Origin of the sequence: Streptomyces sp. Da 82-17 (assembly GCF_046098215.1) — a bacterium.
In the GTDB taxonomy this organism is placed as follows: domain Bacteria; phylum Actinomycetota; class Actinomycetes; order Streptomycetales; family Streptomycetaceae; genus Streptomyces.
The window spans coordinates 1-55,990 of record NZ_JBJURH010000005.1 but is presented as its reverse complement, the minus strand read 5'-3'; the positions used below and the strand labels follow the sequence as shown (position 1 = coordinate 55,990).

General features: G+C 71.3%; 52 protein-coding genes and 3 pseudogenes (1 of these 55 cut by a window edge). 29 read left to right on the top strand and 26 right to left on the bottom strand.

Features of this window, described 5'->3' with window-relative positions; translation table 11 throughout:
* From ACIDOF_RS10050 to ACIDOF_RS10035, 4 genes are all read left to right on the top strand, one after another.
* Positions 1-124: the 3' end of an esterase-like activity of phytase family protein gene (locus ACIDOF_RS10050; protein WP_409005418.1), read on the top strand. It extends 1,085 nt beyond the left edge of the window; the window shows 124 of its 1,209 coding nt (coding positions 1,086-1,209); the start codon falls outside the window, past its left edge; the stop codon is at positions 122-124.
* Between the two features lie 320 nt (positions 125-444).
* Complete coding sequence (locus ACIDOF_RS10045) at positions 445-1,092, top strand: hypothetical protein (protein ID WP_409005417.1); 648 nt, start codon at positions 445-447, stop codon at positions 1,090-1,092.
* 376 nt (positions 1,093-1,468) lie between these two features.
* Positions 1,469-2,353 (top strand): thermonuclease family protein, encoded by an 885-nt coding sequence (locus tag ACIDOF_RS10040; RefSeq protein WP_409005416.1) that lies wholly within the window; start codon positions 1,469-1,471, stop codon positions 2,351-2,353.
* A gap of 152 nt (positions 2,354-2,505) precedes the next feature.
* On the top strand, positions 2,506-3,606 hold the full coding sequence (locus ACIDOF_RS10035; protein WP_409005415.1) for a hypothetical protein: 1,101 nt from the start codon (positions 2,506-2,508) through the stop codon (positions 3,604-3,606).
* Between the two features lie 182 nt (positions 3,607-3,788).
* Here the strand turns inward: ACIDOF_RS10035 and ACIDOF_RS10030 are convergent, their stop codons facing one another.
* Genes ACIDOF_RS10030 through ACIDOF_RS10020 form a run of 3 tightly spaced genes read right to left on the bottom strand, consistent with a single transcriptional unit; the run spans position 3,789 to position 5,750 of the window.
* Positions 3,789-4,826, bottom strand: a complete 1,038-nt coding sequence (locus tag ACIDOF_RS10030) for an iron-containing redox enzyme family protein (protein WP_409005414.1) — start codon at positions 4,824-4,826, stop codon at positions 3,789-3,791.
* The gene (locus ACIDOF_RS10025; RefSeq protein WP_409005413.1) at positions 4,823-5,071 is read right to left on the bottom strand and encodes a CDGSH iron-sulfur domain-containing protein; all 249 of its coding nucleotides are present in this window, start codon (positions 5,069-5,071) and stop codon (positions 4,823-4,825) included. Before ACIDOF_RS10025 ends, ACIDOF_RS10030 begins: the two co-directional genes overlap by 4 nt.
* The gene (locus ACIDOF_RS10020) at positions 5,055-5,750 is read right to left on the bottom strand and encodes a HemK2/MTQ2 family protein methyltransferase (RefSeq protein ID WP_409005412.1); all 696 of its coding nucleotides are present in this window, start codon (positions 5,748-5,750) and stop codon (positions 5,055-5,057) included. The genes ACIDOF_RS10025 and ACIDOF_RS10020 overlap by 17 nt, the downstream gene beginning before the upstream one ends.
* A gap of 282 nt (positions 5,751-6,032) precedes the next feature.
* Here ACIDOF_RS10020 and ACIDOF_RS10015 point away from each other — a divergent pair, with 282 nt between their 5' ends.
* Complete coding sequence (locus tag ACIDOF_RS10015) at positions 6,033-6,533, top strand: hemerythrin domain-containing protein (protein WP_409005411.1); 501 nt, start codon at positions 6,033-6,035, stop codon at positions 6,531-6,533.
* A 357-nt stretch (positions 6,534-6,890) separates the two neighbouring features.
* Positions 6,891-8,369: an FG-GAP repeat protein gene (locus tag ACIDOF_RS10010; protein WP_409005410.1), complete on the top strand. Its 1,479-nt coding sequence runs from the start codon at positions 6,891-6,893 to the stop codon at positions 8,367-8,369.
* Positions 8,370-8,652: 283 nt separating this feature from the next.
* Here the strand turns inward: ACIDOF_RS10010 and ACIDOF_RS10005 are convergent, their stop codons facing one another.
* From ACIDOF_RS10005 to ACIDOF_RS09980, 6 genes are all read right to left on the bottom strand, one after another.
* Positions 8,653-9,306 (bottom strand): GNAT family N-acetyltransferase, encoded by a 654-nt coding sequence (locus ACIDOF_RS10005; RefSeq protein WP_409005409.1) that lies wholly within the window; start codon positions 9,304-9,306, stop codon positions 8,653-8,655.
* Complete coding sequence (locus ACIDOF_RS10000; protein WP_409005408.1) at positions 9,303-10,499, bottom strand: ThiF family adenylyltransferase; 1,197 nt, start codon at positions 10,497-10,499, stop codon at positions 9,303-9,305. The genes ACIDOF_RS10005 and ACIDOF_RS10000 overlap by 4 nt, the downstream gene beginning before the upstream one ends.
* Positions 10,500-10,721: 222 nt before the next feature.
* Complete coding sequence (locus ACIDOF_RS09995; RefSeq protein WP_409005407.1) at positions 10,722-12,740, bottom strand: ATP-binding protein; 2,019 nt, start codon at positions 12,738-12,740, stop codon at positions 10,722-10,724.
* Between the two features lie 200 nt (positions 12,741-12,940).
* Entirely contained in the window at positions 12,941-13,159 is a 219-nt protein-coding gene (locus ACIDOF_RS09990) for a phosphotransferase (protein ID WP_409005406.1), read from the bottom strand.
* A 445-nt stretch (positions 13,160-13,604) separates the two neighbouring features.
* Positions 13,605-14,672 carry a polyprenyl synthetase family protein gene (locus ACIDOF_RS09985; RefSeq protein ID WP_409005405.1) on the bottom strand — a complete coding sequence of 356 codons (1,068 nt, stop codon included), beginning with the start codon at positions 14,670-14,672 and terminating at the stop codon, positions 13,605-13,607.
* Positions 14,669-15,784: a tetratricopeptide repeat protein gene (locus tag ACIDOF_RS09980; protein WP_409005404.1), complete on the bottom strand. Its 1,116-nt coding sequence runs from the start codon at positions 15,782-15,784 to the stop codon at positions 14,669-14,671. The genes ACIDOF_RS09985 and ACIDOF_RS09980 overlap by 4 nt, the downstream gene beginning before the upstream one ends.
* 282 nt (positions 15,785-16,066) lie before the next feature.
* Here ACIDOF_RS09980 and ACIDOF_RS09975 point away from each other — a divergent pair, with 282 nt between their 5' ends.
* Positions 16,067-16,888 carry a sulfite exporter TauE/SafE family protein gene (locus tag ACIDOF_RS09975; protein WP_409005403.1) on the top strand — a complete coding sequence of 274 codons (822 nt, stop codon included), beginning with the start codon at positions 16,067-16,069 and terminating at the stop codon, positions 16,886-16,888.
* Between the two features lie 63 nt (positions 16,889-16,951).
* Here ACIDOF_RS09975 and ACIDOF_RS09970 read toward each other — a convergent pair whose 3' ends face one another.
* Together ACIDOF_RS09970 and ACIDOF_RS09965 are read right to left on the bottom strand one after the other, a co-directional pair.
* Entirely contained in the window at positions 16,952-18,100 is a 1,149-nt protein-coding gene (locus ACIDOF_RS09970) for a fatty acid desaturase family protein (RefSeq protein WP_409005402.1), read from the bottom strand.
* A gap of 9 nt (positions 18,101-18,109) precedes the next feature.
* A complete protein-coding gene (locus ACIDOF_RS09965) occupies positions 18,110-19,165 on the bottom strand; it encodes a ferredoxin reductase (protein ID WP_409005401.1) in 1,056 nt (351 codons plus the stop codon).
* A 98-nt stretch (positions 19,166-19,263) separates the two neighbouring features.
* On the opposite strand from ACIDOF_RS09965, the gene ACIDOF_RS09960 reads away from it, so the two are divergent.
* On the top strand, positions 19,264-20,403 hold the full coding sequence (locus tag ACIDOF_RS09960; RefSeq protein ID WP_409005400.1) for a PucR family transcriptional regulator: 1,140 nt from the start codon (positions 19,264-19,266) through the stop codon (positions 20,401-20,403).
* An 18-nt stretch (positions 20,404-20,421) separates the two neighbouring features.
* Here the strand turns inward: ACIDOF_RS09960 and ACIDOF_RS09955 are convergent, their stop codons facing one another.
* Entirely contained in the window at positions 20,422-20,985 is a 564-nt protein-coding gene (locus ACIDOF_RS09955) for a M23 family metallopeptidase (protein WP_409005399.1), read from the bottom strand.
* Between the two features lie 202 nt (positions 20,986-21,187).
* Positions 21,188-22,774 carry a TIGR03086 family metal-binding protein gene (locus ACIDOF_RS09950; protein WP_409005398.1) on the bottom strand — a complete coding sequence of 529 codons (1,587 nt, stop codon included), beginning with the start codon at positions 22,772-22,774 and terminating at the stop codon, positions 21,188-21,190.
* Between the two features lie 104 nt (positions 22,775-22,878).
* On the opposite strand from ACIDOF_RS09950, the gene ACIDOF_RS09945 reads away from it, so the two are divergent.
* The 5 genes from ACIDOF_RS09945 to ACIDOF_RS09925 all read left to right on the top strand — a co-directional run bounded on the left by ACIDOF_RS09945 (position 22,879) and on the right by ACIDOF_RS09925 (position 26,593).
* Entirely contained in the window at positions 22,879-23,154 is a 276-nt protein-coding gene (locus ACIDOF_RS09945) for a hypothetical protein (RefSeq protein WP_409005397.1), read from the top strand.
* A 323-nt stretch (positions 23,155-23,477) separates the two neighbouring features.
* Positions 23,478-23,912 carry a hypothetical protein gene (locus ACIDOF_RS09940; protein WP_409005396.1) on the top strand — a complete coding sequence of 145 codons (435 nt, stop codon included), beginning with the start codon at positions 23,478-23,480 and terminating at the stop codon, positions 23,910-23,912.
* 262 nt (positions 23,913-24,174) lie between these two features.
* Positions 24,175-24,804, top strand: coding sequence for a hypothetical protein (locus ACIDOF_RS09935; protein WP_409005395.1), 630 nt, complete (start codon positions 24,175-24,177; stop codon positions 24,802-24,804).
* Positions 24,804-26,129: a hypothetical protein gene (locus tag ACIDOF_RS09930; RefSeq protein WP_409005394.1), complete on the top strand. Its 1,326-nt coding sequence runs from the start codon at positions 24,804-24,806 to the stop codon at positions 26,127-26,129. The genes ACIDOF_RS09935 and ACIDOF_RS09930 overlap by 1 nt, the downstream gene beginning before the upstream one ends.
* The gene (locus ACIDOF_RS09925; protein ID WP_409005393.1) at positions 26,117-26,593 is read left to right on the top strand and encodes a hypothetical protein; all 477 of its coding nucleotides are present in this window, start codon (positions 26,117-26,119) and stop codon (positions 26,591-26,593) included. Before ACIDOF_RS09930 ends, ACIDOF_RS09925 begins: the two co-directional genes overlap by 13 nt.
* A gap of 15 nt (positions 26,594-26,608) precedes the next feature.
* On the opposite strand, the gene ACIDOF_RS09920 is transcribed toward ACIDOF_RS09925, so the two are convergent.
* The 3 genes from ACIDOF_RS09920 to ACIDOF_RS09910 form a co-directional block, all read right to left on the bottom strand.
* Positions 26,609-26,935, bottom strand: a complete 327-nt coding sequence (locus ACIDOF_RS09920) for a transposase (RefSeq protein WP_409005392.1) — start codon at positions 26,933-26,935, stop codon at positions 26,609-26,611.
* Between the two features lie 71 nt (positions 26,936-27,006).
* Positions 27,007-28,530, bottom strand: a complete 1,524-nt coding sequence (locus ACIDOF_RS09915; protein WP_409005391.1) for a catalase — start codon at positions 28,528-28,530, stop codon at positions 27,007-27,009.
* A 250-nt stretch (positions 28,531-28,780) separates the two neighbouring features.
* Entirely contained in the window at positions 28,781-29,695 is a 915-nt protein-coding gene (locus tag ACIDOF_RS09910; protein ID WP_409005390.1) for a LysR family transcriptional regulator, read from the bottom strand.
* Between the two features lie 184 nt (positions 29,696-29,879).
* Between ACIDOF_RS09910 and ACIDOF_RS09905 the strand changes: the two genes are divergently transcribed.
* Positions 29,880-31,238 (top strand): sulfatase-like hydrolase/transferase, encoded by a 1,359-nt coding sequence (locus ACIDOF_RS09905; RefSeq protein ID WP_409005389.1) that lies wholly within the window; start codon positions 29,880-29,882, stop codon positions 31,236-31,238.
* A 23-nt stretch (positions 31,239-31,261) separates the two neighbouring features.
* Here ACIDOF_RS09905 and ACIDOF_RS09900 read toward each other — a convergent pair whose 3' ends face one another.
* On the bottom strand, positions 31,262-31,795 hold the full coding sequence (locus ACIDOF_RS09900) for a hypothetical protein (RefSeq protein WP_409005388.1): 534 nt from the start codon (positions 31,793-31,795) through the stop codon (positions 31,262-31,264).
* A 348-nt stretch (positions 31,796-32,143) separates the two neighbouring features.
* A complete protein-coding gene (locus ACIDOF_RS09895; RefSeq protein WP_409005387.1) occupies positions 32,144-32,767 on the bottom strand; it encodes a TetR/AcrR family transcriptional regulator in 624 nt (207 codons plus the stop codon).
* A gap of 138 nt (positions 32,768-32,905) precedes the next feature.
* Here ACIDOF_RS09895 and ACIDOF_RS09890 point away from each other — a divergent pair, with 138 nt between their 5' ends.
* The 3 genes from ACIDOF_RS09890 to ACIDOF_RS09880 all read left to right on the top strand — a co-directional run bounded on the left by ACIDOF_RS09890 (position 32,906) and on the right by ACIDOF_RS09880 (position 36,393).
* Positions 32,906-33,760, top strand: a complete 855-nt coding sequence (locus tag ACIDOF_RS09890) for a class II aldolase/adducin family protein (RefSeq protein ID WP_409005386.1) — start codon at positions 32,906-32,908, stop codon at positions 33,758-33,760.
* Between the two features lie 102 nt (positions 33,761-33,862).
* Positions 33,863-35,107 carry an MFS transporter gene (locus ACIDOF_RS09885; RefSeq protein ID WP_409005385.1) on the top strand — a complete coding sequence of 415 codons (1,245 nt, stop codon included), beginning with the start codon at positions 33,863-33,865 and terminating at the stop codon, positions 35,105-35,107.
* Entirely contained in the window at positions 35,104-36,393 is a 1,290-nt protein-coding gene (locus tag ACIDOF_RS09880; RefSeq protein WP_409005384.1) for an amidohydrolase, read from the top strand. Before ACIDOF_RS09885 ends, ACIDOF_RS09880 begins: the two co-directional genes overlap by 4 nt.
* A gap of 156 nt (positions 36,394-36,549) precedes the next feature.
* On the opposite strand, the gene ACIDOF_RS09875 is transcribed toward ACIDOF_RS09880, so the two are convergent.
* The 3 genes from ACIDOF_RS09875 to ACIDOF_RS09865 form a co-directional block, all read right to left on the bottom strand.
* Positions 36,550-37,212: an AAA family ATPase gene (locus ACIDOF_RS09875; RefSeq protein WP_409005383.1), complete on the bottom strand. Its 663-nt coding sequence runs from the start codon at positions 37,210-37,212 to the stop codon at positions 36,550-36,552.
* A gap of 29 nt (positions 37,213-37,241) precedes the next feature.
* Positions 37,242-37,997 (bottom strand): alpha/beta hydrolase family protein, encoded by a 756-nt coding sequence (locus tag ACIDOF_RS09870; protein ID WP_409005382.1) that lies wholly within the window; start codon positions 37,995-37,997, stop codon positions 37,242-37,244.
* 193 nt (positions 37,998-38,190) lie between these two features.
* A complete protein-coding gene (locus tag ACIDOF_RS09865; RefSeq protein WP_409005381.1) occupies positions 38,191-38,625 on the bottom strand; it encodes an Rrf2 family transcriptional regulator in 435 nt (144 codons plus the stop codon).
* A gap of 123 nt (positions 38,626-38,748) precedes the next feature.
* Here ACIDOF_RS09865 and ACIDOF_RS09860 point away from each other — a divergent pair, with 123 nt between their 5' ends.
* Both ACIDOF_RS09860 and ACIDOF_RS09855 read left to right on the top strand, forming a co-directional pair.
* The gene (locus ACIDOF_RS09860) at positions 38,749-39,504 is read left to right on the top strand and encodes an SDR family NAD(P)-dependent oxidoreductase (protein ID WP_409005380.1); all 756 of its coding nucleotides are present in this window, start codon (positions 38,749-38,751) and stop codon (positions 39,502-39,504) included.
* A gap of 114 nt (positions 39,505-39,618) precedes the next feature.
* Positions 39,619-39,951 (top strand): annotated as a pseudogene (locus tag ACIDOF_RS09855) (alpha/beta hydrolase fold domain-containing protein); the annotation flags it as partial.
* 40 nt (positions 39,952-39,991) lie between these two features.
* On the opposite strand, the gene ACIDOF_RS09850 reads toward ACIDOF_RS09855, so the two are convergent.
* On the bottom strand, positions 39,992-40,579 hold the full coding sequence (locus tag ACIDOF_RS09850) for a helix-turn-helix domain-containing protein (RefSeq protein WP_409005379.1): 588 nt from the start codon (positions 40,577-40,579) through the stop codon (positions 39,992-39,994).
* A gap of 164 nt (positions 40,580-40,743) precedes the next feature.
* Here ACIDOF_RS09850 and ACIDOF_RS09845 point away from each other — a divergent pair, with 164 nt between their 5' ends.
* The 7 genes from ACIDOF_RS09845 (at position 40,744) to ACIDOF_RS09815 (ending at position 48,738) form a co-directional block, all read left to right on the top strand.
* Positions 40,744-41,580: an EamA family transporter gene (locus ACIDOF_RS09845; protein ID WP_409005378.1), complete on the top strand. Its 837-nt coding sequence runs from the start codon at positions 40,744-40,746 to the stop codon at positions 41,578-41,580.
* Between the two features lie 69 nt (positions 41,581-41,649).
* Positions 41,650-42,297, top strand: coding sequence for an FMN-binding negative transcriptional regulator (locus ACIDOF_RS09840; RefSeq protein ID WP_409005377.1), 648 nt, complete (start codon positions 41,650-41,652; stop codon positions 42,295-42,297).
* Positions 42,298-42,334: 37 nt separating this feature from the next.
* Complete coding sequence (locus tag ACIDOF_RS09835; protein WP_409005743.1) at positions 42,335-43,822, top strand: alpha/beta hydrolase; 1,488 nt, start codon at positions 42,335-42,337, stop codon at positions 43,820-43,822.
* Positions 43,823-44,081: 259 nt separating this feature from the next.
* Positions 44,082-45,290 (top strand): AAA family ATPase, encoded by a 1,209-nt coding sequence (locus tag ACIDOF_RS09830; RefSeq protein ID WP_409005376.1) that lies wholly within the window; start codon positions 44,082-44,084, stop codon positions 45,288-45,290.
* Entirely contained in the window at positions 45,290-46,864 is a 1,575-nt protein-coding gene (locus tag ACIDOF_RS09825) for a VWA domain-containing protein (RefSeq protein ID WP_409005375.1), read from the top strand. The genes ACIDOF_RS09830 and ACIDOF_RS09825 overlap by 1 nt, the downstream gene beginning before the upstream one ends.
* 229 nt (positions 46,865-47,093) lie before the next feature.
* Positions 47,094-47,483 carry an effector-associated constant component EACC1 gene (locus ACIDOF_RS09820; protein WP_409005374.1) on the top strand — a complete coding sequence of 130 codons (390 nt, stop codon included), beginning with the start codon at positions 47,094-47,096 and terminating at the stop codon, positions 47,481-47,483.
* Positions 47,484-47,490: 7 nt separating this feature from the next.
* Entirely contained in the window at positions 47,491-48,738 is a 1,248-nt protein-coding gene (locus ACIDOF_RS09815) for a caspase domain-containing protein (protein ID WP_409005373.1), read from the top strand.
* A 45-nt stretch (positions 48,739-48,783) separates the two neighbouring features.
* On the opposite strand, the gene ACIDOF_RS09810 is transcribed toward ACIDOF_RS09815, so the two are convergent.
* The gene (locus tag ACIDOF_RS09810; RefSeq protein ID WP_409005372.1) at positions 48,784-49,596 is read right to left on the bottom strand and encodes an alpha/beta fold hydrolase; all 813 of its coding nucleotides are present in this window, start codon (positions 49,594-49,596) and stop codon (positions 48,784-48,786) included.
* A gap of 195 nt (positions 49,597-49,791) precedes the next feature.
* Between ACIDOF_RS09810 and ACIDOF_RS09805 the strand changes: the two are divergent.
* Positions 49,792-50,059 (top strand): annotated as a pseudogene (locus tag ACIDOF_RS09805) (HNH endonuclease); the annotation flags it as partial.
* Between the two features lie 448 nt (positions 50,060-50,507).
* Here ACIDOF_RS09805 and ACIDOF_RS09800 read toward each other — a convergent pair.
* Positions 50,508-51,437, bottom strand: a complete 930-nt coding sequence (locus ACIDOF_RS09800) for a calcium-binding protein (protein WP_409005371.1) — start codon at positions 51,435-51,437, stop codon at positions 50,508-50,510.
* Positions 51,438-51,984: 547 nt separating this feature from the next.
* Positions 51,985-52,959 (bottom strand): redoxin family protein, encoded by a 975-nt coding sequence (locus tag ACIDOF_RS09795; protein WP_409005370.1) that lies wholly within the window; start codon positions 52,957-52,959, stop codon positions 51,985-51,987.
* A 185-nt stretch (positions 52,960-53,144) separates the two neighbouring features.
* Between ACIDOF_RS09795 and ACIDOF_RS09790 the strand changes: the two genes are divergently transcribed.
* The gene (locus ACIDOF_RS09790) at positions 53,145-53,717 is read left to right on the top strand and encodes a MarR family winged helix-turn-helix transcriptional regulator (RefSeq protein ID WP_409005369.1); all 573 of its coding nucleotides are present in this window, start codon (positions 53,145-53,147) and stop codon (positions 53,715-53,717) included.
* Positions 53,714-54,958 carry a multidrug effflux MFS transporter gene (locus tag ACIDOF_RS09785; RefSeq protein WP_409005368.1) on the top strand — a complete coding sequence of 415 codons (1,245 nt, stop codon included), beginning with the start codon at positions 53,714-53,716 and terminating at the stop codon, positions 54,956-54,958. The genes ACIDOF_RS09790 and ACIDOF_RS09785 overlap by 4 nt, the downstream gene beginning before the upstream one ends.
* On the opposite strand, the pseudogene ACIDOF_RS09780 reads toward ACIDOF_RS09785, so the two are convergent.
* A pseudogene (locus ACIDOF_RS09780) lies at positions 54,948-55,283 on the bottom strand (cellulase family glycosylhydrolase); the annotation flags it as partial. The gene ACIDOF_RS09785 and the pseudogene ACIDOF_RS09780 sit on opposite strands and share 11 nt — an antisense overlap.
* Positions 55,284-55,990: the final 707 nt, after the last annotated feature.

Below are 55,990 nucleotides of genomic sequence, written 5' to 3'. Positions count from 1 at the left end.
CAACACCGAGGGCATGACGTGGGGCCCCGTCCTGCCGAACGGCGAGCGGACCCTGATCCTCGTCAGCGACGACAACTTCTCCTCCGACGAGGCCACCCAGATCGTCGCCCTCGCCCTCACCTAGGGCCCGCCCGCCGATCGTGCGTACGCGCCGGTCACCGCCTCTCGTCGAGGACGGCGACGGCGACCGGCGCGTGCACTCCTGCCCCAGGTGTCTCTCAAGTGAGGATTTCTCATGAAGATCACCTCCGGGGCGGGCGGGGACCAGGAGGTACGACGACGCTGCTCACCCCGCCTGCGGACCTGCTGAGCGCGGCGCGCGCGTCGAAGAGTCGAGACGTCACTGCGACCTCACGCGCACCAAACACGCACACATGCCTGACAAACTGCGCGAGACATCGCCGGACCGGCGAACAATTTCATGACATAGCGAGGGTTTGACACATGCGCAAGGCGCGTATCGCACTGACGGCCGCTCTGGTCACCACGCTCGGCCTCGGGCTCACGGCCTGCGGCGGCGACACCGAGGACGGGGCGACGGGCAAGGAGAAGGCGACGACGGCGCCCGACCCCGGCAAGGAGAGCCCCAGCACCGAAGCCACCGACGGCGGCGAGAACGAGGGCGGCGACGCCCAGCCCGCAGCCGACGCCACCGCCCCGGGCACCGAGCTCAAGGTCGGCGAGAAGGCGGTCCTGCCCTTCGAGTACTCCGGCAAGAAGGGCACCCTCGCCATCACCGTCACGTCGATCGACAAGGGCGCCGAGGCCGACATGGCCAGGTTCGGCGACAAGGCGAAGGGCGTCACGCCGTACTTCATCAAGATGAAGGTCGAGAACGTCGGCGACACCGACCTCTCCCGCGCCTACGTCCAGCTCCGCGGCCTCCTCGCCGGCAACCAGAGCACCGGCCTCTCCCTGATCGGCGACATCCCCGGCAAGTGCGACAAGGAGTCCGCACCCGCCGAGTTCGCCAAGGGCGCGTCCTTCGAGACCTGCTCGCTCGCGGCGTCGAAGAGCGGCGACGTCACCGCCGCCGAGTTCGACGAGGGCGACGCGTACAGCGACAAGCCGGTCATCTGGACCGCCGGCTGACCCACCCTCGCGCCGCAGGCCTCCGGCCTGCGAAGGGCGAACGTCCGGCGCCCCGGCGGGAGTTGGCCGGGGCGCTGGGCGCGGGGCGCGCACCAGGGGCTTCGGGTTGCCCAGGTGTCCTACGCGCGCAGGGCCACTCGGCCCTTGTCGTGCCGTACGGCGCCGGCATGCACTGAGAGCGACACACCTACGCTTCCGGTGGCGCGACATGAGCCCCTCACCCGATCCCGAAGCTTGGCGCCGCCACACTCGGCGGGCCGCATCTTCACGTACCCCTCGGCGGCCGCCCGGCGCGGACGGTTCGCGTCCTCCGCGTCGGGGCCGGTTCCGGCGTGCGGGGTACGGCCGCGGGCCGCGCCGGCGGACCGTTCTGCTCGTGCTCGTCGCCTGCTTCGTCGCCCTGGTCGGCCTGGGCATCGGCCTCTCCGGCGGCGGTACCGGGGACTCGTCCTCGCCCGCGTCCTCCTCGTCGGATCCTGCCGTTCCGTCGACTCCGACCCCGACGTCCACGCCGCCCGCCCCGCCCTCCGGCCCTGCCGGCCCTGCCGACCCTGCCGGCCCTTCCGATCCTGCCCCGCAGCGCAGCCGGCGCGACGCCCCTGCTCCGCGCCCGGAGGCCACCGTCGTACGCGTCGTCGACGGGGACACGCTCGACGTCCGCGGCGACGGCGACGTACTGCCTGCCGGTGAGGTGGTACGGGTGCGCCTGCTGGCGATCGACGCGCCGGAGAAGGGCGCCTGCTTCGCCGAGGAGGCCACCGCGCGGCTGACGGAGCTGCTGCCTCCGGGGTCGGCCCTGCGCTACGAGCGTGACGTCGACCTGAAGGACCCCTACGACCGTTACCTGCTCTACCTCTTCGACGCGCAGGGCGTGTTCGTGAACGCGTCCCTGGTGGAGACCGGTCACGCCGAGGCAAGGCTGTACCCGCCGAACGATGCCCGGTGGCCCGAGATCAGCCGCGACGGGGCGGAGGCCGAGAGCACCGCGACCGGTCTCTGGGCCGCCTGCCCCGAGCCCGAGCCCAACTCGCCGGCGGAGCCCAGCCCTCCTGACGAGCCAGCGCCCGAGCCGCAGCCGGTCCAGCCGGACAACCCGGACGTGGGCGACCCGGACGCGGGCGACCCGGACGGCCTCCCGCCCGGCCCGCCCGCCGGTGCGCCGGACGTGGACTGCCGCGACGTACCCGGCCCCGTCCGGGTCGGCCCCGACGACCCGCACCGGCTCGACGCCGACGGGGACGGCATCGGTTGCGACAGCTGAGCCCGCCCCGGCCCCTGCCCCCGGTCGAGCTCAACTGGCCCTTTGCAGAAGGGAAGTGACCGACCAGCCAGTCTCCCCGCAGCCGCCCTGTGTCATCATGCGGTCGCGCCCCAGGGGAGTGGGCCGAGGTCAGGGACTGTCAGGGGGTTGGGATGGGTGCGGGTACGGAGCCGGACGGCTCGTCCAGGTCCGACGAGGAGTGGGAGCGGTTTCTGCGCGAGTCGGTGGCGGGCGCCGCCGACGCGCCCAAGGAGCCGTCGGCACGCGCCCGTGAAGTCGCCCGGCGACTGCGCGCGGAGCCCGACCGACCCCCCGAGGGCTGGCGCAGCTACACACCCGCGCGGCCCAAGCGGCGCACACGCAAGGGCTGGTACGCGGCCGGGCTGCTGGTCGCGCCGGTGCTGCTGGTGGTGGCGCTCGCGCCGGGTTGGACGGTGGACCTGTTCGCCGGTGCCGACTCCTCTCCGTCGGCTCCCGAGACCGCCCGCCCGACCCAGGCGCCCCGGGCGGAGGCAGCCCAACGCCCCACTCTCCAGGAGCCGTTCCGCGGCTCGCCCGCGGCGCGTTGGGCGGACGGCGCGGCGGGCATCACCGTGCCGAAGGCCGAGGCCCTCGGCTGGATGAGCGAGGCCGAGGTCGGGCAGGCCCTCGCCCGCAGCCGCGACTTCCTCGTCGCGTCCAACCTGGACCGCGGGGTGCTGCGCGGGGACCGTCCCGAGCGGGCGCTCGCGCGGATCAACCCGCACCAGAAGGACGTCCAGAACCTGCTGGACACGGCTTTCCGCGACCCGGGCGAGAAGAACGACCCCCTTCTCCTCTTCAGCCGCTTCCAGCCCTCCCGCACTCGCCTGGTCGGCGACGTCGTGAAGACCAGGGGCCGGCTCACGTACCGAGAGGGCGAGCGCGGCGCGCTCCAGGTGACCGCGGACGTCACCTTCGTCTACCCGGCCACCCCCGCGCACGCGGGCGGCGACGACGAGATCGTGCGTACGATCGTCCGCCGCGAGCTGGTCCTGAGCTGGGACGACCCCGACAAGGTGATCACCGAGCCGGGCACGTTCTCGATCGTCTCGTACAAGTACGACATGACCAACGGCGGTTGCGGCGGACCCACGGGCTACTTCGACCCGCCCTTCGGCACGGACCGCCGCGCTGACGAACCCGGCCCGGAGATCGACCCGTACGACCGCAGCACACCGGTCGCGGAGGGCGAGCCCGCCGGGGACGAGTGCAGGCGAGCGACGCGGTCCTAGCGCGGCCGCCTCGACCGCGGCGCCCCGGCACGGACGAGCGCGGTGTGCGGTCGACGGCGGCGGGGCGGGCGGCGGTGCTCGGTGCTCACGAAGGGTGCGGACTCCGGGTCGTGCTGTGGGCCGGGTCGGCCAGAGACGGCCGATGCCCACACCCCCGCCCCGACGGCCGAGTTCGTCGACTCCTAGAAGACGCCCGGGGCCTGGTCGAGGGGGCTGCGGAGTGCGCTGCGGTGCCCGCGCCATGCCTCCAACAGCGCGGCGGACAGCCGGTCTTCGAGCAGCACGGTGGCCCCGATGCCGAACGCCACCTGTGCGTCCAGCTCCGGTTCGCTCGCCAGCAGACCGTCGACCACCTCGTGCCGTACGACCTGTTCGTGGACGGCGTCGGCCTCGACGTGCTCGTCGTAGAAGCGCGCGGCGGCCGGGCCCGCCCCGGTGCGGCGGAGGGCGGCCGCGAGGCGGCGGGCGGCGGGCGGGGAGGTGACCTCGACCGTGGCGAAGTTGCCGACCAGGGCGCCGCGGAGGGCCCGGTGCAGCCCGAACAGGGAGATCACGTTGCCCGTGGCGAGGGCCTGGGCGGGGGCCGCGTCGACGTAGCGCCCGTACGCCGTGTCGAGGCCGAGGTCCGTCATCAGGTCGGCGAACAGCCGGGCGTGGATCTCCTCCGCCCGGCCGGCCCCGAACTCGTCGTACTCGACGGCGGTCATGCCCGCCTTGGCGCGCCCCCGCAGCCGCGGCAGGACCCATGCGTGCGGGTCGGCCTCCTTGAGGTGGTAGAGCGAGCGGAGCGCGGCGTACTCCCTGAGCTGCCACAGCTCGCCGTCGCGTTCCAGGTGGTGGCTGACGCTGCGCGCGTCGAAGCCGGTCGGCTCGACCAGAAGCGGGGCGAGGGCGTGCTCGGTGTCCGCGCCGGCCGGGACGTCGGCGCGCAGCGCGTCGAGGAAGCACGACTCCAACTCCGCGCGCAGCCCGAGGAGTTCGGGGTCCCACTCGCGGTCGTCGGGGACGCCGGCGAAGCCCTGGTAGTGCAGTTCGTACAGCACGTGGAGGGCGAGCTGCAGATCCTCGCCGTACGGGTCGGAGTCCCTCAAGTCCGCCTTCTTCACGGAGAGTTGGCCGGGCCCCTCCTCGGGCAACGACGCGATGACCGCGGCGGAGAGCGGGCCGGCCGGCTCGGGCAGGGGCGGGCCGGAGGCGTGAGGGCTGGGTCGGCCGGTCATGTGGTCTCCGGCTTCTGCGCAGGCTCGGCGGAGGACGTTTCGGCAGCCGGCTTCACCCGCTGCCGGTGGCTGGTGTCGCACCAGGGGTACGTGCGGCTGCGCCGGCACCGGCAGAGCGCCACGCAGAAGCGGCGGGACACGGACACGGCCCCCGATTCGTCGACCACCTCGACCGGGCCCTCCACCAGCAGCGGGCCGTCGGGGTCGAGGCGGACGCGTCGGGGACGGTCAGCGGAGCCGGGCACGGAACACCACCAACTCCTCTTGTTCGTCGGGCGGTTGATGCACGTCGGGGTTCACGAGGCCCTGTTCGCCGAGCCAGCCGCGACGCGAGCGCAGCACGGGCCCGAAGGGGACGCGGGCACGCCGTACCACCGTCGTGTCGAGGCCGGACGCGGCGAGCCGCGCCAGGGTGGCGTCGGGGCCCGTCAGCGCCGAGTGCACCATGAGCAGCACCCCGCCGGGGCGCAGCACGCGCGGCGCCGCGTCGCAGATCCGGTCCACGACCGCGCGCCCGTCGGGCCCCGCCTCCCAGGCCCGCGCCGCACCGCGCTGCGGCGGCCCGGCGGGCGAGGGCACGTACGGGGGGTTGCTGACGACCAGGTCGTACGTACGGCCCGGCACCGCGTCCGTGAGGTCGCCGCGGCACACGGTGAGCCGCAGCCCCGCGAGGGCGGCGTTGACGCGCGTGACGAGGACGGCGCGCCGGGAGATGTCGACGGCCGTCACCCGCGCACCCCGACGCGCCGCGCACAGGGCCAGGCAGCCGTTGCCGGTCCCGAGGTCGAGCACGTCCGTGGCGGCAGTGACGTCCTCCGCCGCCAGGGCACGCGCCAGGAGCCCGCTGTCGTACTGCGGGACGTACACCCCGGGTGCGGTGATCAGGCGGGACAGGCGCGGCCTGAGCACCGTGTCGACGGCCATGACATGCCTCCTGGACGGCGGATACACGCGGGCCCGGCGGCCTGACCTGGGCGGTCGGCCGTGCGGGCTGCCTCCACAGCACCTCCACACTTCCCAGTGCTCGGTCCGGCGCCGCTTAAACGGTCAGGGGTCCGCCGGGCGTCCCGCGTACGGCTCCGGCGTTTTCGGCGGGCGCCGCGGCCCTCACTCTCGGTGACCGAAGCCGTGCAGTGCCGGCTGGGTGGCGGACGACGGATTCACGGCGTGAGCTGGTGGTACCCACAGCGGGACAGGGAGGACCACATGACGGAAACCGCATCGTCCGACGACGTCGTGGAGCTCATCCTCGACGACCACCGGCGCATGGAGGAGCTCTTCCGCAGGATGCGCAGCGTGGAGGCCGAACGCGCAGCCGCGCTGAAGGAGTTCGCCGATCTCCTGGTGGCGCATGCGCTCGCCGAGGAACACCGGGTCTATCCGGCGCTCAAACGGTTCCGCGACGTGGACGACGACGAGGTCGACCACGGCGTCGAAGAACACGCAGACGGCAACAAGGCGCTCCTCGCCCTGCTCGAAGTGGACGACGTGGGCGGCGACGACTGGGACGAGAAGCTGGAGAAACTGGTCGAGACGGTCACCCACCACACCGACGAGGAGGAGCGTACGGTCCTCAACGACGCCCGCGAGAACGTGCCCATGGAGCGCCGCGCAGAGCTCGGCGCCGCCTTCATCGAGGACCGCGCCGCACACCTGCGGGCCGGCTGCGGCGACATCGACAACGTCCGCCGCATCGTCCGGTCCTGAACGCGCCGCCGGGCGTTGTCGTACGAGGTTCCTGCCGGAGTTCCTCCCGGAAGGCAGGGGCCGAAGGTGCGGGCGTCTGAACTCGGCCTGGACAACCGGCAGTTCCGTGATGAACGGCTGCCGGGGGCATGACAGGCGGCGCGACCTGTGGGTTATTGTTGCGCGCCGACTCAGTCATGATCGGCAACCGGCCGGACAGCCGTCTGCAGTGACGTCCGGTCCCCCCACGCTTGATGTTCGCTCTCCCCCCACGCCAGATCCACGGACCCCCGGCCGGGGGTCGTCACGTTTCACATCGGGAGATATCGCGTGACCTTTGAAGAGGGAAGACAGCCCTCGTCTCGACGTAACCACCGCATGGCGACCGCCATCGCTCTCGCCGCCCTGACGGGCGGCCTGCTGGTCCCCGCGCTCGCGGGCAGCGCTGCCGCGGCGACCGGAGAACACGCCTCGGTGTCCGGCCGCGACGGAGACTTCAACGGCGACGGCTACGTCGACCTCGCCGCCTCCGCCCCCGACGCCCCGGTCGACGGTCTGGCGGGCGCCGGGGCCGTCACCGTCGCGTACGGCTCCGCGGCGGGCGCGGGCGCCGACCAGGCCGCGCGGGTCACGCTCACCCAGAACTCCAAGGGTGTCGGTGGCCAGGCGGCGGCCGGTGACCACTTCGGATTCTCCGTGGCCATCGCCGACTTCAACGACGACGGCTTCGACGACCTCGCCACCGGCGCCCCGGGCGAGGACGTCGGCGACGATCAGGACGCCGGCATCGTCCAGATCCTGTGGGGCTCTGCGGAGGGCCTGCGGGGCAGCGCCGCGCTCGCCGACCCCACCAGCGCCGACCAGGACGCGCACGGGCGGACCCTCGCCGCGGGCGACTTCAACGGCGACGGCAAGGACGACCTGGCCGCCGGCAACACCTCGGCCCAGGCCTGGCTGTACGCGGGCGGCATCGCCGACGACGGCGCGGACAGCGGCACCTACCCGCTGGGCAACCTGAACGCCTGGGGCGGCGAGGTCGTCGCCCTCACCTCCGGTGACGTCACCGGCGACGGCGCGGACGACCTGCTGTTCAACCACTCCCAGCTCTATCGGAGCGGGGGCGACGCGAGCACGCTGGGCCTCAACTCCTCGCCCCTGCAGGTCGGTTACCGCGGCGGCTACTCCTCGGTCTTCGGGGACTTCGACAACGACGGTTACGGGGACATCGTCCTCGGCCGTGAGGGCGAGCACGGCGGCGAGATCACCTACGTGCCGGGCCGTCCCGTCTCCCAGACCGACCCGACCTGGACGGTGGACGACGTCGAGAGGTACACCCTCACCCAGGACGACTTCGACACCCCGGGCGACGGCGACCTGTACGACCAGTACGGCGTCGGGCTCGCCGCGGGCGACATCAACGGCGACGGCCACGACGACCTCGCCGTCGGCGACCCGAACGAGGACACCGACGCCGACACCGTCGCCGACGCCGGGCACGTGACCGTCATGTACGGCGGCTCCATCGGGCTCACGACGACCAACCGCCAGGTCTTCGACCAGGGCACCGAGGGCGTCCCCGGTGAGAACGAGGCCGGCGACGGTTTCGGCTCCCGCCTGCTGCTCAGCGACCTCAACGGCGACGGCCGCAAGGACCTGACCGTCGCGGCGCTGGGCGAGGACGGCGAGAGCGGTGCGCTCACCACGCTCCTCGGTTCGGACACCACCGTCACGGTCACCGGGGCCCGCAGCCTGACCCCGGCGTCCTACCTGCTGTCGACCGACGGACAGCCCCACCTCGGCAGCAGCCTCCAGGGCCACCCGCCGATAACCCCCCAGCCGCTCCCTGACGTCGGCTGAGAACGCGGAATCCCGTAGACGGGAGGGCCCAGGCCGGGGACCGGGACCCCGGCCTGGGCCGTCCGCGGACGAAGCGAGGAAGTAGCCCTGCGGCGCCCGGGGGCTCCGCCCCCGAACCCCCGCTCCTCAATCGCCGGAGGGGCTGGACTTCAGGGGCGCGGGGACTGCGCGAGCGGCCACGACGGCGCGGCAGCCGAACACCGCACCGGTCGACTTCGCCGACGTACTCACCGCCGCCCCACGGCGAGCCGAGCGCTCACCGGACCGCAGCCCCGCAGGGAACTCACCGGGCAGCCCCGGCCCACTCCCCGGCCCGAGGCGGGGTCACCGTACCGGTGCCGGACTCCGGCCTGGCGCTGCGGAGGATGGCGCGTTCGGCAGGGGTGGCCTGCGCGGTCCACTCGGGGGCGAGCGCCGCGTACGTGGTGACGTCGTGCCAGTGGCCCTGGGTGTGGAACAGCTGGCGCAGGGTGGCCTCGGGGTGGAGGCCCGCCGCGCGCATGACGTCTTCCATGCGGGTGTGGTCGGCGCGGTGTCCGGCCCAGATCCGGTGCAGCCCGAGCGGCCCGAACCCGTACGCCATGAGGAGCCGCCCGGCTTCGTGGCCGTGGCCGCGGACCGGGGCGTCGGGCAGCAGGACCAGGCTGGTGAGCATGGCGTTGCGGCCGAACTCCTCGACGAGCAGGCCCATCGTGCCGACCATGGTGTCCTGCCCGGGCGGGCACACGGCCATGGTGTGCTTGCGCCGCGGGTGCGTGTACGGCTGGGCGAGGTGCTGGGCGAACGCGTCCTGCGCCTGCCGGGCGTCCATGCGGTCGACGCCGAGGTAGCGGGTGAGCAGCCGGTGGGTCTGGATGCGTTCGAAGGGCGCCAGGTCGGTGGCGCGCAGCTCACGCAACCACAGGTGTTCGCCGTGCAGTTCGGGCAGCCGGTTCATCGGGTCGCTCCTGCCGTCGGGCGTCCGAGAGCCGCAGGGCGAACGGCGGTGCCGAGCGTCTCGCCGGGCGCGATGAGCGTTTCGAGGTCCACGTAGTACCGGCCGGACGCCACCCCGTCCCCCAGCAGGATCCGCCGCGCGGTGTCCGTCACCAGGGCGCCGCCCAGCATGACCCCGCTGGCGAGTTGGGGCCAGCTGGACAGGGTGCTGCCGATACGGGGCAGGGCGTCGGTCATGGCCGGGCTGAGGCGGCTCTCGTCGCAGATGCGCAGCAGGTGGGCGAGAGCGTCCGACGGCGGCAGCCCGCGCACCTCGCGGGCGCTGACCTCTCCCGTACGGCCGTGGAACAGCGGCCGGTCCGGCTCCAGGTCGAACCGCTCGACGTCGAGCAGGCCCCGGTCGTTGGCGTCCATGAGGACGGGGACACGGTGCCGGCGGGCGTGCTCGCGGGCGGCGGTCTTCACCCACGGGGTGTCGCACTCCTCGACGAGCAGGTCGAGGGGGCGTTCCGGGGCGTCGAAGAAGGACTCGATGGTGTCGTCGGTGAGCCCCTCGTGGAACAGCTCGATGTCGAGGTAGGGGTCGATCTCGTACATCTGCCGGGCGCACAGCACGGTCTTCGGCAGGCCCAGATCGTGGACTCCGGCGCGCAGCCGGTTGAGGTTGCTCAGGGAGAGGGCGTCGAAGTCGGCAAGCCGGAACGACCCGCCGATGCCCTCCATCGCGCAGGTGAGCGCGGCGCTGTTGCCCACGGACAGGCCGACCACGCCGATCCGCCGCTCCAGCAGACCCTGCTGCTGAACCGCCGTGATCTTGTCGCGGTTGCGGTCCGTGCGCACCCGCCGGAACTGCTCGCACGGCAGCAGATGCACCAGCCGCCCGGACCACGGATACCAGGCCCAGGTGCCGTGGCGGCCGGGCTCGACGCCGCCCGTCAGCTCCTCGACAGCGGCCTCGAGGCGCGCCCCCGACAGCTCGTCGCCCGGGCGCAGGCAGCGCGCCAGCTCCACGAGTTGCTCGTCGATGCGGTCATGCACCTCCCGTACGGATCCGGAGGCGAGCAGCGCTTTCAGTGCGGCCCGGCCGTCGGGCTCGCAGGGGCGCAACAGGGCGGGGCGGACGGCGGCCTGGTGTCCGGGGCCGGGGTCGGTGCCAGGCCCGTACCCCGGGGCATCGCTGAACGAATTGATCACGAGGCCGGAAATTACCAGGGGCGGATCTTGGAAAAGCCTTTACGACAGGAGACGCGCCCGGTCGAATTCATGCGCGCACTTTCACTACCGCGCGCCCCCCTCAACCCCCGCCCCCCAAGGGGCCTTTGGGAGGGAGAGCGGGCGCACGGCAAGTGAGCTGCTTATCGCATTTAGGGGGCGAAAGGGCGAAAGGGCGAAAGGGCGACCGGGGTATTCCCGTGCCTACAGCGGAGCCTCGCCGCCCGCCGCCCAGGCCAGCATGGCGCCCGGGTCGGCGTGGGCGGCCTGGCGGTAGTAGTTCTCGTACGTGCCGGCGCCGACCAGTTGGCGTGCGGTGCTCTCGCCCATCTCCCGCAGCGGCTGAACGTCCGGCGCGCCCCGCTGGGGGTGGCCGACCGCCTCCCACAGCCGCTGCCCCGCCCCGGAGGCCAGCGCCGCGGAACGCCCGTCGCCGCTCGCCGAGTACGACGCGGCCAGCATGTCGAGGCCGAGGGCGATCCCGAACGTGTCGCCGATCTGCTGCTTGGACGCCAGCATCGAACGGGCATGCTCCAGCGCCGCATCACCCTGCTGCTCCCGCAGCGCGATCACACACAGCTGGTAGTCGGTGTACGAGCGGACCCAGTGCTCGCCCATCTCCACGCACTGGGCGCGCAGGGCGGTGGCCCCTTCCCGGCTCTCCTCCAACTGCCCGACACCGGTGAGCGCGAACAGCCGCAGCATCCGGCACATCATCACCGCGTGCCCGGCCAGTGCGGCCGTATCGCCACGGTCCTCCTGCGCGCTCTGCAGCGCACCGTCCAGCAGGTCGAGGGCCTGACGGGCGTTGCCCCGCAACAGGTCGCTCATGGCCTGCAGATACGCGGCGCGCAGCAGCCCGGACGGATCCTCGTCGGCACGTGCCAGGGCCAGACACTGTCGCGCCAGGTGGTCCCCGGTGGCGTGGTTGCCCTGCAGCAGATGCGTCAACCCCAGCGCCCAGACGGCCCGTTGCCGCGTCCGCGCCTGCTGCCCGCTGTCACCGGCCTGCAGGACACGGGCCAGATACTGCTGGGCGGTGTGCGCATGCCCGCAGCACGTCCAGTAGAAGCCGGTCAGCGTCGCCAACTCCAGGGCGTCGTCGACGCGGTGGTCCAGCAGGTAGTCGAGCGCCGCGCACAGATCCGGGTGGGCCTCCTTGATCGTGCGGTACCAGCCGGTCTGCTCGGCGCTCGTCCACGTGGAGTCCGCCTGCCGCGCCAGGTCGAGGAAGTACGTGGCGTGAGCGATGGCCATGCTGTCCAGCTCGCCGAGTTCCGCGAGCCAGAGGCGCCCGTACTCGCGCACCGTGTCGAGCAGCAGGTAGCGCTCGCCGCGGCGCGTGACCACGGACTTCTCCACCAGTCCCGCCAGCGCCTCCTTGACATCGCCCGAGGTCAGCGGCCCGCCGGCGCACAGCGCCGCCGCCATCGACGCGTCGACGTGCCCGAGCACGATCGACAGCCGCGCCCACAGCAACCGCTCCTTGGGCGTGCACAGTTCATGACTCCACCCCAGGGCGGTACGCAGCACCTCGTGCCGGCGCGGCGTCGGAACGCCCACCGGGTCGGACTCGCCCCGCTGAAGATCGTGCCGCGGACGCCGCAGCAACTCCTCGATGCTGCTGTGCCGCAACGCCCCGGCCGCCAGCTCCAGCGCCAACGGCAGCCCGTCGAGATACGTGCACAGCTCCGTCACCTGGTTCAGCTCACCGGGCTGCGGCACCACCCCCATCTGCTCCGCGCGCCGCAGGAACAGCTCGGCGGCGTCCGTCGCACACGGCAGCGGCTCGACCACCACCACATGCTCGGCCTCCAGATGGAACACCTCACGACTGGTGGCCAGGATCGTCAGATTGGGGCACCGTGCGAGCAGCGTCTCCACCAACTGCCGGCAGGCGGGCAGCACATGCTCGCAGGAGTCGAGGACGATCAGCAGATCCCGTTCGCCGATCCACTCGCCGACGACGTCCAACGGCATCCGCGGGGTGTGGTCGGACAACCCGCACGCATCCGCGACCAGCGCCGCCAGCATCCGCTCGTCGGCCAGCTGCCACAGATCGGCCCAGCAGCTCTCGTCACCGCCGGCGGCCTGCTCACGCTCGACCAGCTGCCGGGCAAGCCGGCTCTTGCCGACCCCGGCCGTGCCGGTCAGCGTGATCAGCCGCTGCGCCTTCAACGCGCCCTGCAATGCGGCCAGTTCCCGATCCCGCCCGACGAACACGGCCCACGCTCCCCACCGTTACCAGGCCCCCGGTACCGCCGTGACGCCGCGTCGACCTCATGGCCACGGCCCTCCGGACCGGCGCGCCACAGCACCTGCCGCCCCACCTGCGGGGCCGCACCGAGAACACTCTCCGGCAAGGCATCCTGGCACTACAGCGCGGCCCACGAAACACCTTCGGAGCAACCGGCTCCGCGAACTCACCGCAATCGAACGGAAGTTGGCGTCGGCTCAGCCCCGAGCACCTGCCACGCGGCACGGTCACCGGCCGCTGGGTCACCAACGGCGGCGGCGCCCTGGGTGAAGGGTGAGCCGCAGGCCGGGGCCTGGAGGGCGAGTTCGCCGAAGTCGATGACGGCGCTGATGCGGCCGCTGGTGGTCAACAGGTTGCCGGTGTGCAGGTCGCCGTGACACCGCACCGGTGGCTGTTCCCAGGCGGGCGCGGCAAGGGCGGTGTTCCACTGCGCGGCGCGAGGAGGAAGTCCACACTTCGGCTCGCCGCCCGATCGCTCCGGGGGCGGGGCAGCCGCCCCCCCCCCCCCCCGCGGGCTCTTCGCCGAGGCGGTAGAGGGCGTGGCCGGATCCGGTCGGTTCGAACGGCCGCAACGGCAGCCCGGCCCATTGCGGGAAGCCGGACGTCCACGTCCACCAGCCGCCTGGCCGGCGCCACGTCGAGAGCCGGGGCGCCCCACGCACACAGCCCGACGAACGACATCCGACGAACGACATCCACGTAGAGCCGAACGATGTCCGTGGAGGGACGAACGACATCCACGTCCGTGGAGGGACGAACGACATCCCCGGAGAGGAGAGCAGGCGGCCGCGCGCCGCCGAGCGCTGGCCCTGCTCGATACCGGGCCGCGTTCACACCACGCGGTGCAGCAGGAACGTCAGCAGCGCATCCAGATCCCGGGCCGCCCGCGGGACCAGCGGTACGCCGCTCAGGCAGGCGCGGGCGGAGTCGAGGCTGCGCCGGGCCTCGTCCCGGGCGGCGGCGGCTCCGCCGGCCTCGTCGATGAGCAGGGCCGCGCGGGCCAGTTCGGCATCGTCAAGGCGGGTCGAGGAGTTGAGGAGACCGGCAAGTTCACGCGCCGCGCTGTTGTCCGCGGCGAGAGCGGTGAGCACCGGGTGGGTCTTCTTCCGATTCCGCAGATCGCTGTGGAGCGGTTTGCCGGTGACGGCCGGATCACCCCAGATGCCGAGCAGGTCGTCGACCGTCTGGAAGGCCACACCGAGATGACGCCCGGCCGCATCCAGCGCCTCCACGGCCGCCGCGGGCGCCCCGCCTAGCAGCCCGCCGATCGCGGCGGAACAGCCAAGGAGCGAACCCGTCTTGCGCTCCGCCATGGCGCGGTACTCCCGGGGCCGTACGGCATCGGCGCCGGTCCAGGGGCGGGACTCGAAATGCAGGTCCTCCGCCTGGCCCCGCACCAGCTCGGACAGCGTCGCGCACAGGCGCCGCACCGCCGCGGCCGCGTGAACCGTCGGCGCATCGGCGAGAGTCCGCAGGGCCAACGCGAACAGCGCGTCACCGGTGAGCACGGCAGGGCCGGTCCCGTACGCCTTCCACACCGTCTCCCGGCCCCGCCGCAGCACATCGCCGTCCATGACGTCGTCGTGCAGCAGCGAGAAGGCATGGATCAGCTCGACCGCGACCGCCCCGGCGACCGCGACCGTGCCATCCGCTCCGACGGCTTCGGCACCGAGCACCGCGAGCGCCTGACGCACACCTTTGCCCTCGGCGGCCCCGACAGCCCGGGCGCCGGTCACATCGCGCCACCCGAGCGAGAAGGCGGCCACCTCACCGGTCCACGGGTCGAGGCTCGCCAGAGCCGAGGACAGCGCGGGCCGCACCAACTCGCGGCACCGTTCCAGCATGTCGGGCACGGCGGCACCCACGACCACCCCAGGCGCAGCGGAAGCCGCACTCATCGCCGAACCCCCTCGCCGGCCGCCGACGCCGTCCCCTCCGGCAGCGGACCGACGCCCAACTCGGCGGCGGCCTTGCCCACCATGTCCCGCCCGTGCCGCAGACCGATCCGCTCCAGGTCATCGGCAAGACCGGCCAACTCCGCAGCGGTCTTCGACCGGTCCCTGCCCAACCGGGCGAGCGACTTCACCAACCCCAGCCGGGACAGCGCCGTCCCCCGCAGCTCAGCCATCGCAGCGAACCCGTCGAGCGCCTGCGCATACGCGTCCCGGGCCGACGCGTAGCGACCGTCGCGGTAGAGGACGTTGCCGCGCATCTTGTGGTTGTACGCCAGCGCACTCGACAGGTTCATCTGCCGACAGCTCAGTTCGGCCTCGGCGAGCAACGCGAGCGCGCGCTCCGCATCCCCGTCCCGCACGGACACCACGTCGGCTATCCCCCGCAACGCCCACGCATGCCCCCGCCGGTCGTCCGCCGCCTCCGCGACCCGGGCCGCCTCCTCGAACAGGTCGAGCGCGGTGTCGTACGAGCCGGTGTTGCGGTGCATCTGCGCGATGCCCTCAAGGGCCCACACCGTATGCCGTGCCTCGCCACGTTCGCGCGCCTCGGCGAGCAACTGCGCGTGCAGGTCACGGACCGCCTCGTAGTCGCCCTGGATCCGCCCCGTCTCCGCCAACCCGGCCAGCGAATAGCCCCGGACCACCACATCGCCGCCACGTTCACCCAACTCGGCCGCAAGCCCCAGCAGTCGATACGCGAGAGCCAGCGCGCCCCGCTGCCGGGCGAGGGTGCCCCCACTCCACAGGGCCCACGCCATCGCACCGAGATCCCGCACCGAACGTGCCGTCCGGTAACTCGCCTTCCAGGCCCGGTCGGCCTCCGCGACGTCGCCAAGACGCCGATGCGCCTCCGCGACAGCGAGCCCGCACCGCGCCATCTCGCTTCGGTCACCGGCCTGTTCCGCCGCCCGGAGCTCCTCGACGCCCCGGGCCAGCACATCGGTGAGGGACGCGTTCACCGACAACGACCCGAGGGCGCCCTGGTACTCGGGAGCGAACGCCTTGCTCTCCACGCCGCCGGCCCGCGCCGACTCCCGCTGGGGCAGCTGTGTCATCTGATCCACCGTCACGCTCACTTCCTGACCGTTCCTGACGATCAAGACGCTACGAGCGCGAGGGTCTGCGGCGAATCCGTCCCTGTGCTGGTCAAGGGGTCCGACTTGAGTGCTACCCGCATGACGGACGTCATGACCGAGACGTACGGGACGGAACGTGCTGCCTCTGCCGTTCGGCAGAGGCAGCACGGACCGGATCGGTCTTCACCGCCGGGCTCGGAGGACCGGATGAATCCCCGACGGACGCTCCGTACCTTTCCCCGAAGGTCGGACGGAGCCGTGGTGCGCGAGGGCTCGGCCAGCGAGGATGCCCGCCATGACCACCGGGAAAGACCTTGCTCCCACGCGCTCGGCACACTCGACGACCTATGCGTTCGGCGCAGGTGCGGCCTCGGCGGTGCGGAGCTCCGGCTGCCGCTGCTGATCGGCCTGTTCGGTTTCGCCGCCCTCTCCGCGGTCATCCTGAACAAGGCGATGAGCCTGGTCGTGGTCCTGGTCGCACTGCCCGCCCGATGGGCGGCCGTCCCGGCCTCCGAGATGGCGGGGCACTGGACGGTCGCGGTGAATCTGCTCGCCGGAAGCCTGCTGGGCGCGTGGGCGGGCGCGAGCTGGGCGGTACGCATGCGCAGCACCACCCTCTACCAGGTGCTGGCGGCCTTGATGGTGCTCATGGCCGCAGCCCTGCTGCTCACGCACACAGCCACCCTCGGGACCGTCGCTCTCCCGCTGTGGGCGCAGGTGCCCGGCGGGGTCGTTGCCGGGTTCGGGATCGGCGTGGTCGCCGCGATCATGGGTGTGGCGGGCGGTGAACTGCTGATCCCGACGATCGTGTTGCTGTTCGGCCAGGACATCAAAGTGGCGGGAAGCCTGTCCCTGCTCGTGTCGCTGCCGACCATGCTCGTGGCCTTCGCCCGCTACAGCCGCGACGGCAGCTTCTCCGTGCTCGGCACCCACCTTCGCTTCACTGTGATCATGGCTGCGGGCTCGGTCGCCGGCGCGCTACCGGGGGGACTGCTCCTCGGCGCAGTCCCGGACCTCGTACTCATTCCGGCCCTGACGGTGATCCTTCTCTACTCCTCGGTCAAGCTCGCACGCCACGACTAGAGCGAGTCCAACTCCCGTTCGGCTTAGGTGAGTTCGGCGACCCGGCGGCTGCGCAGGCGGCCCTCAGGCCGTGACGAGCTCCTGCTCCCGGTCCGGCGCCCCGGCCTCGGGCTCGCCGACGCCGGGCTCGTTCACCTTGGGCTTCCTGTTCGGCAGGGACAGCCGGAAGACCTTGCGCCAGGCGGAGAACACCTGCTTGGGCAGCGGCCCGCTGACGTACTCGAGCTCGTACTTCTCGAACAGCGCGCGCACCTTCACCGAGACCTCGGCGTACCGGTTGCTCGGCAGGTCGGGGAACAGGTGGTGCTCGATCTGGTGGGAGAGGTTGCCGGTCATGAAGTGCATGGCCTTGCTGCCGCTGATGTTCGCCGAGCCCATCATCTGGCGCAGGTACCACTGGCCGCGCGTCTCGCCCTTGATCGACCGGCGCTCGAAGACCTGCACGCCCTCGGGGAAGTGCCCGCACATGATCACCGAGTGGGACCAGAGGTTGCGGACCACGTTCGCGGTGAACGTGGCGGCGAGCGTGGTGAGGAACGACGGGCCCGAGAGCAGCGGGTGGATCACGTAGTCCTTGAGCACCTGCTTGCGGATCTTGCGGCCCACGGCCTTGGCCTGCGCGCGGAACTCCGGGTTCTTACGGCGGCGCTTGCTCAGGTTCTTGCCGAGCTCCAGGTCGTACGCGGCGATGCCGTACTCGAAGAAGCAGGCGTTGACGAAGTTCCACAGCGGCTGGCCCAGGTGGAACGGGTGCCACTTCTGGTCCTCGTCGACGCGCATGATGCCGTAGCCGAGGTCGTTGTCCTTGCCGATCACGTTGGTGTACCGGTGGTGCAGCTCGTTGTGCGAGTGCTTCCACTGGTCGGCCGGCGAGGCGTGGTCCCACTCCCAGGTGGTGGAGTGGATCTTCGGGTCGCGCATCCAGTCCCACTGGCCGTGCAGGACGTTGTGGCCGATCTCCATGTTGTCCATGATCTTCGCCACGGAGAGCCCGGCGGTGCCGAGGATCCACGCGGGCGGGAAGAACGAGAACAACAGCACGCCCCTGCTGGCCAGTTCGAGCTTGCGCTGCGCCGAGATGACCTTGCGGATGTACGCGGCGTCCTTCTCGCCGCGGTCGGCGATCACCTCGTCGCGGATCGCGTCGAGCTCGCGGCCGAGCTCCTCGATCTGCTCCGCGGTCAGATGGGCGGTGGGGTCGATGGCGGTCAAGCTGTGTTCCTACCGTTCGATGTCGCAGGGGCCCGCCGCGGCGGACACGCAGGTCTGGACGAGGACGCCCGGCTCGGCCTCGGTGATCTCGCCGGTGCGCAGGTCGCGGACGGCGCCCGCCTTGAGCGGCGTGACGCAGCCGAAGCAGATGCCCATCCGGCACCCGGACGGCATGAGCACACCGGCCTCCTCGCCGACGTCGAGGAGCGGCGTCGCGCCGTCCGCGTCGACGGTTCTGCCGGTCGTACTGAACGTGACCTCGCCGCCGTCGCCCACGGCGGCGACGCTGGGACGGAAGCGTTCGGTGTGCAGACGCTCCGGCACGCCGTGCCCGGCCCAGTGCTTCTCGGCGGCGTCGAGCAGGCCCGTGGGCCCGCACGCCCAGGTGTCGCGCTCGGCCCAGTCGGGCACGAGCGCGTCGAGACGGGCGACGTCGAGCTTGCCGTCCGTGTCGGTGTGCACCTCGATGAGCCGCAGCTTCCCGTCCGCGGCCAGGCCGTGCAGCTCGTCGCGGAAGATCACGTCCTGCGGCCGGGGCGCGCAGTGGACCAGGACGACGTCGTCGAACCCGGTGTCCCGCAGCATGCCCATCACGGGCGTGATGCCGCTGCCGGCCGTCAGGAACAGCACCTTGGCGGGCCTGGCCTGCGGCAGTACGAAGTCACCGGTCGCCTGGTCGAGCTGGATCAGCGTGCCCGGCCTCGCCCTGCGCACCAGGTGGTTGCTGACCTTGCCGTCCGGGATCGCCTTCACGGTGATCGTGACGCGGCCGTCCGCGCGGTCGGTCGGTGAGGTGAGGGAGTAGGCACGCCACAGGCGTACGCCGTCCACGTCGACCCCGACCCGTACGTACTGACCGGGGGTGTGGCCGCGCCAGCCCCGGCCCGGCCTGATCACGATCGTCGCCGCGTCGGCCGTCTCGGGGTGCACGGCCTCGATGCGGCCGCGCAGGTCGGCGCCCGCACGCAGCGGGCTGACCAGGTCGAGGTAGTCCGACGGCAGCAGCGGCGTCGTGACCATCTCCAGCAGTTTCCACGCCCTGCCGCGAAGGGCTGTACTCGTCATGGCCCCAGCTTGCTGTGCCTCAGGGCGTAAAGTCCTGACCGTAGGACGTAAATCTGGTCAGCAAAATTGTTCGCAAAGAACAAACTAGGGGCGGAAACGTGAGTCAGGCGATCCGCAGGGCCAGCGAACTGGCCTTGGATGAGACGACGGTCACAGCACTGCGGGCCACGCTGAGGACCACCGCGGACGAGGTCGTCCAGGCGATCATCGACGAGGTCCCGCCCTACGCCAACGCCCTCTCCGGCCACATGGGCGCCACCATCCGCCGAGCCGTCCGCACCGCCCTGGGGCACTATCTCGACCTCGCGAGCGGCAAGGCCGCCAGCGGCGACGCCGGTGACGCCGCCTACGAGCTGGGCCGCGGCGAGGTGCGCGACGGCCGCTCCATGGACGCCCTGCTCAGCGCCTACCGCGTCGGCGCCCGCGTGGCCTGGCGCTGCCTAGCCGCGGGCGCCGTACCCGCGGGCCTGCCCGCCGCCGACGTCGCCAAGTTCGCCGAGCTGACCTTCGCCTACATCGACGAGCTCTCCGCCGCGAGCGCCGCGGGCCACGCCGACGAACTGGCCGCCCGGGGCCGAGCCCACCAGCGCCACCTGGAACACCTGGCCCGCGACCTCCTCGCCGGGGCGAGCCCGGACGTGCTGCAGACCTCCGCCGGGCGGGCCGGCTGGCAGCCCCCGGACTCGCTGACCGCGGTCCTGCTGCCCGCCGCCCAGGCCTGGCCCGCCTACCGCACGCTCGACCCGAGCACCCTCGTCCTCGACGACCTCCCGGACGCCACCGGGGTGCTCCTCGTCCCCGACGCCGACCGGCCACGCCTCCTGCGGCAGCTGGCCGACCGCACCGCCGTCACCGGCCCCGCCCGCCCATGGACGCGCGCCTCCGCCTCGTACGCCCGTGCCGTACGCGCCCGCTCCCTCTCCGCCGACATCCGCGACACCGAGGACCACCTGCCCGAACTGGTGCTGAGCGCCGACGAGGACGCGTACGCGGACCTGCGCGCCCGCGCCCTCGCGCCCTTGCGGACCCTGCCGCCCGCGACGGCACGGCGCCTCGAGGAGACGCTGCGGGAGTGGCTGCTGCACCAGGGCAGGCGGGACGAGGTGGCGGCGGCGCTGTTCGTCCACCCCCAGACCGTCCGCTACCGGATGGCGCAGCTCCGCGACCTGTTCCCCGACCTCGCGTCGCCGGCCACCGTCCTCGAACTGACCCTGGCGCTCGGCCGCCGGGCCGGCTGACGCGTACGCCGACCGCCGTCAGGCGCGGGTGTTCACGCTCACGGGCCGGGAACCGGTCGGAGGCGTCCAGCCCTGAAGGGTCGCGGGCAGACCGACCCTCGTGTTGCAGTCGATGACCTGGAAGTGCAGATGCGCCCCGTCGGCGGCCCCGGTCGCGCCGGACCAGCCGATCACCCGGCCCTGGGGAACCTGGTCCCCGGCGTTGAAGATCGCCCGGTTGAGGTGGGCGTAGTGGGTGCACTGCCCGTTGGGGTGCCGGATGATCACCTCGATGCCGTTCTGCCAGTACGGCGACCAGTCCGACACCAGGACCGTGCCGCCCTGGGCCGCCGACACCTCGTAGTTCGCGGGCAGCCCGAAGTCCCAGGCGTACTCGTTGTACGGCCCGGTGTGCGAGTACGTGCCCTCCGGGCCCTGCGTGACGGTGTACGACTCGCCTGCGGGGTAGGGCAGTTCGTACCCGGCGTCGTCCGCCGCCGCGGACGGGGCCGTCGCGAGGCCGAGGCCCGCCACGGTCAGTGCGGCGCTCGCGGCGAGGGCCAGTCTCCGTAAGGCCGTTCCTGAAGCATGCGTCACTGTCACTGTGTCTCTCCCCGTTCGGTGCCCTGGTCGTCGGACGGCTGCCGGGCCGTGAGCGCCGCCGCGCCGGGCGTGCGGTGCGTGTGGTGCGTGCGGGGCCCGGTTGGGCATCGCTTCCCCTCAACTCGCGTATCAAACAAGGGAGTTGAGCGCTCCGAGGCGGAACGGTTCCGCCATGGGCATGGATAGCTGCACCGTCGGGCGGTCAGGTCGAGACGCGGCGGCCGAGGAACGCAGCGACGCGGTCGAGGGCCGGGGCGCGCTCGGCCGCCGGCTGTGCTGGGGCGATGGATCCGCCGACGGTGCGGGGCAGATCACCGTAGATGTCCCGGACGACCGGCAGAGCGGCGCGCGCGATGTCGGGCTCCAGGTCGCGGTCGCGGCCGAGCGCGGTCGCGAGGTCCCAGCCATGCACGAGCAGTTCGACGAGGAGCTGCTCGACCAGCCGACGGCCGGGAGCAGGGCCGAAGGACCGCTCCAGCAGGCCCGGTTGCCGAAACGCACTGCGAGCCCCGGCGGCGGCGGACTCGAAGGCAGCGACGTGGTCGCCGCCGAGGTGATCCTTGTCGTGGCCGTCGGCCGGAGGCGCGCCGAGAGCCAGGCCGCCCCAGATGATGTTCTCCCACACCAGATGGTCGAGCAGATCTCGTACGCTCCAGTCCTCGCAGGGAGTCGGCAGGCCGAACTGGTCCGGTGACGCTGCCCGCACGAGGGCGCCGACCGTGTCCTGGACACGCACGAACGCGTCCAGGACACCGCCCGGCCAGGGGTCGGTGTCGTCCGCGTAGAGGGCCTCGAGCCGGGCTTCGCGCGCACCGGGCGCGGGATTGGCACGCAGCGCGGTGGTCAGCCACCGCCCTTCCTCGGCGATCCCGGCGGGTGCGGGCCGCCCGCCGAGGACGCACAGCAGGTGCCAGAAACGCTCGACGGCGGGCTCGGCGGCCGAGGTCAGCTGCTCGTACAACCGTGTGCGTGCCTCGGCGCCGTCGGAGGTCACGGCGGGGGCGACGTTCGCGCGGCTGGGCAGCCATGCGGCGACGACGTCCGCGACGACCCGGTCGGCGGCCGGGGAGTCCGCCGCGATGCCGGCCTGCATCGCCGTACGGACACGCGCGGTCCAGACGTCGGTGAGCGCGCGCATCTCCTCTGCCACGGCGGCGTCCTGCGCCCCCTGCCCATGACGGGCCGGGTACTCCGCGATGCGCCGCACAGCGGCACGCAGCTCCCCGTCGGCGACCCGTTCACCGAGTTCCAGCCACGCTTCGACCTGCTCGTCGGTGGGATCCTCCGGCAGGTCGGCGGCGGCCGCGAGGAGCCCCGCGCGGAAATGGGGCACGTCCAGATCGCCGAGCGTGTCGGTGAGGAAGTCGTGGACCAGCGTGCGGCGTTCGTCGGGGGACATCCGGGCGTGACGGGCCATCAGCTCAAGTCCTTCGTGGGTGGTGCGACGTGTGACGGTGCGCAGGACCGCCTGATGGGTCCGCAGGCGGCGGATCCGGGCTTCCAGTGCCTCGACGTGCGCGGCCGCCACCTCGGCGAGCCCGTCCTCGCGATCCAGCGCGGCCCGGATCTCGCTCAGCCCCAACCCCAGCTCCCGCAGCGTACGGGCCAGGTGCAGCCGGGCCACGCCGGCGGCGTCGTAGCGGCGGTAGCCCCCGGCGGTCCGGCCGACCGGTGCGACGACGCCCACGTCCGACCAGTGCCTGACCACTTTCACCGGCAGCCCGGTCTGCCGCGCCACCGCCCCGATGCTCCACGTCGGCCGCGAAGCATCCGCATCGTCCCTACGCATGGGCTCCACCCTCGACTCTCCTCCCGTGGGAGAGTCAACCAGCCTGACGGTCTCCCGCAGCAAGCCCCGATCACTGCGGAAACCCCCTGAGTAGGGTGGGGATCGTGGCCGAGGGAACGGGGCGACGGCCCAAGGTGGATCCGGACAGCGGCGTCGAGGACGTGACGATGCTCATCCTGGAATGGCTCGGCGAGCAGGGCGTCGGTGCCATGATCCGGGTCGACGCGGAGCGGCTGCGCGACGGCCGCCCGGCGTGGACGTTCGCAGCCTCCGGCGGGCCCCTGGACGGCGGGATGAGGGCTGACGGGGCGTCGCCTGCCGAGTGCATGGGCAGGGCGTTGCAGGCGTTACGGGAAGCAGGGTTGGCCGTCCCCTTCTGAACGGAGTTCATTCACCCCGCCCTGTGCGGCCTCACCCGGATGGGAAGCGAACACGGCGCAACTGTCAGCGTCCTGACGGATCTGCGCTCCTCCCCTCGCCGAGGAGGCCGAGCACATGACCCTCACGCCCATCGAGGCCGTGCGAGGCACCGTCCCCCCCACCGCCACGGTTGCCGTCACCCAGGCGGTCCTCGGCGAACCCACCGACGCCGAAGCGGGCCGCGCCTCCGGCCGGGTCCAACAGGCGTGGAACGACCTCGACTTCATGGACGACCAGCCCTGGGCCGGGTGTCGGAAGTGCATCGCGCGCCTAGGGTGTCGCCATGCCGCTGAGCCGCATAGCCCTCGCGTCCGGACGTTCGATCGAGCTCACCGAGCTGCGCATGTCTTCGACCTACGCAGGGATGCTGGAGGGCTACCCGTGCAAGCCCCTCAACGACCTGAAGGTCAGCGGCTTCCGGCGGCAGGCTGAACGTGCGTTTCCCGCCACGCCGGTCCATCTGGTTCCACCCTCCCGCGAGTACCCGGACGACCGGTCCGCCGGCGCCTTCGGGCCGGTCGAGGTGCTGCCTTCCGTGGCCTGCATCGGCGCCTTCCGCTCGACGGCGATCGCCCCGGAGCTCGACCCGGCGCTGCACCGCTCCGCTCTCACCGTGGTCTGGTTCCAGACCGTCTTGAACGTCCCGTCGGGCGACGACGCCGACCTCGCGCTCCGCAGCCTTCACTGGGAGGAGCTGGCCGAGGACCTTGAGCTCTAGGGGACGTCTCCCCGATCTTCGCGGGCCCCCGACGCCTGGCACGGCTCCCCCAAGCTCTCGGCTGCGCTCGAGCAGGGAGGTGCCACTTCGACGCCGCGGGCTGATCCGGAGATCGGGAAGACGCCCCCTGGCCCGGCCCCGGGGCCGGTGAGCTCGACGGTCGAGCCAGCCTGGCCCCGGTTGATGTGCACGCGTCAGGTTCCCCGGCCCTCGTGGCACACTCCTTGCAGTGTGAAGTGCCCGCACAGGACAGGGGGATGTCGTGGGTTCACCTTCTGACGCCAGTACGTCGGGTTCCGATCCCGGCCGGTACGGCGGCCTCCAGCCGATGACCGCGGCGGACGCCGACCCGGGCGACCGCTTCCGCCCGGTCTCGGCCGAGGCATCGGCGGCCCCGACGGCCCCAGCCGCAGCCGTCGCTCAGCCGGACCAGCCCACGGACGTACGCGACCTCGACCCGGCCCCCGCATCACCGGCCCCGGCATCCACGCCCGCCCCGGCACCCGCGCCCGCCGTCGCGCCCACCTCCGCGCCAGGACCCCCCACAACCCAAAGCGGCGGAGGCGGAGGCGCCGGAGGCGGATACGGCGTCAGCACCAGCGAACTGGGCAAGATGGCCGACGAGTTGGACGAGGCCGCCAGGCTCCTGGAGAAGGCCGACAAGGGCCTGTCCGAGTCGGCGAACACGGCCCGTATGCACAGCATGCTGGCCGCCGGACGCATGCTGAGCGGGACGACGAGCGCCTGGGACGAGGAAGTCACGCGCCTGGCGAAGCAGTGCCGGTCGCTGGCCGACAAGATGCGGGCCACCCACACCACCTACACGACACAGGAACACCGCACGGCGCAGGAGTTCGACGTGATCCTCGCCGGCCTGGGCGGGGGTGCGTGATGGCGACACTGGAAGAACGCCCGAAGCCGGAGGAGCGCCCGGACAAGGATCCGCACGCGCACCCGAACGCGGTCCGCCGGGAGGACATCACCGTCTCCGAACTCGACGACGTACGCCCCCAGACCTGGGAGCGGGCGGGCGAGGAGTGGGAGGACCTGGCGGTGGCGGCCAGGAAGGCGCGTACGCACGTCGAGAACGTCCTCGACAAGCTGCCGCTCGTCTGGCAGAGCGAGGCGTCGGTGCAGGCGCGCCTGCAACTCCTCTCCCTCTACCAGGAGTTGACGATCGCCAAGCAGGAGTCGAAGGCGGCGGCGGACACGCTCACCGCCGCCAAGCACGGCTTCAAGCTCGCCTCCACCTGGCTCGACGAGGCCAAGGAGCTGGCCAAGGAGAAGCACCTCACCCTGCACGACGACGGCAGTGTCTCCGTACCCGACCGGAACTACCCGCCCAACGACCCCGACAGCCAGGGCGCGGCCCGGCTCGACGCGGAGAACGCGGAGAGCCTGCGTACGCGCGTGACGGCCGCGCTCGGCTACGCGGCCGACGTCAACGAGCACGTCGGGTACGAACTGGAGCGCGTCAAGAAGGCGGTGGAGTTCTCCGTCCTGGACGAGCGGACCCGTGAGGCCCTCAAGCAGGACACCGCGGGCGCCAAGGACCTGAACCGGGTCTTCTCCGGCCAGGGCGGCGTGCTGCTGCCGCCGCCGTTGCGGGACGAGGGCGCCGGGGACTACGACACCCGCGAGGCCACCGACGAGGACCGCGCCATCAAGAACAAGATGGGCCTCTTCGCGATGGGCTCACCCGGAGTGCTCGGCGGCCCGATCTCCGCGAAGCACATGCTCCACTACCTGTCGAACACCGGTGAGCCGCTGGACATCGACGTGGACTCGATGATGGATGACCTGCCGGACATGAACCGGAACGTCGAGGCGCAGCTGAAGGAGAACACCCCGGCCTGGGAGGCGCAGGCACTCGCCGAGTACGAGCGGACCGGGAAGCCGGTGAAGATGGTCCAGCAGACCGGCTGGCAGGGCTGGACCGCGACGAAGGACCCCGACTGGTTCCACGCCGTGGGCTCCTTCCACTACAACACGGTCGCGCAGGTGGAGGTCGTGCCCGGCCCGGACGGCGAGCCGAAGACCACGATCAAGTACCAGACGCATGTGTACGACCGTTACAACTGGGACGCGGGGAAGACGACCCCGGTACCGGCGATGGGCAACGTCTCCGACGCCGAGATGGCCAGGCTCCACCAGTCGGGCCAGGCCAAGGAGTACGACATGGGCGGCCAGAGCGAGGTCCGCACGTGGAACGGCTGAGGCGCGGCTCGTGGCAGCGGCGTGCCCTGTTCGCGTTCCTGGCGCTGTGCGTGCTGTGGATCGTGGGCGTGGCCGTGTGGTTCGTGGTCTCCCTCGTCATCCCGCCACCGCCCGAGCCCTGGGAGGACGAGGAGCGGGCAGCGGGGCTGCATCACGAGCAACTGTCGGACGACGTGGGGCGGTTCTACGTGCCGGAGTCCGCCAGGACCGAGAAGGACGGCACGGTCGTACTCCGCTACAAGCTCGGCGGAGGCATCGACTCCAACGTCTCCGACTTCCGCCGTACGTACGGCATCACCGCCGAGCGGAAGCAGACCGGCCCGAACGAGGTGACGTTCACGGACCACGCCGGCGACAGGCGGCGTACGTTCACGGTCGTGTACGGCAGTGCGCCGACCTCGCCGGACCTCTCCGAGCAGGATGAGGAGGCGGCCCGGATCACGGTCCGGGCGGTCCAGGACTAGGGAGCGTCTTGTCGATCACTGGGCGAGCCAGATGAGGGTGCTGGCGAGGGTGATGACGGCTTGGTAGCGGGCTGGGTGCTTCTCGTAGCGGGTGGCGATGCCGCGCCATTGCTTGAGGCGGTGGAAGCAGCGTTCGACGACGTTGCGCCGCCGGTAGACGGCTTTGTCGAAGCCGCAGAACTGCTCGGGCAGGTCCCTCCAGGGCACCCCGGTCCGGAACTTGCACACAATGCCCTCCAGCACCTGGCGGTGATCACGCCACCGGCCCCGAGCCCGCCCCACCGGCGGCAACAACGGCGCAATCACCGCCCACGCCGCATCAGAAATCTCCCCATCCCTCACGACCAACCCAACGATCAGATGATCGGGAAGACGCTGCCCAGCGCCCGACGGTTCGCCCCGGGGCGCAGTGCCTAGGCCTTGCGCTGCATGTCGCGGCGGGCAGGGTTGCCCTGCTCGGCCGCCTTGGGGTCCTTCTCGTCGGCCTTCGCGCGGACTCCGTCCTCGATGCGCTTGCCGATCGACTCGTCGATGTTGGACCAGTACTCGAAGGCCCGCCGCAGGACCGGTTCGGTGACGCCGTTGAGCAGATGGCCGACGACGTTGTCCACCAGACGGTCCCGTGCCGCGTCGTCCAGGACCTCGCGTACGAGGGTTCCCGGCTGCCCCCAGTCGTCGTCCTCGGCGTGGGAGACGTATGCGGCTCGGGTGATGTCGCCGTCGGCGTGCCAACTCGGCGGATTCCCGTAACGCTCGGTGTCGGCGGCGGGCCCGCCCTTGGAATTGGGGGCGTAGACCGGATCACTCGTCTTCCGGTACGCCATCGCCCCGTCCTTCGAGTACGTGTGGACGGGCACGATCGGCGCGTTGACGGGCAGCTGCTGGTAGTTGCCGCCGAGGCGGTGGCGGTGTGCGTCCGCGTACGAGAACAGGCGGGCCAGCAGCATGCGGTCCGGGCTGGGCCCGATCCCCGGCACCAGGTTGTTGGGCTGGAACGCCGCCTGCTCGATCTCGGCGTGGTTGTCGGTGGGGTTGCGGTCAAGCGTCATGCGGCCGACCGGGATGAGGGGATAGTCGCCGTGCGGCCAGACCTTGGTGAGGTCGAACGGGTTGAACCGGTAGCTCGCCGCCTCCTCGTACGGCATGACCTGCACATGCAGCGTCCACGAGGGGAAGTCCCCGTCCCGGATGTGCTCGAAGAGGTCACGTGTGTGGTAGTCCGTGTCCGCGGCGGCCATCTGGTCGGCTTCATGCTGCGTGAAGAACTCGATCCCCTGGTCCGTTTTGAAGTGATATTTCACCCAGAACCGCTCGCCGGAGGCGTTGATCCACATGTACGTGTGCGAGGTGTACCCGTTCATGTGGCGCCATGTGCGCGGGATGCCCCGGTCGCCCATCAGCCAGGTCACCTGGTGCGCGGACTCGGGAGACAGCGTCCAGAAGTCCCACTGCATGTCGTGGTCGCGAAGGTTGTTGTCGGCACGGCGCTTCTGAGAACGGATGAAGTGCTGGAACTTCATCGGGTCCTTGACGAAGAACACCGGTGTGTTGTTGCCGACCATGTCGTAGTTGCCTTCGCTGGTGTAGAACTTCACCGCGAAGCCACGCGGGTCACGCCAGGTGTCCGGGCTGCCGCGCTCCCCGGCGACCGTCGAGAACCGCACGACCAGCTCGGTGGTGGTGTTCGGCTGGAAGAGCGCAGCCTTCGTGAACCGGCTGACGTCGTGGGTGACCTCGAATCGGCCGAATGCTCCGCTGCCTTTGGCATGCGGCTGACGCTCGGGAATCCGCTCACGGTTGAATTGCGCCATCTGCTCGATCAGGTACGAGTCCTGCAGCAGGATCGGTCCGCCCGGCCCGAGAGTCAGCGAATGCTCGTCGCTCTCCACGGGCGTGCCGGCGTCGGTGGTAGTGGGTTCAGGCGTGGTCTCGCTCATGATCGAGTCCTTGCTGTGTGTGAGGGCAGGATCCTGGTCCGGAACCGCGGGCAGGCCATGGGGTCCGGGGCCTCGTCCGGAATCTGAACGGTGCCCTTGGGGCCACCGAACCGATCGTAAGGAAGGCTCTTCTCCGGCGCCTGTTGCGTTGCGCGGGTCTGCGTACGGGACGACAGGCCGGGGCGGGCGGCACCACGGCGGGCGCTGGAACCGTTGTCCGCCGTCGCGCCCTCCCCGTACCACCCCGACCTCACCCACCCCCCAGACGCCCTCCCCGGGTGACGTCCCGCGCCACGGCCACGAAGTTCGCGGTGACGGGGGAGACGCCTTGCCGCGGCACGGCCAGGGCGAGGTCGACCGGGGACGTCGTCGGGATCAGCTCGGCGAACACCGCGCCCAGCCCCGCCAGCGACCCGACCGAGCCCGGCACGATGCCGACCCCGCAGCCCGCCGCGACCAGACCGACGATCGTCTGCATCTGCACCGCCTCCTGCACCACCCTCGGCTCGAAGCCCCCGGAGCGGCGGCAGAGGGCGGTGATCCGGTCGTGCAGCCCCGCCCCCAACTGCCGGGGAAACAGCACGAACCCCTCGTCGGCCAGCGACCGCACATGCACCCGCTGCCGCCCGGCCAGCCTGTGGTCGCCGGGCAGGACGACGACCAGCGGCTCCTGCGACACCGGCACGACCGTGAACTCCGTGTCGGCGGGGCCGGGCAGCGGCGGCCGTACGAAACCGACGTCCAGCGTGCGCTCCCGCAGCCGCTCGAGCTGTGTGGCGGTGGGCATTTCGTGGAAGCGCACCACCACGTCCGGCCGGCGCGCACGGTAGGCCCGCAGCACGGCGGGCAGCAGCCGCAGCACCGCTGAGCCGACCAGCCCGACGGCCAGTTCGCCGATGTCGCCGCGCCCGGCCGACCGCGCCCGCGTCTCCGCCTGCCCGGCGAGCGCCAGCACACCCCGCGCGTCCGCGACGAACAGCTCGCCCGCGGGCGTCAGCCGCACCTGCCGCGTGTCCCGCTCGAACAGCACGACACCCAGCTCACGCTCCAGCGCCTTCACGGACTGGCTCAACGGTGGCTGAGCGATGCCCAGTTGGGCGGCGGCACGCCCGAAGTGCAGATGGTCGGCGACGGCCACCACGGCCCGTATGTGTCTCAACTCCACGCCCACAACGGTAGGCAGCGGTCATGAACTGCGGCCGCGGCAGGCGAGGCAGGGGCGGCGATATCCCGTACGTATCACTGCCGGCCGATCGAGATATGGATCCCGGGAAGCCCGCCCGCGCCCGACAGTCTGAACCCGAACGCGACGACACCGCCCGGTGCCGTCAGGAGCAGGGGAGACGGTCATGAGCGGTGCGGAGCGTACGCGGGGCGGGACGGGGAGCGCGGTGGGCGGGGCCAGTGCGGAGGGGCGGGCCGCGCCGAGCCGCCGCCGTGTGCTGCGGTTGACCGGCGCCGGTGCGGCCGCGGGCGCAGGCATCGTGGCGGGCGCGACCGGCCTGCCCACCGGCCCCGGCGGCGAACGTACGGCCGCCGCAGCCGAACGACACCGACCCGCCGCACCCGCCGTACGGCCCTCCGGCGGGGTACGGCGCGTGGTGATGTTCCACATGGACAGCCTGCACCACGAGGCACCCCGCCGCCTCGGCCTGCGCAACGTCCGACGCCTCGCCGCACGCGGCACCACGGTGCGGGACGCGCTCCTCATCGCCCCCTGGCACCCCACCGTCAGCGGCTACCTGCCGCTCTCCACCACGTCCTTCCCGAACCCGACCACGTTCGCCGGTTCCCTGTTCGTCCGCCCGTCGCACGAACAGCGCTACCTCCAGCACGGCTTCGCCGGGTTCACCGCCCACATCGCCAACAGCCGCGCCTACCGCTCCCTCGACCCCGGATTCGACTTCACCCGCCTCGACGGCGACGACACCGACGAGGACAACGTCCGCCTCGCCCTGCGCCTCCTGCGCGAACACTCCGACCTGACGTTCATGCGGCTGGTGCTCCAGGACACCAACGACGTCAGCCAACAGGTCGCGAACGCCCCCGCCTCCGAGCCCTGGGCCCGCGACATCTACGCCCACGGATCCCCGTACCCGGCGGTCGTACGCCGAGCCGACGCGCTCCTCGGCACCTTCCTCGACGGACTCGGACAGCTCGGCATGCTCGACGACACCCTCCTCGTCCTGCTCGCCGACGGCCAGTCCCGCCTGGGCTGGCACCCCGTACAGGCCGAGGACTCCTGGCGCACCCCACTCGTCTTCGCCGGCCCCGAAGTCGCGAAGGGCGCCACCATCCCGTACGCGGAGAACATCGACATCGCACCGACCGTGGCCGCCCTCGCCGGCGTCCCGGCCCCCAGCGACGACGGCGCAACGGGCCGCGTCCTGACCGAGCTGCGCACCGGCCGCCACGCAACCGCCCCACGCCGGGTGCCCCGCCGTATCGAGCGCCTCAACCGGCAGATCGCCGAACACCTCCGCCTGGAGGGCTGGTTGCGCGCCCACGCACGCGAATTCCCGTACCTGGACGTCCAGTTGATGCGCGCCGCCAACGCCGCCCTGTCCGAGGCCCAGTTCTGGAGCCTCGACCGCATCGACGAGTGGCCGCAGGCCGAATCGCTCGACCGGATGCTCACGGACAACGACACGGCCCTCGACTTCCTGCGCCGAGCCCTGCGCGACTCGGGAGCGCCTGCCCTGCGGTGACCATGCGGCCGAGGGGCGGGAGGTCAGTGGGGGAAGGAGAAGTAGAGCGTCTCGCTGTAGAAGGACGCGAAGTGCTTCTGCCAGTCCGCCCGGACCGAGGCCAGCCAGGCGTCGTTCCGGCCGGCGATCGCCGCCTCGGCGTGGGCGACGGCGCCGGGGATGCCCTCGGACACGAGGCCCCGCACACTCGCCACCGGATCGTCGTCCGTCATCGAGACGATCTCCCCGGCCTCGAGGACGAAGTGCTTCGCCTGCTGCTTCTCGAGGTGCGCCGTGGTCCTGGCGACGCAGTCGGCGAATTCGGCGTCGTCCTCCAAGCCCTTCCCGACCGCCCGAAGCAGGTCGCGGAGCAGGGCCGCCCCCTCCGCGTAGTCCGCGGCGACGCCGACCGGAGCGCTCCAGATCATGGACGGCACCACCGATGTGCCGTGCCCCGCCAGGAGTTTGTGCGCGAGCGGGATCTCCCAGTTGTGCTCCGATATGCATCGGATCCGCTGGGGCGTCTCCGCCTCGGTCGGCGTCGTGTCTGCGGAGTAGAGGTACGAACGGTTGGCCATGCCGGCGACGCTAACACCGGCCACCGACAACGCCGGAGCAGGTGGGTCAGGCCTCGGGGAGCTCGATGCTGAACGACGAGGCGGCCCTGGTCGAGGCGCCGGCGCAGCCTCACCTGCGCCGGGGTCTTGCCGTGCGCGGCGGCGATCGCGCCGCTCGCCGGGTCGTCACGGGTGCTGCGGCGCGCTCGGGCCCGCGAGGCGGCTCGGCTTCGCCCGGACGTGACCGGAACCGACCTGATCCTGCTGCACACGTCGGGTGGATCGCGTCGACCGAAGCGGACGAGGCGTTGCAGGCTCTCGGGGGCGCCGGGGGCCTCCCGCCTCCCGCCTCCCGCCTCAAGGCGCCGGTCAGCTCCCCGTGGTCGTCGCCGGTTCGGAGATCGTGTCGAGGAGTGCGGGCAGGAAGGTGACGGCCAGCTGCTCGGGGGCGAGTTGGTCGGGTTCGACGAGGCTCTGGGCGAGGGAGCCCTCGTGGACGGCCCCGGTGAGGCGGGCCAGCAGGTCCAGGTCGACGGTGGGGCGGCGGCCGAGGCGGTCGAAGAGACGGGCGAGCAGGCCGGTGATCTCCTCGCGCAGGCGGCGGTCGTGGTCGGCGAGGGCGCGGGCCGTCTCGGGGTGCCGGATCGCGTGCAGCGTGAACTCGGTGGACAGCAGGTACCAGCGGCGCTCGGTCTCGTCGACGGCGCCCATGCGCGCGAGGACCGTCCGTACCGGGTCGTCGGCCGCGTCGAGTTCGTCGACGGCCTCGGCCAGGCGGTCGACGACGCGTTGCGCGTGCAGGTCGAACAGGGCGAAGAACAGGTCTTCCTTGGCGCGGAAGTTGGAGTAGAACGCCCCGCGTGTGAGGCCCGCGCGCTCGCAGATCACTTCGATCGAGGAGCCGTGGAAACCGCGCTCGGCGAACGTCTCCTGTGCAGCTTCCAGCAGGCGCGCGGTGGTCTGCGGTCGGCGCTTGGTGGGTCCCTTCGGCACGTCCGTTCCTTCCTGGCCATTGACACCCCGGCGTGACCCGCCTCACGATACAACACCGTATCCGATACAGATCTGTATCCGATACGAATGCGTATCACGCACGGCCCGAGACCACCGCACTCAACGAAGAGGCCACCCATGACTCCGACGCCCGCCGGGACGCCCACGCCCACCACTCCCGCCGCGACCGCCCCGCCCACCGCACCCCAGCACCCCGGCATCGGCCCCGTACCGCCCGGCTTCCAGGCGATGCTCCCGCCCGAGTTCGACTCCGTGGAGCAGGAACGGCTGCACCGCAAGCAGGAACTGGCCGCCGCCTTCCGGCTGTTCGGGAAGTTCGGGTTCTCCGAGGGCGTCGCCGGCCACATCACGGCGCGGGACCCGGAGAACCCCGAGTGGTTCTGGGTCAACCCCTTCGGCATGAGCTTCGGCCGGATCCGGGTCTCCGACCTCGTACTCGTCGACCACGCCGGCAACGTCGTCGAGGGCCGGCACCCCGTCAATCGCGCCGCGTTCTGCATCCACTCCGAGGTGCACAAGGCCCGCCCCGACGCGATCGCCGCCGCCCACGCCCACTCCGTGCACGGCAAGGCCTTCTCGTCGCTGCGCCGCCGCCTCGACCCGCTCACCCAGGACGCCTGCGCGTTCTTCGAGGACCACGGGCTCTACGAGGACTTCCGCGGCGTCGTCAACGACACGGAGGAAGGCCGCCGCATCGGCGAGGCGCTCGGCCCGTACAAGGCCGTCATCCTCGCCAACCACGGCCTGCTGACGGTCGGTCAGAGCGTCGCCGAAGCGGCCTGGTGGTTCATCACCATGGAACGCTCCTGCCAGGCACAACTCCTCGCCATGGCGGCCGGCACCCCCCACCTCATCGACCGGGACACCGCACTCCAGGTGCGCGAGCAGACCGGCAGCCCCCTGTCGGGCTGGTTCCAACTCCGGCCGCTGTGGGAGCAGATCACCGAGGACCAGCCGGACCTCTTCGACTGACCGACGGAGCAGGGACCGCAGAGCCCGCGGCCCACCGCGGCCATCTCAGAGAGGACCACCGTGCCCTTCCTCCGTACCCCCTCCGCCCCACCCCGGCCCGCGATGAGCAAACCGGTCAGGGCCACCGTCGTCCTGCTCTTCGCGGCCTGGTTCGTCGACTACGTGGACCGGATCGCCATCGCCGTGATCCTCCCGACCATCGGTGACGAGTTCCACCTCGACCGCGGGCAACAGGGCCTGGTCGTCTCCGTGTTCTTCGTCGCCTACGCCCTCTGCCAGATACCCGGCGGCATGCTCGCCGACCGCTTCGGCGCCAAGCGGGTCACCTGTTGGGCCCTGCTGGCCTGGTCTCTGTTCACCGCACTCACCGGCCTCGCCTGGTCCTTCACCGCCCTCCTTGTGGTCCGCTTCGCCTTCGGAGCCGCCGAGGGCATCTTCCCCTCGGCCTCCATGAAAGCCGTGGTCGAGCGGACGTCGCCGGCGGAACGGATGGGCGCACAAGGGCTGATCATGAGCTCCAACGCCCTCGCCTCCGTCGCCGCGCCCCTCGTCGTCCCGCCGCTCGCCGCGCTCGTCGGCTGGCGCTGGGCCTTCGTCCTGGCCGCCGGTCTCGGCGTGCTCGTCTACGTGGCCGTACGACTCCGGCTGCCCGCCCCGCGCGAGCAGACCGAGGCGGAGGGACACGGCGCGAGCAACGTTCCGCTGCGGGAGGTCCTGCGTATCGGCGTGCTGTGGCGCTTCTCCCTGATGCTCTTCGGATACGCCGCCCTCATGTGGGGCCTGAGCACCTGGATCCCTTCCTACCTCGCCACCGAACGCGGGCTCTCCCTCACCTCCGCCGGCGCCCTCGTCGCCGTCCCCGCCCTCGCTTCCGCGCTGGGCACGCTCCTCGGCGGGCGGCTGTCCGACCGACTCGAGGGCCACCACCGCAAGGTCGTCGTGCATGCCATGTCGGTGGCGGCGCCGGCCCTGTGCTTCATGGCCCTCTCCCCGAGCCTGGCCGGCGCCGTCGCCTGCGGAACGATCGCCGTCCTCGCCGCCTCCCTCTGCTACATGCCGATCTTCGCCGTACCGCTGCGCAGCCTCGCCCCCGAACTCGTCGGCGTCGGCAGCGCCGTCATCGTGTTCGGCGGGCAGCTCGCCGGGATGGTCGTACCGCCGCTCCTGGGCGCGATCGCTGACGCCTTCTCCTTCGAAGTGGCCTTCGCCGCCCTCGCCGCAGGCCCGGCCGTCACAGCCGTACTGGCCCTGCTGACACCGCAGGACACCGCTTCCTTCACCGCCGCCGTCCGCCGGAGCACACCTCACACCGGCGCCCACGCCCCCTCCCAGAAGGAGTCGTCATGACGACCGCCCTCCATGCCGGCCTCGACCGTCGCCTGCCCGCCCTGCTCGACCTCTACCGCGACCTGCACGCCCACCCCGAACTGTCGCACCAGGAGTTCCGGACGGCCCGGATCGTCGCCGCCCAACTGCGGGAACAGGGCTGGACGGTGACCGAAGGCGTCGGCGGCACCGGAGTGGTCGGCGTCCTCACCACCGGCCCGGGCCCCGTTGTCCTGCTGCGGGCCGACATGGACGCACTGCCCGTACGAGAGGGGACCGGTCTGCCTTACGCCTCGCAGCGCACCGCCACCGACGCGGCCGGCCGCGAGGTCCCCGTGATGCACGCCTGCGGCCACGACGTACACGTGGCCTGCCTGCTCGGCGCGACCGCCCAGCTGGCCGCCCACCAGCACGCCTGGCACGGCACGGTCCTCGCCGTCTTCCAACCGGCGGAGGAGGTCTGCGGCGCCCCGGCGATGGTCGCCGACGGGTTCGCCGAACGCTTCCCCCGCCCCGACATCTGCCTCGCCCAGCACGTGGCACCGGCCCCCGCGGGCCTCGTCGCCACCCGACCGGGCACCTTCATGGGCGCCTCGGACAGCCTCGCCGTACGCCTGCACGGACGCGGCGGACACGGGTCGACCCCGCAGGCCACGGTGGACCCGGTGGTGATGGCCGCCGCGACCGTCATGCGCCTGCAGACGGTCGTCGCCCGCGAAGTGGCGGCGGACCGCACGGCCGTGGTCACCGTCGGATCGCTGCACGCCGGCACCCGGGAGAACGTCATCCCCGACACCGCCGACCTCACCGTCAACCTCCGCTCCGCCACCCCAGGTACGCGCGCGCACCTGCTCGACGCGGTCGAGCGGATCGTCCGTGCTGAGGCGGCCGCTTCGGCGGCACCGAAGGACCCGGAGATCAGCGTCATCACCGCCTTCCCCATGACCGTGAACGACGCCGAGGCCACCGCCGTCGTCCAGGACGCCTTCCGCTCGGCCCTCGGCCCGGACCGCGTCATCGACCTCGACCAACCCCTCACCGGCAGCGAGGACTTCGGCGCCTTCGGCACAGCACTCGACGCGCCCACCGTGTACTGGACGTTCGGCGGACTCGACCCGGCCGCGTTCACCGGCGCCGACCTCCTCACCGAAGGGATCCCACCCCAGATCCCCCACAACCACTCCCCGTTGTTCGCACCGGTGCCCGAGCCGACCATCGAACTGGGCGTGCAGTACCTCCTGACAGCGGCCACACCATGGCTGACCCACCCGGCCGACGGATCGGCGGGCACGGAAGCGCCCCACTGACACACCCCCATGGCGCGCACGGCCCCCCAACTCGCCACCGGAGGGACGCCCCTGACTGTGCCCAACCCTCCAACCCTCAACAGCCGTACGCCGCCTACCTCGCCGGAGGAGGCGGCGACGAGACTGAGCCCCGACTCCGACTGCTTCGCCGCGCAGTCAGTTCACCGTCGCGCGACGGCGAGCCTCGCGGAGGACACGGTCGGCGCTTTCCTCGGGGGTGAGGGCGGCGGTGTCGAACCACCAGCCGGCATCGCCGAGTTCGCGCTTCATGGCGGCGTCGAGCTCTTCATAGCCGTCGAAGTCGAACCGTTCTCGTGGATCCCGGAGAGTGTTGCGGTACCGGCATGCCTCGACACCCGGTGCGAGAACGACGAACAGCACATTCCTGGCCGGGAGGAGCGAGACGAAGAAGTCCAACTGCTTCCGGTCGGGGACCACCCAGTCGATCACGGGCACGAAGCCGGCGTCGGCGAAGTTGTTCGCCAGCGTGCACAGATTGCGGTTGCACAACTCCACCTGCCGCGCTGCCTCGTCGGCCGGTTCACCAAGGGCCCCGACACGGCCGCTGACGACCAGCCTGCTGATGAAGTCCCCGTCGAGCCGGGCGGAGCGCGGCAGCCGCTCGGCCACGAGCCTGGTCACCGTCGACTTCCCGGCTCCGGGCATCCCCGTCACGATCAGGCAGTCCGACGTCCCAGCAGCGATCACCTGAAATCGTGCCAGCGCACCTGACAGCCGACAACCGCATTTGCAACGGTCACCGGCCCGCGCCGCGCGCCGCGCAAGCGAGTACGCCCCAAGGGCCAGTTGTAGGTCCACCGCCCAGCAGTCGAGACGAAGACCCGGCGCTATGGCCGTGGCTCGTCGAGGTACTGGTCGGCCCACGCGCTGATGATGTGCGCGGCTCGCTGTGCCTGGCCTCGTGCGGTCAGCAGGTGGTCCGCCCCTTCGAGCGAGATGAAGCTGCGCGGATGCCGGGCCTCCTGGAAGATCTCTGCGGCGTTGGAGATGTCGACGGTGGCATCGGTGGGGGAGTGCGCGACGAGGAGCGGAAGGTTCAACTCACCGATCCGGTCGCGCAGATGTGCCTTGCGGACGTCCTCGACGAAGGCGCGCTTGAGGACGAGCGTGCGCCCGCCGACGAACCACTGGTGGGAGCCGTCGCTGAGTACGCGGTCCAGGACCGAGTCGTACTGCCGCTCGACGTGGCTGGGGTCGACGGGCGCGGCGATCGTGGCCAGCGCACGCAGGCCGGGGATCTCGCGGGCGGCGGCGAGTGCAGCGGCGCCTCCCCAGGAGTGCCCGACCAGGAGGTCCACGGGGGTTCCACGCTCGGCCATGAAGGCCGCGGCGCGGATGGTGTCCTGGACCTTGATGGTGAAGGACCCGTCTCCCCAGTCGCCGTCGGAGTCGCCGATGCCGAGGTTGTCGAAGCGGAGCGTGCCGATGCCTTCACGGGCCAGCTGCTTGCTGACACGGGAGGCGGCCGGCGAGTCCTTGCCGAGGGTGAAGCCGTGCGCGAAGAGCCCCCAACCTCGTACCTCGCCCTCCGGCAGGTCGATGACTCCGGCCAGTTCGGGGCCGACGACGCTGGGGAATCTCACTGTTTCTTTCATCTGTGGTGCTCACCTAGGCAGGAACTGATCGGGGACGGAGGCGACGGTGACACCGGCCGGTGCCACCATGGGCCGACGAGCAGCATGCCACGCGCGGACACGGCGGGTTGCTCGCCAAGCGGCAGCGACGGGGCCCGCGCCGAGTGGACTCGGAGCGGCCCCTCAGGGCGGAACGGAGAGGCTAGCGAGGTGTCGCGAGTACGTCCTGGAGTACGTTCGCGAGCGTGACGCGGGCCAGTTCGTGCCGCACGGTCTGCTCGATGCCCTCGTAGATGCCCTGCATGGCCGGCTGGATGCCGTGGCCCACCACGCATCCCTGGTTCGGGGTGGTGCGGTGCATGGCGAACAGCGGGCCGGGTTCCACTGCCTCGTACACGTCGAGCAGGGTCATCGACTCCAGCTCGCGTGCCAGCGACCAGCCCGCGCCCACGCCCCGCCGGGACTCCACGAGTCCGGCTTTGCGCAGCTCGCCGAGGAGCCGTCTGATCACGACGGGGTTGGTGTTCGCGCTGTTCGCGATCTGCTCGGAGGTGGCGACCTCATGGCCCTGGCGCTGGTAGAGGCCGATCCAGGCCAGCGCATGGGCGGCGATGGTCAACCTGCTGTTGGCGCTCATGGGCTCCTCCTCTCGGCCGTGACGCTTCATGTTACAGCAGTCGTAACAGCGAAGGTTGCAACAACCTGTCGTAACAATTAGCGTTGCGACAGCCGGAAAGGATCCATCAACGAGGTGAGAAGAATGAGCAAGCCACTCACGGGCAAGGTCGCTTTGGTCACCGGGGGATCGCGCGGACTGGGAGCCGCGACCGTACGACTGCTGGCCGAGCAGGGCGCCGACGTCGCCTTCACCTACGTCAGCTCCGAGAAGCAGGCGCAGGCCGTCGTCGACGAGGTGCACGGCAAGGGAGCCAAGGCCGTCGCCTTCAAGTCCGACCAGGCGGAGACGAGCCGGGCGCCGGAGCTGATCGACGACGTGGTCGCGCACTTCGGCGGCCTGGACATCCTCGTCAACAACGCGGCCATCTCGGTGGAACAGGGCCGTACGGTGGACGACCCGGACGCCGACACCGCCGCACTGGACCGGATGCACGCCACCAACTACCTCGGCGTGATCGCCGTCATCCGGGCCGCCTCCCGAGTGCTGCGCACGGGCGGCCGCATCATCACGGTGAGCTCCGGCCTCGGCTCCCGGGTCGGCGTCCCGGGCGTTGCCGACTACTCGGCGACCAAGTCAGGCATCGAGAGGTACACCATGGGAGTCGCACGAGACCTCGGCCCCCGCGACATCACCGCCAACGTCGTGGAAGCAGGGCTGATGGACAGCGGCATGCAACCGCCGGACCCCGACACCCTCAAGGCCCTCCTCAGCTCACTGTCCCTGCAACGCATGGGCCACCCCGACGAGATCGCCGCAGCGATCGCCTTCCTGGCGAGCCCCGCCGCGTCGTACGTCACGGGCGCGGTGCTGGACGCCCACGGCGGCTACAACGCCTGAACCCGAACCGCCGCCAGCCCGCGACGGGACGCCCGGCGACCAGGCCGCGACCCCGGCCCGCCGTCGCCGCCCCAAAACACCCTGCTGGACGAGGCGTTGAGCCTGGGGCGGCGGGTGTTCGTCGACTCGACCGATGTACGGCGGTGCGTACGTACACCCGCTGGTCCCACCGCACTGGCACATCGGCGGACACCTGGGGCCGGCCACCCCGCTGCGCGTGACCGTCCCTCTGTACGCGCTCGCACCCGAGCACGCATGCTCGGCAGTGAAGGAGCGCGATGGGCCATGAGCCGCTGGGCCGGGGGCTGCCCCCTGGAACACCCCTGGCTCAGCACGGTCAACGACAGCCTGCGCGCACTGCCCCGGATCTCCGTCTTCCACGGCGAACGCGACATCCTGTGCCCCGACGCCAAGAAGCTGGTCGCCAGGGCGAAGGCCGCCGGCACCAACGCCGAGGCCTGGTCCACGAAGATCGGAGAGGCGAGCCCTAGCTCGACGTGGGCCCCGGCGGCAGGTGGACCGTCATCAGCAGGTGGCACGTCTCGTCGCCCGCGCCCCGGTACGTGTGCGCGGCGTCCCCGTCGAAGGTGGCGGTCTGGCCGGCCTCGACGGGGTGTTCCGCGCCGTCGACGACGAGGATCATGCGGCCCGCGGTCACGCTGACCGTCTCGACGACCCCGGCCTGGTGGGGGTGGCTCGGGTACTCCTCGCCGGGCTCCAGCCGCCACCGCCACACCTCGACCGGCGACGGTCCGGCCGTCGTCAGCATGAGCCGGGCCTCGCCGCCCTGCCCGCCTGCCCAGAGCGGCATCACGTCGGACTCGGACACCACGCGGACCCGGCCCTCGGCGGGCCCCTCCAGCAGCGCGGACACGGAGACGCCCAAGGTGTCGGCGAGCCGGACCAGGGTCGCGAAGTTCGGGTTGCCCTGCGCCTTCTCCAGGCCGACGAGCGCGCCCTTGCTGACCTTCGCGCGGCGGCCGAGCTCGTCCAGGGAGAGTCCGGCGCGGGTGCGGGCCGCCCGTACGTTGTGCGCGAGCGTACGCAGGGCCGCCTCGGTCTCGGTCTCGGCCACCTGATCACCATCCCCGGCAGTCGACCAGTGGAATGCACCACACGGTCGTTTGGTTGACACGTCTCGGTCGATTCATTGTACGGTCTGGTCGTTCCGTTGAATGGCGGCGGGCCGTGACAGAACCAGAAGAACCAAGTGAACCAAGTGAAGCAAGGGACTCTCTCGTGATCGCACTGCTGCTGGCCCTGGGCAGCTCACTCGCCTACGGGTGCGCCGACTTCCTCGGCGGCCTCGGCGCCCGCAAGGCCCATGTGCTGCGCACCGTCATGGTCGCCGCGCCGGCCAGCCTCGCGGTCGAGCTGCTGCTGTGGCCCGTCCTCGGCGCCTCGTTCAGCCCGGGCGCGCTCGGCTGGGGCGCGGCCTCCGGCGTCGCCTCGGCCCTCGCCTTCGCGCTGCTCTACAAGACCCTCGCCATCGGCCCGATGAACATCCTCTCCCCGGTGACCGCACTGGTCTCCGCCGCGCTGCCCGTAGCCGTCGGCCTGCTGCAGGGCGAACGCCTCGGCCTCGCAGGGCTGTTGGGGCTGCCGCTGGCCCTGGCCGCCGTCGTCCTGGTCAGCGCGGGGCACGGCGTGGGCTCCTCCCGGCCCTCGCGCAAGGCTCTGCTGCTCGCGTTCGGCGCCGGCGCCGCCATCGCCCTGCAGCTGGTATTCCTGCACCAGGCGCCGGCCGACAGCGGCGTGGCCCCGCTCATCGTCGGCCGGGCCGTCTCGTCCGCCGTCACCCTCGCCGCGGCCGCGGCCATGTACCGGAGGCTCGGCCCGGAGAAGCCCGCCTACGCGATCTCAGCCACCGCCGGTGTGCTGGACTCGCTGGCCAACCTGCTGTTCCTGCTCGCGGCGCGCAGCGGCGACCTCACCGTCGTCGCCGTGGTCACCGCCCTCTACCCGGCCGGTACGGTGCTGCTCGCCCGCAGCGTGCTCGCCGAGCGCATCCACCGCGGCCAGCTCGTCGGCCTCGGCACGGCGGCGGTCGCCGTCAGCCTCCTCGCCCTCACCTGAACCACGGCCGAGCCGCCGTCGCACCGGTGCCGCACCGCTCTCCCTCGTACGTACGCAAGGAGCCCCCGCATGTTCATCCAGCCCTGGGACGCCGCCCTCGACCGGGAGGAGTGGCAGCAGTGGATCGCCGACGGCCACGACTTCGGCCAGCTCAGCGTCAACGGACCGGCCGGGCAGGCACCCGCCGTCGTGCCCACCCACTTCACCGTCGACGGCGACGACCTGCTGATCCACCTGGCCCGGCCCAACCCCGTGTGGCGGGCGATCGAGCAGGACCCGAAGGTCACCTTCACCGTCATCGGCGACTACGCCTTCGTCCCCGGCCCCTGGCGCGCGGGGCCCGCCCTCCCGCCCACGGACGGCGTCCCGACCAGCTACTACGCGGCCGTCCAGTTCACCTGCCACGCCCACCTCGTCGACGCCCCCGAGGCCAAGGCCGAACTGCTGCGTCGCCAGCTCGCCCACTTCCAGCCGGAGGGCGACCACGCCCCCGTCGCCCCCGACCAGCCGCCGTACGGCCGGATGCTGCCCGGCATCCGCGGCCTCCGGCTCGAAGTCACCGACGTACGAGCCAAGTTCAAGTACGACGACCACAAACCGGTCGAACACCGGGAAGCGGTCGCCGAACGCCTCACGGCCCGCGGCCAGGCGCTGGACGAGCCGACGGCACGTCAGCAGCGGCGCCGACTCGACCGGATGGGCCCATGGAGGGCGTGACGCCCGGTGCCCTCCGTTACGCGGGGCTGGGGGAGGACTGGACGGGGGCGCCGGCTTCCTGGAGGCAAAGTTCCACGGCCAGGAGCTGGACTGGCAGCCGTGCCCGGCAGCCGAGGCCCCCGAGCAAGCAAGGGGCGACAACAAGCCCACCGCCTTCGAGTGCGCCACGCTCACCGTCCCGCTGAACTACGAAAAGCCGCACGGCAAGACCATCGACATCGCCCTCAACCGGCTCCCCGCGACCGACCAGAACCACCGCATCGGCTCGCTCCTGACGAACCCCGGCGGCCCGGGAGAGTCCGGCCTCGCGTACGTGTACCAGACCGCCCCCGACCAACTCTCGCCCGAACTCCGGGCCCGCTACGACATCATCGGCATGGACCCGCGCGGCGTCGGCAAGAGCACCCCGGTCCGCTGCATGTCGGCCCGGCAGGCCACGCGCCTGCTGCACCAGCAGAAGAACCTGACGAAGGCGGCCGAAGCGAACGCGAAGGTCTGCGGCCAGAAATCCGGGCACCTCCTGCCGTTCGTGGGCACCGACAACGTCGCCCGCGACCTCGACGTCGTCCGCGCCGTGCTCGACGACGACAAGCTGAACTACCTCGGCTTCTCCTACGGCACCGTCATCGGCCAGTTCTACGCCCAGCTGCACCCCCGGCGAGTCGGCCGCATGGTCCTCGACTCGGTCGTCAACCCGGCCCTCTGGCCCGCCGACGCGGCCGGCCAGGCGGTCGCCTTCGAAACGGCCCTCGGCGTCTTCGTACAGTCCTGCATCGACCGAGGGAACTGCCCGATGGGCCCCCGCCGAGGCGAAGCCATCGAGAAGATCGACGCCCTGGTCGAACGCGTACGGGCCAAGCCGCTGGCCACCGGAACCCGCGGGGAACCGCCCCTCACCTCGTCCGCCCTGCTGCAGATCCTGTCCGGCGCCATGTACCGGGAAGACACCTGGCCCGCGCTGGCCAAGGCCCTGGCCGCCGCCTTCGACGACGACATCGCACCCCTCGCCGCCTTCGCCGGGAACAGCCGAGGCGACGGAGACGACGACCCGGACAACGACGAGACCGGCGGACCCTCCGCCGTACGCTGCCTCCACCTGCGCCCCGAGCAACGCACACCCGAAGCACTCGACAACGCCATCGCCGAGGCCGGACAGGACGCCCCGATCTTCGGCGAGTCCGCCGAGGACGACCGGGTCTGCGCCGTGTGGCCGGCGCCCTCCATGCCCTGGGCCGGCCGCGCCATGACCGCCGCAGGCGCACCCGAGATCCTGCTCGTGAACAACCGCTACGACGCCTCGACCCCGATCAGCTGGGCCCGCAGCGTCGACGGCCAACTCGCCAGCGCCACACTCGTCACCAACACCTCGGGCGGCCACATCTTCTACCCCAAGGGCCCCTGCACCCGACAGGTCGTCGACGACTACCTCCTCCGCGGCAAGACGCCGCCCAAGAACAAGACCTGCCACGACCGAGCCCCCGGCATCACCCCACCAGCTCGTGACGGCGAGCGCCCTTCAACCTGAGCCACACGAAGGGGAGTTGAGGCCGCCGTGCCCAACCGGGCGCACCGTGCCGCTACACCGCAGAGCGGACCACGGTTCTCGACGACCGGCGGACGACAGTTCTCCGACCCCGTGCCGCCGGCCACGCCCTCGGGAAGGTCGTCCTGGCCCGTACCGTGAAGCAGTGGACTGCCCTGAAGCCGAAGATGCCCCTCTGTCCAGCGGGGGGCAAGGGCGGTCCCTGTCAGCCCAACAGGGCGTCACAGGCGAGGAGTTGAGTATGGGCGCGCAGGACGCGCAGGACGCGCAGGAAACCGCCAAGCGGCTGCGGGCGATCGTTGACGAGCTGTCAGACCGCTTCTACGAGCGGGCCGACGTGCTGCGGACACTGCTCGTGACGCTGCTCGCCGGGCAGCACTCACTGGTGCTCGGCCCGCCCGGAACAGCGAAGTCCGAGATGGCCCGCGAACTCACGGCCAGATTCGACGGCGCGGCGTACTGGGAGATACTCCTGTCGAAGTTCACCGCGCCGACCAAGATATTCGGCCCCATCGACGTCGCCGCCCTGGCCCGCGGCGAGTACCGGCAGGTCTACGACGGCCGAGCCACGACCGCGCACGTCGCGTTCATCGACGAGATCTTCAAATGCTCCACGGCGGCCCTGAACGAGACGTTGGGATACCTCAACGAGCGGATCTACCACCCCGAGAGCGGCGGCGAACCGATCCGCTGCCCGCTGATCGGCGCCATCACAGCCAGCAACGAACTGCCCGGCGGCGAAGACTCCGCCGCGATCTACGACCGGCTCCTCGTGCGGATCGAGGTCGGGTACCTCGAATCCCCCTCCAACTTCGCCGCGTTGGTCCGCTCCGCCGTCAACCGCCCGGCACCGACGGCGAGGACCACGGTCGACCTTGCCGCGCTGCAGCACGCCGTGACCGAAGCAGTCCCGACCGTCGACGTCCCCGACACGATCGTCGACGCGCTGTGCACGCTGCGGGCCGCCCTGCGCCGCAAAGAACTCGTCGCCTCCGACCGCCGCTGGCGCCAAGCGGTCGGCCTGCTCCAGGCATCCGCGTACCTGGAAGGCCGCCCGGCGGTCGCGGACACCGACCTGTCCGTGCTCACCCACGTCCTGTGGAACTCCCCGGCCGAGCGCCCCACCGTCGAACGCGAGGTGCTGCACCTCGTCAACCCCGACGCCAAGGAGGCGCTCGACCTGGCCGACGCCATCGAGGAGCTGGAAGCCCAACTCGACGCCATGGCAGGGCAGTCCCGCGAGGCACTGAGCGACTGGGCCATCAAGAAGGCCCACATCAAGCTCGCGACGGCGGGGAAGCGGCTGGAGAAGCTACGCGAGGAGGCGACGGTCGCAGGCCGCTCCACCGCCGCCATCGACCGGATCACCGGCCGTCAGCGCGCCGTCCGCGCCCGCGTTCTCACCGAGGCGCTCGGTGTGGACGCGAACATGGTGCAGGCACAGATCTGATGCACACCCGGTCCTCCGCCGCTCCCGAGCGGCACACCGCTGCCGTCGACGCCGACCTGTTCGACCGGCTCACCTGGCGCGACACCTACGCAGAGGCAGCCGGACTGCGCGAGACGGCCGAAACGCTGGGCGAGCGGCACGAGCACGCAGCCGACCTCCTCGCCGACGTGTTCCTCGCCGCCTACAAGGTCACCCCACGCCTCCACGAGCGTGCCGAGATGACACCCTCACGTCTGATCAACCACCAGGTCGTCGCCGCGCTCCTCGAGACACCCGAGTTCACCGCACTTCGCCGCGAAACCGCCGGCGATCCCTACGCGGCCGCCATGGCCGTCCTCGCCCAGGCCGCCGCACTGCGCCGCCTTCTCGAACGCTCCCGGGACGCCCGGGAACACGCCGAGCGGGCAGAGCAGGCCCGACACAGCGCAGACACCGCCGCGCAGGCCATGGAGCAGGCGCTCGAACAGGCCGCCGACGCGACCGACCACGATGCCGCCCCGGTCACTGAGACAGCACCGGCCCACGCCGTACAACAGGCGATCGAGGCCGCCGAGTCGGCAGAGGCCGCGGCACGACAGGCCCTGCGCAACGCCGAGCGGGCCCTCGCGGCGGCAGCCCCCGGCATCCGTACAGGAGCACGCCACGCGGCGGCAAAGGCCGCGGCGGCGGTACGGCAGGAAGCCGAGCTGATGCGGGCATGGGGCGTCGGCACCGGTGAACTGGAGCGGATGCCGTTCGACCGGCGCGCCCAGCTCGCCGAACGGCTGCGCACCGGCCGTCTCGCCCGATGGGCCGAACTCATCGGCCGTTTCCGGCAGATGGCCGACGGCGAGCGCGCCCACAAAGTGGAGGACACCACAGGGGAACTGGTCGGCGTCACCCTCGGCGACGACCTCACCCGCGTCATCCCCTCCGAACTGGCGAACCTCGGACTGCCCGAGATGCGAGCGGTGTTCGCCGCGCGGTACGCCGCCGGGGAGCTGATGCTCTACGACAGCCAGGGCGAACGGACCACAGGCCGCGGGGCCGTCATCGCCTGCGTGGACACATCCCACTCCATGTACATGGAGGGCCCCGGCGGGATCACCCGCGAGGCGTGGGCCAAGGCGTGCGCCCTGGCACTCCTCGACCAGGCCCGGCACTCGGGCCGGGACTTCGTCGGCATCCTGTTCTCCGCCGCCGACAAGCTCAAGATCTTCCGGTTCCCCGCCGACCGGCCCGCACACACAGCCCAGGTGCTCGATTTCGCGGAGACCTTCCTCGGCGGCGGCACCAGCTACCAGACCCCCCTGACGGCGGCGCGCGAGCTGCTCGAGGAGGAGTTCGACGACGCCGCCCGCACACGCGGCGACATCGTGATGCTCACCGACGACGAATGCGACGTCACAGAGGAATGGATGCGCGGCTGGAACGACGCCAAGCGCCGCCTCGGCTTCCGCGTCTTCGGCCTCGCCGTCGGCGCACCACGCGCCGCCGACACCGGGTCCGTCCTCGAGGCCTTGTGCGACAACCTCCGCGCCATCGAGGACCTCACCGACGTCCACACCGCCAGGGACCTCTTCCGCACCATCTGACCCCGCCCCGCCCCACCGCCTCCGCCGCGGAAACAACAGCCGTACGCACACGCCCGGGGCCCGAACACGCCCGCACAACCCGCGTGTTCGCCCCACTCGGGGGGACCGCCTGCCCCTGGACGACCGCTTCCCGGAGCCCACGCCGCAGCCCCAACTCGGCGTTACACCAACGCAGTTGGCGACTTCAAGTCAACTCCCGGGGAACGTGCGCGACTGCCACAATGCCCGTATGCATCTGCGCGGTCCCGACGCAACGGAAACCGAAGTGACATTGGCATTGCAGTGCGCCGACGATCCAGAACTGCACCTGCCCTCACTCCTCGAATGGCTCGACCAGGAGGACGCGTTCCGCGGCCGACTGCGCCTAACGCGACGTCCCGTTCAGCAAGGAGAAATGGGCAGCGTCCTGGAGTTCCTGGCCGTGACGCTCGGCTCCGGAGGTGCCGGCGCCCTGCTCGTGCAGGCGATCTCCACCTGGTTGGGACAGCGGGGCACAGACGTCACGATCACCATCACCAGACCCGGCGGCAGCGACATCACTGTCGAAGTGCGGCGCGCCCAGGACCCCGTCGCCGTCACCCGCGAGCTCGAGCAGCTCCTGACGCCACCACAGAACTGACAGACCGATGACCGACATCTGGTTCCCCAGGGGCGCACACAGCCGCGTCGTCTGCATCGGCGTAGATGCCTACCAGGACCCGGAACTGCCGCCCCTCCGTTCCGTTCGCCGCAACCTGGCAGACCTACGGAACGCGCTCACGAACGCCGAGCACGGCCTCTTCACCCAACAGGAAGCGGCCGAACGCTGCGCGGTCCTGGGACTCGACGGCCCACCTATCAACAAGGCCGCCATCGGGCAAACCCTCTCCAAGGCTGCCGAAGAAGCCACCGACCTCTTGCTCGTCTACTACAGCGGCCATGGAGTGCTCGACCACAGAGGCCAACTGCACCTGGCCCTGCCGGACACCGACAGCGAGCACCCCGAGTGGGCGGCGCTCCCGCTGACGCTGATCAAAGAAACCCTCACCCACGCAAAGGCACGGGCGCGCATCCTGGTCCTCGACTGCTGCTTCTCCGGCCGCGCCATCGACGCCATGGCCGCCCCCGCGGGCCAGATCATCGGCCAACTCCCGCCGAGCGGCACGTACACCCTCACCTCCACCAACGCGACTTCCCTGTCCTACGCACCATCAGAGTCCAGGAACAGCGTCTTCACGGAGGCCCTGCTCGGCGCACTCTCGGCGCCGCAGCCACTCACGATGGACGGGATCTACCGACACGTACGAGACGAGCTACGGAACAGGAAACTCCCCGGCCCCCGATGCCGCGCGACCGGCGACGCACCCCACCTCGCACTCGCCCGCGGCCCGATCCCGGCGCCGCCCCCGGACGACAGCCCGCCACACCCACCGAGGCATCCGGGCCCCCACGAGAGGCAGCGAACGCCTCGGCTCGGCAGGCGAGCACGATGGGCGATCGCACTGGGGCTGATCGCGGCCGCAGCCACGACCATCGGCGTCGTCCTCGACAACAAGGGCGGCAACGGCGAGGAAGGCAGCGACGTCGGCGGAACCGCAGGAAGCGAAGCGTCGCCCGGGGTTACGTACGTCCTGAGCACCGTCACCGACCAGTGGACGCACCACACCCCCGACGCCAGGGAAGACACTCACGCCGGCACCCTGATCAAGGGGAGCCACTACTTCTACTGCAAGGAAAAGGGAGAGACGTTCCAGGCCCACGGACGGAACACTTCCCTGTGGCTACGGACGGACGACGACGAGGGAAACAAGAACGTGTACATCAGCGCCACCACCTTGGACGCTTCCTCGTACGCCACGTTCAGGGACAAGCTGCCGGACTGCACGTCACTGTGACCGCCGTGCCTCCCGGGTGCTCGTCGTGGGAGTGCCGGCGGCAGGTCAGCGGCCGCCCGTCGCCGCGAAGCGCAGCAGCAACTCGCCGGTCGCCTGCGGCGCTTCGAGCATGGGGAAGTGCCCGACGTCAGGCAGCTGACTGACTCGCGCCCTCGGCACCGTGTCGTAGTGGTGCGCCGAAGACGGATCCCAGCGAGGGTCGGCAGCGCCGAAGATCACCAGAACCGGGACGTCGAGTGCGGCCAGGCGCGCGGGGAGGCTCCTCTCGGCGATGTACGCGCCGTTTTGCCGCAGCACCGTCCTGAACGTGCGATAGCTGATGCCCCGTACGTCGGCGACCAGGTCGTTCGGGACGTCCACCGGGCGGTTGCACACGGCGGTCACCCCCCGGCGGAGCATCGCGTCGGAACGGACTCTCCACAGAAGCGGGCCGAGCGGCGGGTCGACCAGGGCCCGAAGGAGAACGGGCTGCGGAAGGAGCGCGTCGGGACTCGGACCACTGCTGATCAGCGTGAGCGAACCCACCAGGTCCGGGCGCTGTTCGGCGAGGGCGGTGGCGACGTACCCCCCGCTCGAGTGCCCGGCCACGGTGACCGGACGAAGGCCGAGCTCATCGAGCGCCGCAGCCAGCCTGGCTGCCTGCTCAGTCACGTCGTACGACGGCGCGGGCGGCGACTGACCATGGCCCGGGAGGTCGATCCGCACGGTGTGACATCGGCTGGCCAGCGCCGGCATGACCGGGCCCCAAGAGCTGCCCGAGGACCCCGACCCGTGGATGAGCACCAGCGGCGGCGCGTCCCGCGGGCCGTCGTGCACCACGTGCATCCCCTGCACATGCTTACCGTCGTAGAGAGCCATACCCGGGAGGCTGCCGCGGCCGCCGGCCCTCGGTCTTGTACAAATGTCGCCACGAGGACAGCCATCGCCAGAACTGCCGTTTCCACGACGAGCGGTCGGGGCCGTCAGCCCGTGACGACAGACGAGCATCCCGGTGCCACCGGCCGTACCCAGCTAAGAGAGTGACCACCCGTCAGAGCGCCTCTGGCGGTGTTGCTCGACATCGACCACACGACGCCGCTGGCCGAGCCCTGGGACTCCGGCGCCTCGCAATGGACCCCAAGCGCAGGGAAGTCAGAAGCCCGACCAGGACCCGGCCCAGTGGATGCCCCCGAACCCGGACGCGCAGTGCCGCTACATCGCCGAGTGGGCCGTCACAAAGCTCCGCTGGGGCCTGAGCGCGGACCAGAGCGAGGCCGAGGCGTTGACGGTGTTCGCAGAGGCATGCGAGACCACGGTCGTCCACTACACCCCGGCGCCGTAACACGCCTGGGGCGGCGAGGAGTTCAACAGTTGCCGAGGCTCTCTCGGGGCCCTCGGCGAGGCCTATGGGCGCGGTGTCCGGAAGGCCGGACACCGCGCAGTGCAAGGCCCGCATGCGATCGGCCGTTGCCCGACTGGCTGGGTCGGCCTCCTGAGTGTCCGCGCCCGGCCTTGATGGGCGACTGCGCTCCCCGGCTCCATAAGCCGCTGAGGATGTCGCTGGCGGTGACGACGTCGAGGGGCGAACACGGTGAAACGAAGCCGCGCCCTTTCTGTCGCAAGGCCGGGAAGAACTCGGCGTCGAGGACTTCCCTGCAGGGCAGTCTGCGGTCGACCGGTGTCACCGAGTGCGCTTATGTCGCGGGGCTTGGCGTCACCGGTGCGATATCGCGAAGCGTGAGGAATCGCGGATCAGCCGGTCGGCTGATCCGCGTCGCCGGACGTCAGGCTCAGCGCACGTCCACGCAGTCACCGGTGGCGGTGACTGGCGGCGTGGTGGAGGTGCCCTCGAACTTGTAGCGGTAGCAGCGGTCGGAGGTGGCGGTGCGAGTCTGCTTCTCTACGCCCGCCAGGCTGCCGGTGCCGGTGAGGTGGCTGCTGGTGGTGGCGTACGAGCCGGTCAGCGAACGCTCCTGGAGGCGGACGGTCTGCTGGGTGTAGCCCGCGTACTTGTGGGTGTCCCAGTTGGCGCGCTCCAGCTTGCCGGTGATCGTGATCGTCTGGCCCTTGGCGACCGGCTCGGGGGCCGCGTTGTTGCTCAGCCGGGACCAGCGCTTGAGGTGCCAGGTCATGGCGTTGTCGGTGTCCACGTCGGTGGCCGCGTCGGTGATCGCATAGAGTTCGATCTTCCAGGCTCCGGCATCCTCGTTCGTCAGGTCGCTCTGCGGGTCGATCTTGAAGGTGGCCGTGCAGTTGAACGTGCCGTCGGCGGACTGAACGCAGGGGTCGGTGTCCGCCTCGAACTGCTCGGAGAGCATGTACTGCTTCAGTCCGCTGTCCTGGTCGGTGCCGCGCCAGATCGCCGCGTTGCTGCCGTAGAGCGTCGACCCGCCGCTGACCGTCCACTTCACGGTGACCGTCTGCGTGTTCGTCGTCCCGACTCGGGCGCTTTTGCCGCCGTTGACGGTGATACCGGAAACGACGGTGGCGTCTGCCGTGCTCGCGGCCAGGGTCCTGGCCTTGGGCGCGGCGGCCTTCGCCTCCGACGCGTCGGCGGCCGCGGCCCTGATCTGCTTCAGTGCCTCGGCCGCGCCGGTCTCGCCCGCCGTCGCAGACGGCGTGACGAGCAGGCCGACGGCGAGCCCGGAGGCGGCCAGTGCGCTGACGCCCAGGGTCACCTTCTTGCCAGACGTCCACTTCCTGCGGGAGTGCTGGGACATGTGGAAGCTCCATTTTCGATTATTGACAGGCGGATGCAGACCGCGGACGGGCGGGACCGAATCGCGCACGACCACACCGGCCGCGCAGCTTTGATCATCGACGCAGCGAAAGGGTTGTACGCACGCGCCAGTTGAGGCGTGTGAGGCCCATCACCCCTGGTGTCGTGTCGCAGAGGGGGCGCGTCACGGGACGTGGCGTCCTCGTTGCGATGCGCGCCCTCCGCCACCACGCGCGGCCAGGTTCTGCATCAGCGCCAGCACCCCACCGCCGTCACCGTGGCGAGGAGCGGGCACCCCGCCACAGCTATCGACACCGGCCGAGTCGAGCCCCCAGCCATCGGCGAGCGGCGAGACGAGCGCGCCAGCCGACCACGACATCGTGAACACGCCCTGTCCCCGGCAGCGGATGACCTCACCGTCGGAGGCGGGCCCGCACTGCCATCCCGTCCCGTACCGGCTCCCTTCACCGGCTACGGACCCTGCCACCCGGCAGGCCGCAACAGGGTGAGCGGGAAGAGAACTTACGGCTCCCGGGCGCCCTGCTCGCTCAACGCCCCGTCCCGAGCGGGTGGTCGCGCAGCCAGTCCATGACCTGTTGCGCGTGCTCGTCCGGCGGGAACACGGGGTAGAAGGCGTGCTCGACCACCCCGTCGCGGACGATCAGCGTCAGCCGCTTGTACAGGGTCAGGCCGCCCGCCTCGAAGGCGGGCAGGCCGAGTTCCTCGCCCAGACGGCGCGGAGGGTCGGAAAGCATCCGGAACGGCAGGCCGAGCCGCTCGACGACCTCGGCCTGGTATGCGCGCTCCTGGGTCGACAGGCCGAACACCCGCCCGGCTCCCGCGGCGAGCAGCTCCTGATGGTGGTCGCGGAACGCGCAGGCCTCCGGCGTGCAGCCGCGCGCGCCCGGAATCGTGTCCCACCCCTCGGGCAGATCGACGCCCGGGCGGCCGGTGAGCGGATAGACATAGATCACGGTCCGGCCCTCGCCGAGCGCACCGAGATCGATCAACTCGCCGTCGCTCGCCCGGAGTCGGAGGCGCGGAATCTCCGCACCCGGCAGATGCGCCGTCGCGCCGTCGTCCTCGGGGGCGGGCAGGCCGGTCGGCAGGTTCACGTAGTCGGTCATCGGGTCCTCGTCCTTGTCGTCGTCGGGCGGCGGGGCGCAGCTGTTGCGGTGAGCGGCGGTCCGCAGGTGCGCGAGCAGCAGGTCCCGGCGGGCGGTCAGTCCGTCGATCCGCTGGGTCAACTCCTCGATGGCGTCCCGGTATCCGGCCAGCGAGGCGGGGCAGTCGTCGGCGTGCCGGTGTCCCGCCGTGAGGCAGTCCAGGAAGGGCCGGGTGCGCTCGACGGCAATGCCGAGGCCACCGAGCAGCTTGATCTCCCGTGTCAGCCGCACGTCGTGCTCGTCGTAGTCCCGGTAGCCATTGGCCAGCCGTTCGGGCGTGAGCAGCCCCAGCGACTCGTAGTAACGCACCGCTTTTGTCGTCACGCCCGCCCGACGGGCCAATTCACCAATCCGCATGTCTCTCACCTCGGGAAACGTAAACCTTGCCCCCGAGGTCAACGTCAAGCCGACCGGGGACGACTAGCCGGCGGCAGAGCGCAGCCGGTCGGCAAAGCAGGACGCTTACGCTTATGAAAGATGGCTGAACTCCCCACTCCCTGCTCTGTTGAGCGCGGTATTTAGCAAGCGATAGCTTGGTAAGCATGGGCGACAACACCGAGCGGCAACAGCAACAGCAACAGGGACAGGAACCGGCAGATCTGGCTCTGGCCGAGTCGCTGCGATGGGGAGTGTCGAGGCTCGCAACCCGCTTGCGCGCCGAACAGCCGGGCAGCGGGCGGCCCCTGACGCGACTGGCCGCCTCCGTCCTGGCCAACCTGCGGCACGACGGACCCTCGACCCCATCCGAACTCGCCGCCCTCGAAGGGCTCCAGACGCAGTCACTGACCCGCGTGCTCAACGAACTGGAGGAGCAAGGCTCCATCCGGCGCGCACGCAGCGACGTGGACGCCCGCCGCCAGAACATCACGATCACGGAAGCCGGCCGTGCCGCGCTGAGAGAGCACGTACGCGACGGCAACCTATGGCTGGCGACAGCGCTGCGCGAGAACCTGTCACCGGCCGAGCGCGGCGTACTGCAGATCGCCGCCGGCCTGCTGGAACAAGTGGCGGCCACCAGCACACCCACGGACCCGCCCCCGCGCGCCCCGCGCGGACCCCACACCTCTCGCACACAGGCATCCGCCCCAGAGGGAGGGGCTCCGGCCGCGCTATGACCAGCCGTCCCGTGACCCCGCAAGAGCCGTCAAAGGCTCGCGCCCTCACGCCGAAACGCGCCCGCACCCTGCTCGTTCTCTCCGGGCTGAGCGGTGTGAGCCCGCTGGCCACCGACATGTACGTGTCCGCCCTGCCCGACCTGGCCGGCTCCCTGGGCACGGACGCCTCCGGCGCGCAGCTGTCCCTGACCAGCTTCCTGGTCGGCATCATCGCCGGACAGCTCGTCCTCGGCCCGCTCAGTGACGCGATCGGCCGCCGACCCGTCCTCATCGGCGGATCCGTGCTGTTCGCGGCCTTCTCCACCGTCTGCGCCCTGGCGCCGACCGTGGCCGTCCTCAACACCGCGAGGTTCGGGCAGGGCATCGCGGGCGCCGCCGGCATCGTGGTCTCGCGCGCCGTCGTCACCGACCTCTTCGACGACCGCGAACTCTCCTCGGCCTTCTCACGCCTGGGAGCCATCACCGCCACAGCCCCGGTCCTGGCCCCGCTCGCGGGCGGCGCCCTGCTCCTGGCGGTCTCCTGGCGCTACGTCTTCGCCCTCCTCGCCGTCCTCGGCGTACTCCTGACCGTGGGCGTGTGGCGCTGGATCCCCGAGTCCCACCCGCGCCACGCCCGCCTGACCGGCGGTCTGACCGCGAGCCTGCGCACCGTCGCGCGGGTGGCCGCACAACCCGCCGTCCTCGCACCGATGTCGGCACTCGCCTGCGGCGGAGCGGCCGTGTTCGCCTACATCGCCGGCACCGCATTCGTCTTCCAGGAAATCCACCACCTGTCCCCGGCGCTCTCCAGCCTCGTCTACGGAGTCAACGCCCTCGGCAACATGGCCGGCAGCCTCGCCTACGGGCGTCTCGCCGGTCACCGGCGACCCGAGGCGCTCCTCGTCATCGGCGCCACCGTGGCGACGGCGGCGACGGCCGCCCTGTTCACCGTGCAGGTGACCGTCGGCAGCACGATGCCGCTGACCTGGCTCTTCCTGCTGATCGCCGTCAGCGCCTTCGGCCTGTACTTCCCGGCCGTCATCACCGTCGCCCAGAGCCGGGGCCGCGCCGCCCCCGGGGCCACCTCCGCACTGCTCGGAGGCGGCCAGTTCCTTCTCGGCGCGGCCGCCTCCCCGCTGGTCGGCCTGTTCGGGACCAGCAGCCCCGCGCCCATGGCGGCCATCATGACCAGCTTCCTCGCCCTGGGCACCCTCGCGGCGCTGGCCACCCGACACACCGGGCCGGGGCGGCTCAGCCCTTGACGCGTTCCCAGATCCAGACCCCCGCCTCCTTGAGGACCTCGGTGCCCGTCCCCTGGTCGCCGGAGCGGGTGCCGGGCTTGAAGACCGCGCCGGAGCGCTGGTCGTCGGAGTAGTTCCAGTTGGTCCAGGAGATGTTCTTCTCGGCCATCAGGTCGAGGAACATCTGGGCCATCGCGAAGTCGTTCGTCCCCTCGCCCGCCGAGTCCCGGGTGCTGAACTCCGCGACGAACATGGGAAGTTCCTCGGCCATGCGGGAGAGCGTCCGCAGGTACCCGTCGCGGTGCGAGGCGGCGTAGAAGTGGAAGGTGTACGCGGAAACACTCGCCGCACTCTCCCAAATCCTCGGGAAAAGCGAAACCGCCGACCTCATTGTCAAAGTGCCCACGCCGCGTGGATGAAGAGGAAACGACCACTACAACCCCGACGCCGACTGAGCGCCCGTACGATCCCAGCTTTCCGCGCGGAGTGGACCACGCGGGACGGGCCCCGGCCCGCGGTGACGATCGGGAGGGCGGGGCGGCCGGGGCCTCCCACCCTTCGTCCCAGGGGAGGTCACTGAGTGCCCGTCAGAACGCCTCGGGCTGTTCCGGGACTAGCCTCAGCCGAGGGCGCTGCAGGGCCGGCCTCCGCGTGGGGAGGGCGGGTGTGGGGCCCAACAGGCAGGCCCTAGAATGGTTCTGAAGGGCCAGCAATTCAGGACTTTGGGCGGGGGATTGGGGCGCGCTGGTCGTGCTCACGAATTGAAGAAAGCGCGAGGCAGGGACGAGGGCCAAGTTCCCAAAAAAGAGCGGGAACTGAGGGGCGGTCAGGGGAAAACGGAAAGACGAAAACTGGCCGCGCCCCCACCCACTAGCCAGCGCTTTCAGAGGAAATCGCGGAGCGAATTTCCTCCAAGGGAATTACGAAGTAATTCCCGCACCGGGCAACGGAGTTGACCGGTGCGAATTCAGGCGGAGCCTGAATTCCCGCGCGGAGCGCGGCAATTCACCCGCCGCGTAGCGGCGGCGCGTCGTGTCTGCGGAGCAGACCGCG

Excerpts from the sequence above, each read along its gene's own strand:
- ACIDOF_RS10045 (WP_409005417.1), top strand. The coding sequence starts at position 445 with ATGCGCAAGGCGCGTATCGCACTGACGGCCGCTCTGGTCACCACGCTC.
- ACIDOF_RS10035 (WP_409005415.1), top strand. The coding sequence starts at position 2,506 with ATGGGTGCGGGTACGGAGCCGGACGGCTCGTCCAGGTCCGACGAGGAG.
- ACIDOF_RS10030 (WP_409005414.1), bottom strand. The coding sequence starts at position 4,826 with ATGACCGGCCGACCCAGCCCTCACGCCTCCGGCCCGCCCCTGCCCGAG.
- ACIDOF_RS10020 (WP_409005412.1), bottom strand. The coding sequence starts at position 5,750 with ATGGCCGTCGACACGGTGCTCAGGCCGCGCCTGTCCCGCCTGATCACC.
- ACIDOF_RS10015 (WP_409005411.1), top strand. The coding sequence starts at position 6,033 with ATGACGGAAACCGCATCGTCCGACGACGTCGTGGAGCTCATCCTCGAC.
- ACIDOF_RS10010 (WP_409005410.1), top strand. The coding sequence starts at position 6,891 with ATGGCGACCGCCATCGCTCTCGCCGCCCTGACGGGCGGCCTGCTGGTC.
- ACIDOF_RS10005 (WP_409005409.1), bottom strand. The coding sequence starts at position 9,306 with ATGAACCGGCTGCCCGAACTGCACGGCGAACACCTGTGGTTGCGTGAG.
- ACIDOF_RS09985 (WP_409005405.1), bottom strand. The coding sequence starts at position 14,672 with ATGAGTGCGGCTTCCGCTGCGCCTGGGGTGGTCGTGGGTGCCGCCGTG.
- ACIDOF_RS09980 (WP_409005404.1), bottom strand. The coding sequence starts at position 15,784 with ATGACACAGCTGCCCCAGCGGGAGTCGGCGCGGGCCGGCGGCGTGGAG.
- ACIDOF_RS09965 (WP_409005401.1), bottom strand. The coding sequence starts at position 19,165 with ATGACGAGTACAGCCCTTCGCGGCAGGGCGTGGAAACTGCTGGAGATG.
- ACIDOF_RS09950 (WP_409005398.1), bottom strand. The coding sequence starts at position 22,774 with ATGCGTAGGGACGATGCGGATGCTTCGCGGCCGACGTGGAGCATCGGG.
- ACIDOF_RS09940 (WP_409005396.1), top strand. The coding sequence starts at position 23,478 with ATGCCGCTGAGCCGCATAGCCCTCGCGTCCGGACGTTCGATCGAGCTC.
- ACIDOF_RS09930 (WP_409005394.1), top strand. The coding sequence starts at position 24,804 with ATGGCGACACTGGAAGAACGCCCGAAGCCGGAGGAGCGCCCGGACAAG.
- ACIDOF_RS09915 (WP_409005391.1), bottom strand. The coding sequence starts at position 28,530 with ATGAGCGAGACCACGCCTGAACCCACTACCACCGACGCCGGCACGCCC.
- ACIDOF_RS09905 (WP_409005389.1), top strand. The coding sequence starts at position 29,880 with ATGAGCGGTGCGGAGCGTACGCGGGGCGGGACGGGGAGCGCGGTGGGC.
- ACIDOF_RS09900 (WP_409005388.1), bottom strand. The coding sequence starts at position 31,795 with ATGGCCAACCGTTCGTACCTCTACTCCGCAGACACGACGCCGACCGAG.
- ACIDOF_RS09890 (WP_409005386.1), top strand. The coding sequence starts at position 32,906 with ATGACTCCGACGCCCGCCGGGACGCCCACGCCCACCACTCCCGCCGCG.
- ACIDOF_RS09885 (WP_409005385.1), top strand. The coding sequence starts at position 33,863 with ATGAGCAAACCGGTCAGGGCCACCGTCGTCCTGCTCTTCGCGGCCTGG.
- ACIDOF_RS09880 (WP_409005384.1), top strand. The coding sequence starts at position 35,104 with ATGACGACCGCCCTCCATGCCGGCCTCGACCGTCGCCTGCCCGCCCTG.
- ACIDOF_RS09865 (WP_409005381.1), bottom strand. The coding sequence starts at position 38,625 with ATGAGCGCCAACAGCAGGTTGACCATCGCCGCCCATGCGCTGGCCTGG.
- ACIDOF_RS09860 (WP_409005380.1), top strand. The coding sequence starts at position 38,749 with ATGAGCAAGCCACTCACGGGCAAGGTCGCTTTGGTCACCGGGGGATCG.
- ACIDOF_RS09840 (WP_409005377.1), top strand. The coding sequence starts at position 41,650 with ATGTTCATCCAGCCCTGGGACGCCGCCCTCGACCGGGAGGAGTGGCAG.
- ACIDOF_RS09830 (WP_409005376.1), top strand. The coding sequence starts at position 44,082 with ATGGGCGCGCAGGACGCGCAGGACGCGCAGGAAACCGCCAAGCGGCTG.
- ACIDOF_RS09825 (WP_409005375.1), top strand. The coding sequence starts at position 45,290 with ATGCACACCCGGTCCTCCGCCGCTCCCGAGCGGCACACCGCTGCCGTC.
- ACIDOF_RS09820 (WP_409005374.1), top strand. The coding sequence starts at position 47,094 with ATGCATCTGCGCGGTCCCGACGCAACGGAAACCGAAGTGACATTGGCA.
- ACIDOF_RS09815 (WP_409005373.1), top strand. The coding sequence starts at position 47,491 with ATGACCGACATCTGGTTCCCCAGGGGCGCACACAGCCGCGTCGTCTGC.
- ACIDOF_RS09810 (WP_409005372.1), bottom strand. The coding sequence starts at position 49,596 with ATGGCTCTCTACGACGGTAAGCATGTGCAGGGGATGCACGTGGTGCAC.
- ACIDOF_RS09800 (WP_409005371.1), bottom strand. The coding sequence starts at position 51,437 with ATGTCCCAGCACTCCCGCAGGAAGTGGACGTCTGGCAAGAAGGTGACC.
- ACIDOF_RS09795 (WP_409005370.1), bottom strand. The coding sequence starts at position 52,959 with ATGCGGATTGGTGAATTGGCCCGTCGGGCGGGCGTGACGACAAAAGCG.
- ACIDOF_RS09790 (WP_409005369.1), top strand. The coding sequence starts at position 53,145 with ATGGGCGACAACACCGAGCGGCAACAGCAACAGCAACAGGGACAGGAA.
- ACIDOF_RS09785 (WP_409005368.1), top strand. The coding sequence starts at position 53,714 with ATGACCAGCCGTCCCGTGACCCCGCAAGAGCCGTCAAAGGCTCGCGCC.